47 protein-coding genes, 1 tRNA gene and 6 pseudogenes (2 of these 54 only partly in view) are annotated in these 57,671 nt (G+C 49.5%); 30 read left to right on the top strand and 24 right to left on the bottom strand.

Going from position 1 to position 57,671, the window contains the following annotated elements:
* The 3 genes from grpE to dnaJ form a co-directional block, all read left to right on the top strand.
* Positions 1–489: the 3' portion of a nucleotide exchange factor GrpE gene (gene grpE / locus HRU73_RS08150; RefSeq protein ID WP_276818670.1), read on the top strand. 99 nt of this gene lie to the left of the window's left edge; the window shows 489 of its 588 coding nt (coding positions 100–588); its start codon lies off the left edge, out of view; the stop codon is at positions 487–489.
* Between the two features lie 65 nt (positions 490–554).
* Positions 555–2,489, top strand: a complete 1,935-nt coding sequence (gene dnaK, locus HRU73_RS08145; protein WP_287398371.1) for a molecular chaperone DnaK — start codon at positions 555–557, stop codon at positions 2,487–2,489.
* 203 nt (positions 2,490–2,692) lie between these two features.
* Complete coding sequence (gene dnaJ / locus HRU73_RS08140; RefSeq protein ID WP_281871076.1) at positions 2,693–3,802, top strand: molecular chaperone DnaJ; 1,110 nt, start codon at positions 2,693–2,695, stop codon at positions 3,800–3,802.
* Positions 3,803–3,944: 142 nt separating this feature from the next.
* Here dnaJ and HRU73_RS08135 read toward each other — a convergent pair whose 3' ends face one another.
* The 5 genes from HRU73_RS08135 to HRU73_RS08115 all read right to left on the bottom strand — a co-directional run bounded on the left by HRU73_RS08135 (position 3,945) and on the right by HRU73_RS08115 (position 10,495).
* Positions 3,945–7,217, bottom strand: a complete 3,273-nt coding sequence (locus tag HRU73_RS08135) for a mechanosensitive ion channel domain-containing protein (RefSeq protein WP_287398370.1) — start codon at positions 7,215–7,217, stop codon at positions 3,945–3,947.
* 333 nt (positions 7,218–7,550) lie between these two features.
* The gene (locus tag HRU73_RS08130; protein WP_287398369.1) at positions 7,551–8,117 is read right to left on the bottom strand and encodes a TetR/AcrR family transcriptional regulator; all 567 of its coding nucleotides are present in this window, start codon (positions 8,115–8,117) and stop codon (positions 7,551–7,553) included.
* A 99-nt stretch (positions 8,118–8,216) separates the two neighbouring features.
* Positions 8,217–9,401, bottom strand: a complete 1,185-nt coding sequence (locus tag HRU73_RS08125; protein ID WP_287398368.1) for a flavin-containing monooxygenase — start codon at positions 9,399–9,401, stop codon at positions 8,217–8,219.
* Between the two features lie 62 nt (positions 9,402–9,463).
* Positions 9,464–10,006 (bottom strand): OsmC family protein, encoded by a 543-nt coding sequence (locus HRU73_RS08120; protein ID WP_287398367.1) that lies wholly within the window; start codon positions 10,004–10,006, stop codon positions 9,464–9,466.
* 135 nt (positions 10,007–10,141) lie between these two features.
* On the bottom strand, positions 10,142–10,495 hold the full coding sequence (locus tag HRU73_RS08115; RefSeq protein ID WP_287398366.1) for a hypothetical protein: 354 nt from the start codon (positions 10,493–10,495) through the stop codon (positions 10,142–10,144).
* A 159-nt stretch (positions 10,496–10,654) separates the two neighbouring features.
* On the opposite strand from HRU73_RS08115, the gene HRU73_RS08110 reads away from it, so the two are divergent.
* On the top strand, positions 10,655–11,002 hold the full coding sequence (locus HRU73_RS08110) for a fluoride efflux transporter FluC (protein WP_287398365.1): 348 nt from the start codon (positions 10,655–10,657) through the stop codon (positions 11,000–11,002).
* Between the two features lie 124 nt (positions 11,003–11,126).
* Entirely contained in the window at positions 11,127–14,627 is a 3,501-nt protein-coding gene (locus HRU73_RS08105) for an SNF2-related protein (RefSeq protein WP_287398364.1), read from the top strand.
* A 57-nt stretch (positions 14,628–14,684) separates the two neighbouring features.
* Here the strand turns inward: HRU73_RS08105 and HRU73_RS13440 are convergent.
* Positions 14,685–15,128 (bottom strand): annotated as a pseudogene (locus HRU73_RS13440) (IS66 family transposase); the annotation flags it as partial.
* A 333-nt stretch (positions 15,129–15,461) separates the two neighbouring features.
* Between HRU73_RS13440 and HRU73_RS08100 the strand changes: the two are divergent.
* On the top strand, positions 15,462–15,920 hold the full coding sequence (locus tag HRU73_RS08100) for an IS630 transposase-related protein (RefSeq protein WP_287398363.1): 459 nt from the start codon (positions 15,462–15,464) through the stop codon (positions 15,918–15,920).
* Positions 15,824–16,288 carry a transposase gene (locus HRU73_RS13435; protein WP_353765018.1) on the top strand — a complete coding sequence of 155 codons (465 nt, stop codon included), beginning with the start codon at positions 15,824–15,826 and terminating at the stop codon, positions 16,286–16,288. The genes HRU73_RS08100 and HRU73_RS13435 overlap by 97 nt, the downstream gene beginning before the upstream one ends.
* 4 nt (positions 16,289–16,292) lie before the next feature.
* On the opposite strand, the pseudogene HRU73_RS08095 reads toward HRU73_RS13435, so the two are convergent.
* Positions 16,293–17,460 (bottom strand): annotated as a pseudogene (locus HRU73_RS08095) (IS701 family transposase).
* Between the two features lie 74 nt (positions 17,461–17,534).
* Positions 17,535–18,333 (bottom strand): IS5 family transposase gene (locus HRU73_RS08090; protein WP_287398362.1). Its coding sequence is split into 2 segments (ribosomal slippage): positions 17,535–18,068 and positions 18,070–18,333, totalling 798 coding nucleotides; the frame shifts between segments, so codons are not numbered across the junction.
* A 123-nt stretch (positions 18,334–18,456) separates the two neighbouring features.
* On the opposite strand from HRU73_RS08090, the gene HRU73_RS08085 reads away from it, so the two are divergent.
* The 3 genes and pseudogenes from HRU73_RS08085 to HRU73_RS08070 all read left to right on the top strand — a co-directional run.
* Positions 18,457–18,834 (top strand): winged helix-turn-helix domain-containing protein, encoded by a 378-nt coding sequence (locus tag HRU73_RS08085; protein WP_287398361.1) that lies wholly within the window; start codon positions 18,457–18,459, stop codon positions 18,832–18,834.
* Between the two features lie 94 nt (positions 18,835–18,928).
* Positions 18,929–19,401, top strand: a pseudogene (locus tag HRU73_RS08075) (IS630 family transposase).
* A gap of 119 nt (positions 19,402–19,520) precedes the next feature.
* Positions 19,521–19,829, top strand: a pseudogene (locus HRU73_RS08070) (IS3 family transposase); the annotation flags it as partial.
* A 177-nt stretch (positions 19,830–20,006) separates the two neighbouring features.
* Here HRU73_RS08070 and HRU73_RS08065 read toward each other — a convergent pair.
* The 8 genes and pseudogenes from HRU73_RS08065 to adk form a co-directional block, all read right to left on the bottom strand.
* A complete protein-coding gene (locus HRU73_RS08065; protein ID WP_287398358.1) occupies positions 20,007–21,707 on the bottom strand; it encodes a lipase family protein in 1,701 nt (566 codons plus the stop codon).
* 287 nt (positions 21,708–21,994) lie between these two features.
* A pseudogene (locus tag HRU73_RS13545) lies at positions 21,995–22,318 on the bottom strand (transposase); the annotation flags it as partial.
* A gap of 54 nt (positions 22,319–22,372) precedes the next feature.
* Positions 22,373–22,603: pseudogene (locus HRU73_RS13540) on the bottom strand (transposase); the annotation flags it as partial.
* Between the two features lie 107 nt (positions 22,604–22,710).
* Positions 22,711–23,427: a hypothetical protein gene (locus HRU73_RS08055; RefSeq protein ID WP_287398356.1), complete on the bottom strand. Its 717-nt coding sequence runs from the start codon at positions 23,425–23,427 to the stop codon at positions 22,711–22,713.
* Between the two features lie 82 nt (positions 23,428–23,509).
* Positions 23,510–24,241, bottom strand: a complete 732-nt coding sequence (locus tag HRU73_RS08050) for a DUF3750 domain-containing protein (RefSeq protein WP_287398355.1) — start codon at positions 24,239–24,241, stop codon at positions 23,510–23,512.
* A gap of 372 nt (positions 24,242–24,613) precedes the next feature.
* Positions 24,614–26,671 (bottom strand): sodium-translocating pyrophosphatase, encoded by a 2,058-nt coding sequence (locus tag HRU73_RS08045; RefSeq protein ID WP_011112471.1) that lies wholly within the window; start codon positions 26,669–26,671, stop codon positions 24,614–24,616.
* A 139-nt stretch (positions 26,672–26,810) separates the two neighbouring features.
* A complete protein-coding gene (locus HRU73_RS08040; RefSeq protein ID WP_011112470.1) occupies positions 26,811–28,070 on the bottom strand; it encodes a 6-phosphofructokinase in 1,260 nt (419 codons plus the stop codon).
* 63 nt (positions 28,071–28,133) lie between these two features.
* Positions 28,134–28,796, bottom strand: coding sequence for an adenylate kinase (gene adk / locus HRU73_RS08035; RefSeq protein WP_041357249.1), 663 nt, complete (start codon positions 28,794–28,796; stop codon positions 28,134–28,136).
* Between the two features lie 277 nt (positions 28,797–29,073).
* On the opposite strand from adk, the gene recA reads away from it, so the two are divergent.
* The 7 genes from recA (at position 29,074) to HRU73_RS08000 (ending at position 37,486) form a co-directional block, all read left to right on the top strand.
* A complete protein-coding gene (recA, locus tag HRU73_RS08030) occupies positions 29,074–30,105 on the top strand; it encodes a recombinase RecA (protein WP_011112468.1) in 1,032 nt (343 codons plus the stop codon).
* Between the two features lie 2 nt (positions 30,106–30,107).
* Positions 30,108–30,548, top strand: a complete 441-nt coding sequence (gene recX / locus HRU73_RS08025; RefSeq protein ID WP_011112467.1) for a recombination regulator RecX — start codon at positions 30,108–30,110, stop codon at positions 30,546–30,548.
* Positions 30,549–30,607: 59 nt separating this feature from the next.
* Positions 30,608–33,199, top strand: a complete 2,592-nt coding sequence (alaS, locus tag HRU73_RS08020; protein ID WP_011112466.1) for an alanine--tRNA ligase — start codon at positions 30,608–30,610, stop codon at positions 33,197–33,199.
* A 143-nt stretch (positions 33,200–33,342) separates the two neighbouring features.
* Positions 33,343–34,296, top strand: coding sequence for a thioredoxin-disulfide reductase (gene trxB / locus HRU73_RS08015; RefSeq protein WP_011112465.1), 954 nt, complete (start codon positions 33,343–33,345; stop codon positions 34,294–34,296).
* A 32-nt stretch (positions 34,297–34,328) separates the two neighbouring features.
* Complete coding sequence (locus HRU73_RS08010) at positions 34,329–34,895, top strand: Smr/MutS family protein (RefSeq protein WP_011112464.1); 567 nt, start codon at positions 34,329–34,331, stop codon at positions 34,893–34,895.
* A gap of 336 nt (positions 34,896–35,231) precedes the next feature.
* Complete coding sequence (locus tag HRU73_RS08005) at positions 35,232–36,821, top strand: SulP family inorganic anion transporter (RefSeq protein WP_050731267.1); 1,590 nt, start codon at positions 35,232–35,234, stop codon at positions 36,819–36,821.
* A 38-nt stretch (positions 36,822–36,859) separates the two neighbouring features.
* Positions 36,860–37,486, top strand: a complete 627-nt coding sequence (locus tag HRU73_RS08000; RefSeq protein ID WP_011112462.1) for a carbonic anhydrase family protein — start codon at positions 36,860–36,862, stop codon at positions 37,484–37,486.
* Positions 37,487–37,548: 62 nt separating this feature from the next.
* Here HRU73_RS08000 and HRU73_RS07995 read toward each other — a convergent pair whose 3' ends face one another.
* The 3 genes from HRU73_RS07995 to HRU73_RS07985 all read right to left on the bottom strand — a co-directional run bounded on the left by HRU73_RS07995 (position 37,549) and on the right by HRU73_RS07985 (position 40,003).
* On the bottom strand, positions 37,549–38,187 hold the full coding sequence (locus HRU73_RS07995) for a protein phosphatase CheZ (RefSeq protein ID WP_287398352.1): 639 nt from the start codon (positions 38,185–38,187) through the stop codon (positions 37,549–37,551).
* A 45-nt stretch (positions 38,188–38,232) separates the two neighbouring features.
* On the bottom strand, positions 38,233–38,628 hold the full coding sequence (gene cheY, locus HRU73_RS07990; protein WP_011112460.1) for a chemotaxis response regulator CheY: 396 nt from the start codon (positions 38,626–38,628) through the stop codon (positions 38,233–38,235).
* A 445-nt stretch (positions 38,629–39,073) separates the two neighbouring features.
* Complete coding sequence (locus HRU73_RS07985; RefSeq protein ID WP_276677362.1) at positions 39,074–40,003, bottom strand: LysR family transcriptional regulator; 930 nt, start codon at positions 40,001–40,003, stop codon at positions 39,074–39,076.
* A 195-nt stretch (positions 40,004–40,198) separates the two neighbouring features.
* Here HRU73_RS07985 and HRU73_RS07980 point away from each other — a divergent pair, with 195 nt between their 5' ends.
* The 5 genes from HRU73_RS07980 to HRU73_RS07960 all read left to right on the top strand — a co-directional run bounded on the left by HRU73_RS07980 (position 40,199) and on the right by HRU73_RS07960 (position 45,655).
* Positions 40,199–41,620, top strand: coding sequence for a form I ribulose bisphosphate carboxylase large subunit (locus tag HRU73_RS07980; protein ID WP_011112458.1), 1,422 nt, complete (start codon positions 40,199–40,201; stop codon positions 41,618–41,620).
* A 63-nt stretch (positions 41,621–41,683) separates the two neighbouring features.
* Complete coding sequence (locus HRU73_RS07975; RefSeq protein WP_011112457.1) at positions 41,684–42,040, top strand: ribulose bisphosphate carboxylase small subunit; 357 nt, start codon at positions 41,684–41,686, stop codon at positions 42,038–42,040.
* Between the two features lie 119 nt (positions 42,041–42,159).
* Positions 42,160–42,963: a CbbQ/NirQ/NorQ/GpvN family protein gene (locus HRU73_RS07970; RefSeq protein WP_287398351.1), complete on the top strand. Its 804-nt coding sequence runs from the start codon at positions 42,160–42,162 to the stop codon at positions 42,961–42,963.
* A 41-nt stretch (positions 42,964–43,004) separates the two neighbouring features.
* Positions 43,005–45,332 carry a nitric oxide reductase activation protein NorD gene (locus HRU73_RS07965; protein ID WP_011112455.1) on the top strand — a complete coding sequence of 776 codons (2,328 nt, stop codon included), beginning with the start codon at positions 43,005–43,007 and terminating at the stop codon, positions 45,330–45,332.
* 20 nt (positions 45,333–45,352) lie between these two features.
* A complete protein-coding gene (locus HRU73_RS07960; protein WP_011112454.1) occupies positions 45,353–45,655 on the top strand; it encodes a hypothetical protein in 303 nt (100 codons plus the stop codon).
* Between the two features lie 273 nt (positions 45,656–45,928).
* Here HRU73_RS07960 and HRU73_RS07955 read toward each other — a convergent pair whose 3' ends face one another.
* The 3 genes from HRU73_RS07955 to ispB all read right to left on the bottom strand — a co-directional run bounded on the left by HRU73_RS07955 (position 45,929) and on the right by ispB (position 48,066).
* On the bottom strand, positions 45,929–46,354 hold the full coding sequence (locus HRU73_RS07955; RefSeq protein ID WP_011112453.1) for a hypothetical protein: 426 nt from the start codon (positions 46,352–46,354) through the stop codon (positions 45,929–45,931).
* A 571-nt stretch (positions 46,355–46,925) separates the two neighbouring features.
* Positions 46,926–47,002: transfer RNA gene (locus HRU73_RS07950), tRNA-Pro, on the bottom strand.
* A 95-nt stretch (positions 47,003–47,097) separates the two neighbouring features.
* The gene (ispB, locus tag HRU73_RS07945) at positions 47,098–48,066 is read right to left on the bottom strand and encodes an octaprenyl diphosphate synthase (RefSeq protein WP_287398350.1); all 969 of its coding nucleotides are present in this window, start codon (positions 48,064–48,066) and stop codon (positions 47,098–47,100) included.
* A gap of 186 nt (positions 48,067–48,252) precedes the next feature.
* On the opposite strand from ispB, the gene hemA reads away from it, so the two are divergent.
* From hemA to grxD, 4 genes are all read left to right on the top strand, one after another.
* Positions 48,253–49,503 (top strand): glutamyl-tRNA reductase, encoded by a 1,251-nt coding sequence (hemA, locus tag HRU73_RS07940; RefSeq protein ID WP_011112451.1) that lies wholly within the window; start codon positions 48,253–48,255, stop codon positions 49,501–49,503.
* Positions 49,503–50,582 carry a peptide chain release factor 1 gene (gene prfA, locus HRU73_RS07935; protein WP_011112450.1) on the top strand — a complete coding sequence of 360 codons (1,080 nt, stop codon included), beginning with the start codon at positions 49,503–49,505 and terminating at the stop codon, positions 50,580–50,582. Before hemA ends, prfA begins: the two co-directional genes overlap by 1 nt.
* Entirely contained in the window at positions 50,579–51,448 is an 870-nt protein-coding gene (prmC, locus tag HRU73_RS07930) for a peptide chain release factor N(5)-glutamine methyltransferase (protein WP_011112449.1), read from the top strand. The genes prfA and prmC overlap by 4 nt, the downstream gene beginning before the upstream one ends.
* A gap of 163 nt (positions 51,449–51,611) precedes the next feature.
* Positions 51,612–51,920: a Grx4 family monothiol glutaredoxin gene (gene grxD / locus HRU73_RS07925; protein WP_011112448.1), complete on the top strand. Its 309-nt coding sequence runs from the start codon at positions 51,612–51,614 to the stop codon at positions 51,918–51,920.
* A 33-nt stretch (positions 51,921–51,953) separates the two neighbouring features.
* On the opposite strand, the gene HRU73_RS07920 is transcribed toward grxD, so the two are convergent.
* A complete protein-coding gene (locus HRU73_RS07920; protein WP_041356812.1) occupies positions 51,954–52,373 on the bottom strand; it encodes a YqaA family protein in 420 nt (139 codons plus the stop codon).
* Positions 52,374–52,753: 380 nt separating this feature from the next.
* On the opposite strand from HRU73_RS07920, the gene HRU73_RS07915 reads away from it, so the two are divergent.
* The 4 genes from HRU73_RS07915 (at position 52,754) to HRU73_RS07900 (ending at position 57,378) form a co-directional block, all read left to right on the top strand.
* Positions 52,754–54,604, top strand: coding sequence for a bifunctional diguanylate cyclase/phosphodiesterase (locus HRU73_RS07915; protein ID WP_287398349.1), 1,851 nt, complete (start codon positions 52,754–52,756; stop codon positions 54,602–54,604).
* A 263-nt stretch (positions 54,605–54,867) separates the two neighbouring features.
* Positions 54,868–55,512 (top strand): glutathione S-transferase family protein, encoded by a 645-nt coding sequence (locus tag HRU73_RS07910; RefSeq protein WP_011112445.1) that lies wholly within the window; start codon positions 54,868–54,870, stop codon positions 55,510–55,512.
* Positions 55,513–55,759: 247 nt separating this feature from the next.
* Complete coding sequence (locus HRU73_RS07905; RefSeq protein ID WP_011112444.1) at positions 55,760–56,044, top strand: Lpp/OprI family alanine-zipper lipoprotein; 285 nt, start codon at positions 55,760–55,762, stop codon at positions 56,042–56,044.
* A 290-nt stretch (positions 56,045–56,334) separates the two neighbouring features.
* Positions 56,335–57,378 carry an IS481 family transposase gene (locus tag HRU73_RS07900; protein WP_287398330.1) on the top strand — a complete coding sequence of 348 codons (1,044 nt, stop codon included), beginning with the start codon at positions 56,335–56,337 and terminating at the stop codon, positions 57,376–57,378.
* A gap of 135 nt (positions 57,379–57,513) precedes the next feature.
* On the opposite strand, the gene mnhG is transcribed toward HRU73_RS07900, so the two are convergent.
* A protein-coding gene (gene mnhG, locus HRU73_RS07895; RefSeq protein WP_011112443.1) for a monovalent cation/H(+) antiporter subunit G crosses the window boundary here: on the bottom strand, positions 57,514–57,671 show its final stretch. 268 nt of this gene lie beyond the right edge of the window; only the last 158 of its 426 coding nucleotides appear in the window; its start codon lies beyond the right edge, outside the window — the gene reads right to left on this strand; its stop codon occupies positions 57,514–57,516.

The following is a 57,671-nucleotide window of genomic DNA, read 5'->3' as shown; positions in this document are numbered from 1 at the left end:
ACAGAAACTGCAGGAGAAGATGCTGCACCCAGTCTCGAGCAGCAACTGAAAGAAGCAGAAATCAGAGCAGCCGAGCATCACGATGCCTGGTTGCGCGCCAAAGCGGAAACCGAAAATATCCGCAAGCGGGCGCAGACAGATATTGCTAACGCACACAAGTATGCTGTCGATAATTTTTCTGTCCAGTTATTGGCTGTGATGGACAGTCTGGATGCTGCACTGGCAACGGAGAATTCCACCCTTGAAAATCTGCGGGACGGTGTGGAGCTTACACGCAAGCAGCTTGCGGCAGTTTTTGAGAAATTCAATATACACACCATTGATCCGCAAGGAGAAAAATTCGATCCACATCAGCACGAAGCCATGTGTGCAGTTGAATCGGATTTGGCACCCAACACGGTCATACAAGTCATGCAGAAAGGCTACATGTTGCACGATCGGGTAATCCGCCCCGCCATGGTGACTGTTTCCAAGGCCAAGGGGACTTGAGATTTTCAGGAAAGCCTCCATTTTACGCTGCAGGATAAACTTCAATTCATAAAGGACACATAACTATGGCAAAAATAATTGGCATCGACCTTGGGACTACCAACTCATGCGTTGCCGTCATGGAGAACAATAAACCCAAGGTCATTGAAAATGCTGAAGGTGCAAGGACGACGCCGTCGATTGTCGCCTATGCGGAAGACAATGAAATTCTGGTAGGGGCATCGGCCAAGCGTCAGGCAGTCACCAATCCGGAAAATACCCTGTTTGCGATCAAACGGCTGATTGGCCGTCGTTTCGATGAAGAAGTGGTGCAAAAGGATATCAGTGTAACGCCCTACAAAATCGTGCGTGCCGATAACAACGATGCATGGATAGAAGCACGCGGAAGGAAAATCGCACCGCCGGAGGTTTCTGCACAGGTGCTGATAAAAATGAAAAAAACGGCTGAAGATTATCTGGGTGAGCCGGTTACAGAAGCCGTCATCACCGTTCCAGCGTATTTCAACGATTCTCAGCGTCAGGCAACCAAGGATGCAGGCCGTATCGCAGGGCTGGAAGTCAAACGTATCATCAATGAACCAACTGCTGCCGCACTTGCATTCGGTTTGGATAAGAAGGAAGGTGATCGCAAAATTGCGGTATACGATCTGGGCGGAGGTACGTTTGATATTTCGATCATCGAAATCGCAGAAGTCGAAGGCGAACACCAGTTCGAAGTACTGGCAACCAATGGTGACACTTTCCTCGGCGGTGAGGATTTCGACTCCAGAGTGATCGAATATCTGGTGGATGAATTCAGGAAAGAGAGTGGTATCGATCTGAAAAAAGATATGCTGGCATTGCAACGGCTCAAAGATGCAGCGGAAAAAGCTAAAATCGAGTTGTCATCCAGCCAGCAGACCGAAGTGAATCTACCCTATATCACGGCAGATGCATCAGGCCCAAAACACCTGGCTGTCAAGATCACCCGTGCCAAGCTGGAGAGTCTGGTCGAAGAACTGATCGAGCGTACTGCAGGCCCTTGCCGGACTGCGCTTAAAGATGCGGGTTTGTCGGTTTCCGACATCAATGACGTCATTCTGGTCGGTGGACAGACCCGTATGCCGAAAGTCCAGGAGAAGGTCAAGGAAATCTTCGGCAAAGAGCCGCGCAAAGATGTCAATCCTGACGAGGCAGTTGCCATCGGTGCTGCGATCCAGGGCGGGGTGCTGAAAGGAGATGTCAAGGATGTGCTGCTGCTGGATGTGACTCCACTGTCGTTGGGAATCGAAACACTGGGTGGCGTCATGACCAAGCTGATCCAGAAGAACACCACCATTCCGACCAAGGCGCAGCAGGTGTTCTCGACAGCGGACGATAACCAGACAGCGGTGACCATTCACGTATTGCAGGGTGAGCGGGAAGTGGCCTCCGGCAATAAAAGTCTGGGCCAGTTCAACCTGACCGATATTCCGTCAGCACCCCGCGGAATGCCTCAGATCGAGGTGATTTTCGATATCGATGCCAACGGTATTCTGCATGTTTCAGCTAAAGACAAGGCAACCGGCAAGGAAAACAAGATCAAGATCCAGGCAAGCTCCGGGCTGTCTGAAGATGAAATCCAGAAAATGGTAAAAGATGCCGAGGCGCATGCGGAAGAAGACAAAAAAGCACTGGATCTGGTCAACAGTCGTAACCAGTGTGACGCCATGATTCATTCAGTCAGAAAATCACTGGCTGAATACGGTGACAAACTGGAAGGGGATGAGAAATCCAGAATCGAGGCAGCGTTGAAAGAGGCCGAGGAAGCACTCAAATCCGGCGATAAACAGACGATCGATGCCAAAACCCAGGCGTTGACCGAAGCTTCGCATAAACTGGCTGAGAAGATGTACGCCCAGGAGCAGGCGCAGGCTGGCCAGCAGGCGAGTGCCGGGACTGCGTCCGATCAATCTCAGGATAAGCCGGTTGAAGGCGAAGTCGTCGATGCCGAGTTCGAGGAAGTCAAAGATAAAAAATGATTCCCCGGATCGCAGGTCTGGTTGCGGCATAAGCTGACCACCCTGCCGAAAGAAAAATAAACGCAGAGGAAAAGAGGAGAAAAGTTCTTCTCTTTTCCTCTGCGTTATACGTTTAACACTGTAAATTTGGCCAGAGCAGGCCGGGTAACCCGGACAACGAATGCCATAAGTATCCGGGTAATTTCTACCAGCAGGAATTTTTTATGAGTCAGAGTGATTATTATGAAGTGCTCGGTGTAGGCCGGGATGCGGATGAGAACGAGCTGAAAAAGGCATACCGGAAACTGGCGATGAAATATCATCCCGACCGGAACGCCGGTGATACCAAGGCGGAGGAACGATTCAAGAACATCAAAGAAGCTTATGAAATCCTGTCCGATCCGAATAAACGGGCTGCCTACGATCAGTTTGGTCACGCTGGTTTGAATGGCGGGATGGGCGGGGCGGGTGCACAGGGATTCAGTGATGCCTTCAGCGATATTTTCAGCGATCTTTTCGGAATGCGTGGAGGAGGACGCTCCAGTGTTCATCGCGGAGCCGATCTGCGCTATAACCTGGAAATTACACTGGAACAGGCAGCCCGTGGTGCCGAAACCCAGATTCGTATCCCCAGGCAGGAAGTGTGTGATACCTGTCATGGCAGTGGTGCAAAACCTGGTACTTCTCCTAAAACCTGTCCTACTTGTAATGGGCATGGTCAGATTCGCATGCAACAAGGCTTTTTCTCGATTCAGCAGACCTGTTCACATTGTCAGGGTAGCGGTAAGGTCGTCTCAGACCCTTGCGGGGATTGTCATGGGGCGGGACGGGTCAAACGCCAGAAAACACTGTCAGTCAGGATTCCTGCTGGTGTGGATGAAGGCGACAGCATCCGGCTGACAGGAGAAGGTGAAGCAGGAGCAAATGGCGGGCAGGCTGGCGATCTGTATATCGTCATTCATCTTGCCAGCCATCCGGTCTTTCAGAGGGAAGGCAATCATTTACATTGTGAAATACCGATCAGTTTTACAGTAGCCGCTTTGGGTGGAGAAATCGAAGTACCTACGCTCGATGGTCATGCCCGCATCAAGGTGCCGGCCGGAACCCAGACCGGAAAAATTTTCCGTTTGCGCAGCAAGGGAATAACCGGTGTACGCAACCAATCCACGGGTGATCTGCTTTGTCATGTTGCGGTGGAAACACCAGTCGATTTGACGGCGCGGCAGAAAGAGCTGCTGGAGGAATTCGAATCGATCAGCCAGAAAGATGGTTCACGTCACCATCCGCGTGCAAAATCCTGGATGGAAAAGGCACGTGAATTTTTCTCTGAATGACAGAGATATCTGTTTTATGGGGTGTATTGTGATTTCTGCCCGGCGTTGCTCCGGGATATTGGAGTACACCGATAGCAAGAGCCGGTATTTCCTGTTTTCATTGTGATGGCCGGGCAGAACTTGTTTACCTGTGTCAATTGGTTTACGGTGATACAAGGTCGATTCCTTCCTCTGCAAAACGACGATTGATTTCCAGATGCAGTTGATGGGTGAGTTTTACCCTGTCCGAGATCTGGCCAACGAAAACCCGTAGTTCGAAGTTCAAAGCATTACTGCCAAATTCCAGAAATAGCGCTGCGGGTTCCGGGTCCCGCAAAACCATGGGATTATTTTTTGCAATTTCCAGCAATAGCGCACTGACCTTGTTACTATCTGAGCCGCGAGCAATACGTACAGGGATGATCAGGCGGGTAATCTGGTCACTCAATGTCCAGTTGGTCAACTGCTGGGTGATGAATATCTTGTTGGGTACCACGATTTCCTTGCGGTCACTGTCGATCAGCGTGGTGGCACGAATATGAATTTTACTGACAGTGCCGCTGGTATTGTTCAGCGTAATCATGTCACCGATTCTGATAGGGCGCTCGAACAGCAAAATCAGGCCGGATACGAAATTGGCGAACACTTCCTGCAGACCGAATCCCAGCCCGACACTCAGCGCCGCTACCAGCCACTGTATATTTGACCATTCCATTCCCAGCTTCTGCAGCGTCACCATGATGCCGATGATCACAATCGAGTATTTGAGCAGCGTGGTAATGGCATAGCCCGTGCCGGGATTGAGCGACAAATGTCGCAACACCAGCAGCTCGAGTGTACCAGGCAGGTTGTGTGCGGCAATCATGGCCAGACTCAGGACAATGAGCGCAACCAGCAGGGTTTGCAATGTAATGGGCCGCATGATGACCTCACCATCGGTTTCCACTGATGTGCGCCAGATGGTGATTTTCTCCAGAAAACTGAGTGCAGGCAGTACATCGATCCAGATAAAACCAAGTCCAGTGATCAGCAATGCCCAGATGCTGATTTTCAATACAGTAGCCGACTGTTTGCTGATGGTTTTGACGTCGATATAGTTGTCATCCAGCAGATCAGCCTCACTTTTGCCTGTCGCGATACGCTGAGCCAGTATCTCTTCCCGTTTCTCGACTGCGCGCTCGAATGCGATTCTGCGTTGGATGATCAGCAGGCTGCGAAAGCTGATAAAAAAGGTCAGCGCACAGAATATGATCCAGCTTATCGACTGGAATACGAGCAGATACTGATAAATGGCAGCAAAATAGTAGCCAATGGCTGCCATGATGATCATGCCGATCTGTAACACAAACAGGAGCGTCATCCAGAATCGGGGATTGAGCATCAGATAGAATGATTCCCCCTGATAAAGTGCTTTGCCAGAACGCGTGACTGCCATCCAGCCGAAAGCGAACACTGCGAGTACCAGGCATAACAGGATGAAAGTCAGCCGGCCAAAGCCGTTACGAACGAGATCATCATCCAGTGCATCGGTGAAAGCGATGATGATGCACAACAACGTTACGACAGGCGCAAAGCGTTTGATGTCCTGGTACATTTTGCTGACCAGTTTCTCAGAACACTTGAACTGCCCGATCAGCAGCCCTTCCGGATGAAACAGCAACAATATGAACGACCAGATAAAGGCGGCAATTGCTGCTACATGCAGGCTTACCGAGAATGCATGGTTGATTTCGGTATTGGTGCCGTAGCGCAGAATCACCGATGACAACTGGAAAGGCAGGTAAATACATCCTGATATCAGCAGTGCGGTCAGAAGCATGCCCACAGGGTATAACAGTCTGTCCTGATTGACCTTGCCCAGTAAACTGTTTCCGGTCCGGGTCCAGGTGCGATAAACGGGCCAGTATGTATACCGGAAGATAATGAATATCAACCCAAATACCGCATAAACGATCAGGATATTTTTCCAGGCCGCATTGATTGCTTTTCCGGTCGCCGTCTGTGTTTTACGCGAGGTTAACCAGGTGATGGCATCCTGGATATCCTGCACGACATCCAAAGAAATGGGTTCTGCGCTGCGCGTTACCAGCAGGTTCTCTTTCAGCAGCAATTTGTGCTGACTGATTTTTTCGATAAGCTGCTGCTGGATGGCGAGATGGAGTTGCAGTTCCTTGGTATAGCCATGCAGCACCTGGGTGAACTGATCGATCATCTGTTCGCGAGATTGTTTCAGTTCATGGAACGCATTCATGATCTGCTGATAAGCAGAAGTGTCATTTGCCGGTATTTCCTCCCCATTCATGATCTGCTTGAAATAGCCGGTCTCGTTCAGCATTTGCAATTTTTCCTGTTCGAGGCGGAACAGGTCCAGTCTGGCGCTGCTCAAGTCTTTTTCGGTTTGTGCTATGGCTGGCTCGACCATGATTTCCTTGAACTGCTTTCTGACTTCTGTTCCCAGCGCAGTATCTTCTCCCTTGAGTTCGAGCCGTTGCTGCAGTGCGGCATAGCTTTGTGTAATGAGAGCAAGGCGCTTTTCACTGCCGGTTTTCTGGTTGATCAACCGGGTTGAAAGTTCGGCATAGTTGCTTAGTTTCTTGGCCAGTGACTGATTGTCCTGGGCATATTTCTCCAGCCCCGGATATTGCCATGCTTTCTCAACCAGTAATTGCTGGGATTTTTCGACTACCTGTTCGGTTTCAGCACGCTTTTGCCGGTTGATTTCTTCGGCGAGTAACTCGGTTTCCTGTTCCAGCGCCTGAATTTTGGGTTGTAGAGAGAGTTTTTCCTGGAGTGTGGTGATTTCTATGGCATTGGGCAGTACCAGTGCTTCCAGTTCCAGCATGCGCGTTTTGTCAGTCAGTGCCTGTAATTGTGCTTCCTGGTAGTTCTCCAGCGCAGCAAGTATTTTTTTGTCCGTCGTTTTGCGGGTTTCGGGAGAATTTTCCGTCAGTTCTGCCCGCAAAGTATTGATGGATGCCAGTTCTTCCCGTACGGTGACTGCACGTTGCCGCAGTTTGGAGATCTCGGTCGTCAGTTTCTGCTGCTGATTCTGCAGATCCGAGAGAGTGGCCTGGGTGGTGACATAACGTCGTTCCAGTTCTTCCGGAGATAATTTGGTCAGTTTTTCCGGATCAACTGTAGTAATAGTAGGAGGGGCGCTTTTTTTCAGACTTTCCAGTTGTTTAGGATATTTTTCCAACTGCTGGGAATAATTTGCTGTTTTCTTCAGATATTCCTGGTGGTCGAGCAATACCTGCTGGTGATCATTGAAAATTTCCCGCAAACGCTTTTTCTGGGGTGTTTCTTCACCTTTGTTCAGCGATTCGAGTTTGGCCTGAATCGCCTGGAGTTCCTCATCCAGCTCGCTGGCATGACTCGATCCCATGCTCATCACGACCAGTACAGTGAAAACAATGATGCGAATTAATCCGTTCATGTAATAGTTGGGCTTATGTGTCAGGTTTGTGACAAAAATTCATCAGACTGATTTCTTCTGATCAGTTGCTGAAGTTTAGGTTCTTTTGCTGCAGGAGAGTAATTTCAAGCCCCATGTTTTTTGACAGGGCATTCCGGGTTGCGGATTCCGGATGATACCAACTTATGGCCAAACAGTATCTGGAAGGGCAGGAATCCTATTTCCGGGTATTGCCGGATAACACATCAGAATCAGCCGGTGTCTTGCTCGGCAATACTGGCCGGAGCTATGGAGGCTGGAATTTAACAGTCAACTGCTCGATTCGAAAGTAGATATATGACCAGGAGTACAAATTTATTGAGCGTTGCGCAGAATATCCCCCGCAGCCAGTTTGCCTATATGGGCAATTTCACTGTTGGCGGTAACCATGGCTGTTACAATCGTGCCATCGATCAGTAGGTTCAGTTTTTCCGTGACCATTTCAGGATCCTGTGCACCACTTGCTGCTACCATTGTCTGAAGCTTGGCAGTGATTTTTTCCCTGTGGCTGTTGGCGACTTCCTGTATCCAGCCATTGCTCTTTTCATGTTCGGCGACGGCATTGATGAATACACAGCCGTAAAAATTTTTACTGTCGAACCAGTCACGCATTAAATCGAACAGTGCCAGAATACGCTCGGTTGGTGAGCATTCCATCTGCGGGAGATCACAGTCGAACCAGCGAAACCATATATTTGCCTCTGCCTCAAATACGGCCTTGAGCAGATTCTCCTTCGAACCGTAGTGGGTATAGAGGCTGCGCCGGGATACACCGGATTCCTCGATGATTCTTGCGATTCCTGTAGCATGAATGCCCACCTGACAGAACAGGCGACGTGCCGTTTGCAGGATTTTTTCCTCAACTGAAATTTTTTCGGCCATGGTTGTCAGCATAATTGGCAAGGCGGGTGTTTACTGCCGGAGCAGTCAATCAGTGCTTTACCGGGCAATGGGGGTAACAGAAAGATTTCCACAGATTCTTTATTTTGCTCTCAGTTGTTTATCAAGTTTTCTGGCAATTCTACCGGCTTCCAGTCGGATTTCACGCAATTGGCCACTGAGCGGATTGATCTGCCCAATGAAATAAAGGCGCGGCGCTCCTTTGAATTCCTGATCACCTGAAATTTTTGATCTGCCTTTCTCATCCGTAATGCCGGGTACCTGGATCAGTTCGGGAAAACCAGTGCGGAATCCGGTTCCCGCGACGATGATATCAGGCTGCAGAGTTGTGGTGGCCTGGTCACCGTTCAGTGCGCTTTCAACCGTGCTGAGTACTTCCACTGTTCCGCCTGATATTTTTTGCACCGGACCGACGATTTTGATGCGGCCGCTGCGGACATCGTCGATAAAAGGACCATAAAGAATCGGTACTACATTATTGATGGCGTACTGTTTCGACATTGATATAGTGGGGGAGGGTAATCCGTAAACGGACAGGTCACCGATCATGGTACGCCGCAAAAAATTGAGCAGACCGTCTACCAGTGCCCTCGGCAGGTATCTCGTCCATACTCCGATGCCGATGAGGGGTATGCCGTAAATACTTTTGGGCAGGATTTGGGGGGGCGTTCTGACGGACATGGTTACTGAATCGGCATATTTCGCCAGTCTGCTGGCAATTTCGGCAGCTGAATTGCCACTGCCGACTACCAGCACATGTTTGCCTGCATAATCCTGGGCGCTCTTGAATTGTGAGGAATGGATGATTGTTCCGGTGAAGGTATTTTTACCTTCCCATTCAGGGATGACCGGAATGCGATTGGCGCCTGCTGCAATGACAACCGCGCGGGATTCAAACTGCCGATTATCGTTGCTCGTGATCAGCCAGATATCACGTTCACGGTCATGACTGACTTTTTCAACCTCGATACCAGTCTGTACCGTGAAACCTCCGCGTGCAGGAAAAGTTTCGAGCAGCGATACGACTTCATCACGTGAAGGCCATCCGCCGGCTGACAACGGGAATTTGCTGCCGGGTAAAGCCGAGAAAAAACGGCCCGAATTCAGGCGCAAGCCATCATAATGGTTCCGCCAGACATCTCCTACTGCAGGAGTGCGCTCCAGCACCAGCGGGGTGAATCCTGTCCTGATCAATTCATACGCGGCCGACAGGCCAGCCGGACCGGCACCCACTATTGCCACATCATGGATATCGCTGGTTTTCATCTTTTATCTCCTCACGATTTCAATCAGAAAAGCGTTGCAGGCACGTGGATCGCCGGGTGTATTCATTTCAGCTGGTGACGGATCTCGATATTGACCGGTACCGGGCGCATGATGGTATCCGGTATGGGGGCCATATGCTTCAATTTCTCCAGAAGTGCCGTTACTTGTTCCTGCGGTGCATCGGTCTGTATTTCAACGATCACACTGATATCCTCGAACCCGGGATTGCCAGGCTCTACTGCAAAAGCTGCACGAAAATTAACCCGTCCGGAAACATGCACGTGAAGAGATTCGACATTGATGCGGGCGGCAGATAGTCCACCAATATAAGAAGCAGCCAGGCAGTGGCCGACAGCGGTCAGCAGAAGATCCTGCGGAGTGATTCCCATGCCTTCGCCCCCGTAGTGCACAGGTTCATCGCCGATAATTATCTGTCCATCAGTGACATTTGAGGTAGTGTGATAACCGCTATCCCATACAACCGTTGCCTGATACCGCGGTTTTGCAAGCTCACCGTCGCCCCCATCTCTGATCTGGTTCTGTATTGCAAAGGATTGCTTGATATTGATTCCATTGACGATTGTTTGGGTATCCGGGGCAGCCATTGTTAAATCTCCAGGTAGCATGTTGCAGTCAAAAGAAGCAGATCAAAAGTAGACTGTTCGTTCTCTTTATGGCCGGATGATATACCGGGAATAATCGAATGACAAGGCCGAAAAGGTCGTGGGGAGAACTATAAGCTAAGCAGGAATATATAATCCGATAGCAAGCAGACGGTTTTTATTGGCTTGCAGATTTTGGGTTATGGTTTCTGGACAGACAGATCTGGCTATAGACGAGCGCGACTGTACGCACTGACAGTTGGCTGCGATGCAGATCACGCGTGGTGAAGCCTCCCAGCCCCACTGGTTCTTGAGCTCGTCGAAGGTGTTCTCCGCATCAGCCCGGTTGCGGTAGAGCTGGCCGAATGTTCGTTGCCCGGTTTGACCCCGACCTCCATTACCAGATGCAGCCTGACCATCAGGTTTGCCGTTGAATGTGAGCCCGAATACGCCAAGTAAGGCCGATGTGCCGTGGATTCTGGATATCGACACGAAGATCAAACCGCTCTACGGCAAGCAGGAAGGCGCGGTAGTATCGTATAACCCGAAGAAGCCAGGTCGACCTTCGCATAGTTACACACCTACCTGAGACCTGCCAGCATTTCGGCCGCACTGCATGTCTTCAACTGCGGTTTTAAGAATAATATAACAATGACGCCGATTTTTCTTGTTGCTTGGGGTGGTGCCATGGGCTCCGTCTTTCGTTATTTGCTATCCGGCTGGGTGCTTCACCATGCGGTGGGATGGAAGTTTCCTCCTGGTACTTTCGTGGTAAATATCGTCGGCTGCCTTGTCATTGGAATCCTGAGCAGGCTCGTTGTGAAGCATAATTACTTTTTTTCAGCGGATACTCGTCTGTTTCTTTTCACTGGTGGTATCGGGGATACCATGTTTTCTGTATTCGGACTGGAAACTTTTTATCTGTTGCGCAGGGATGAAGTGCTGGTAGCTGGCAGTTACATCATTTCCAGCATCATTGTTGGCCTGATTGCTTTGTGATTCGGATTCAGTGCTATCTCTACCTGGGGCTAAAGTGATACCGGATAAGGTGCTTTGGCTGAGGGATGGCAGTGTCAGGTGGCAGGAATGCCTCTCATTTGTTTTTTAAATAGTTAGTTGATCAATGATGACGGCACATAGAGGCTATGGACAAACCTGGTGGGGGGCGCAGTGGCTTAATTCGCTTTCACAAATCGATTGTGACAACCGTTTGCCACGCGGGCGAAGTTATGCCAATAAAGGGGCCGTCACAAAAATTGAGATTCAGCATGGAAAAATTCGTGCCAGGGTAAAGGGCTCCTATCCACAACCCTACAGTGTGCAGATCGAAGTGCCACCGATACCTCGGCAGCAGGCCAAAGCATTACTGGATGTGCTGGCGCACGATCCTGTCATTATCTCGAAGATGCTTAACCGAGAGCTTGATCCTGCCGTTCTGGCACAAGCGAACAAGCTCGGAATCGATATTTTCCCGACACGCTGGAGTGATTTTTCCATGCGTTGTTCCTGCCCGGACTGGGCGGTTCCCTGCAAGCACCTGGCAGCGGTGATTTATCTGATCAGTCGGGAAATCGACGGCAATCCCTTTATGGTGTTTTCGTTGAAGGGTATCGATCTGATTCAGGAACTCAGAGCTCGTCATATTTCGATTGAACATGAAGCGAAAGCGACGCTACCGATAGTGGATAGCTTGCTGGATCAGGCACATCGGCATACGACATCGATTCCGGATACCATCAACCCGGAGGAGGATTACAGCACACTCGATTATTCCATTTTGCCTGATCTTGCTGCTTCCCTGGTGAGCGTATTGCCGGCAAGCCCTGCTTTTTTTCAGTCAGGTGATTTTCGTACTGTCTATGAAAAGGTGATGAAACGGGTGGTCAAACAAGCCCGACTTGCGCTGAAATCCGCCACAGAAACGAATAATGTGATACCGGCCTCTGCAGATACACCGCACATCGTACTGGATCGCGCGTATCAACCTGCGCTTACCGGACTGGCGGGGTTGACACGCTGGTCGGATTGGGTGGCTGTTCTGCAACAGCTTACTGAAGCTGATTTACCGGATCTTCAGCCGGAAGTCGCAGCGTTGTACCATGTGCGCATGGCCAATCTGCATTTGCTGGCACAGGGCGCAGTCGTGCCGCAAATATTCGATGTGGATCGATCGGAAGTAGGTTTACGCTGGCTGCCAGCGATGCTGGATCAGACAGTGAGCGCCCTGATCGGCCGGTTGGCGGTATTGTTGCCATCAGGATTACTGGCATATTTCAATGGTGAGCAGGAAGCCGATCTTTTCGGCGAAGTGCAGGCCATCGCGTTATGCAGTCTGTTTCTGAATGAGTTTATCCGCTACTGGAGTGATGCCAGTAGTGAGAAACTGCATGGCAATAAATCGTTCGGTCTGTTTTTTGGCTGTGGCCGTGCTCGATTTGATGGGCCCGGTGAAGGGGAAACCGGTACCGGCATACAGCTGTGGCTGTCACGTTTTCATATTGGCCGGCAGGCTTATGTACCGGTATTGCAACTGGCGGAAGAGGGTGTCGGATTTTGTCTGTCGCTGGGTGTCGTGGCACGTGACCAGCCATTGCAGGAACCGGTACCATTTGCCCGTTTGCTTAAGGATGATGCATGGCAGGCACACCGCTACGGGGTGTTGCAAACGGTGTCCTTGCTGGCAGAATTTTTTCCGGCCTTCAACGACTATCTCAGTGCTGGCGCTGCTGCGTCGATAGCATTGAGTGCTGAGACCCTGCCCGCATTTCTGTTCGATACATTACCGGTTATCCGGTTGCTTGGGATACGCGCACTCCTGCCCAGGGCACTGGATTACATACTGCGGCCACGTTTGTCGATGAAGCTGTCAGGGAAAAATATCGGGAGTAGCGGTTATCTCAATGCGGAGGATATCCTCGGTTTTGACTGGATCGTGGCGATCGGCAATACCCACCTGACCAGAGCCGAGTTTGAGGAACTGGTTGAAGCAGCTCACGGTATCGTGCGTTTCAGAGGTGAATATGTGTATCTCGAGCCCGCTGATATTGAGCAATTGCGCCTGCAACTGGAGAAACCGCCGCCTACTACTTCAGCCGAGTTATTGCGCATCGCCCTGAGCGAGGAATATCTCGGTACACCAGTCTCGCTGGATGCAAAAGCACGTGACATTATCCGTGAGCTCACCGAAATCGGCAGTGTGCCGCTGCCTGATGCACTCAACGCTTCTCTGCGGCCTTATCAGGAACGCGGTTATGCCTGGCTGTATCGCAATATTCGTGCCGGGTTCGGCAGCGTCATCGCTGATGATATGGGACTGGGCAAGACACTTCAGGTGATCGTTACCCTGCTTAAACTCAAAGAAGAAGGGAGCCTGAACGAGGCAAAAGCACTGGTGATCGTACCGACCAGCCTGTTGACCAACTGGACGAAAGAGATCACACGGTTTGCACCCACATTGACCGTGGGCATTTTTCATGGGAAAGAACGCGCACTGGAAAAAGGACGTCCGGATGTGTTGCTAACGACCTACGGCATGGTACGTACCGATCTGCCCAAGCTCAAGAAGCAGACCTGGCGCATCGTCATCGTTGATGAGGCGCAGAACATCAAAAATTCTGCTGCTGCACAGACCAGGGCCGTTAAATCCATCCCTGCACCTGCCTTTGTCGCCTTGACGGGTACGCCTGTCGAAAACAGGCTGGCTGAATACTGGAGCATCATGGATTTTGCCAATCGTGGATTTCTGGGTAATCTCACGCGTTTCACCAGAGAGTTTGCGGTCCCGATACAACAACACCATGACCAGCAGGTCGTCCAGCGCTTTAAGCGTGTCACCAGCCCGTTTCTGCTGCGGCGGCTTAAATCGGACAAAAGTATCATCAGCGATTTGCCGGATAAAATTGAACAGAATCAATACTGTGAACTGACGAAAAAACAGGCCGCATTGTACGAGTCTGTCGTGCGTGAAGCTTTGCGAGTGATCGATGGCGAATCTGATACCTTCAAACGTCAAGGATTGGTACTGCAGATGATCATGGCCTTGAAACAGATTTGTAATCATCCTGTACAGTACCTTAAAACAGGAAAAATCGATGCCAGTTTGTCCGGTAAAGCGGAATTGTTTCTTGATCTGCTCGAACCTGTCTTTGCCGCCCATGAAAAAGTGCTGGTGTTTACGCAATTTCGTGAAGCCGGCGAGTTGCTGTCGGCATGGATCAGAATGCGGTTCGGACGTGAGCCACAATTTTTACATGGTGGCGTTACACGGAAAGCACGCGATATCATGGTGGAACGGTTTCAGAATGATCGTACTGAGCGGGTTTTTCTGCTATCGTTGAAAGCAGGCGGTACCGGCCTCAACCTGACAGCCGCTGCCAATGTGATCCACTTCGACCTCTGGTGGAATCCTGCAGTTGAAGCACAGGCGACAGATCGGGCCTATCGTATCGGTCAGCAACATAACGTCCAGGTACATCGTCTGATTACCCGTGCCACATTCGAGGAACGCATCAACGACATGATCCAGTCCAAACGTAATCTGGCAGATATGACTGTAGATATCGGGGAAAAATGGATCGGAAATCTGAGTGATGCAGAACTGAAAGATGTGTTTAGTCTGGGGTAAGCAAAAAAAATCTGGAAAAAAATTAATCTTCCAGGTTGGTGACACTTTGGGGCAGGCAAGAATCGGGCGGGCATGACGCTCAACCGTAAAAGTGCCAGGGGTGTAATCCAGCTTTTCGCTGATTTCATTACGCACAAACGTTAACCGGCAGCCACAGGGGCAGTTCTCATCGTGGGGTTCGTGACGGATCTCGATGCGTGGCAATTGCGGTGGTAACGCTGCCCGTTTGAGTGGATTGGGTTGACTGACAGAGTCAGGTTCGGGGAAGAGGGCCGCAAGCTGCGTCTCGATCTCGGTATCCTCGTCAACAGCTTCTTCCAGCAGGCTGCCCTGCGCACCAGGCAGTAACTGTTCACCGCGCTTGCCAAACCGGAAACGGCGCAGTACTGCAATTTCGAAGGTCAGCTTCTTATTCAGTGTCTTGCTCAGTACCAGCTCCCGGTCTTTGTCCTGAAGCGTTACCAATGAGATTGGCTGCCAGCACCCGCAGTTCACCAGCATCCATAGATTGCAGTAATTGAAGTACCTCGCAAGTCATGGTAGGAGTGTGCCATGAATCCAGATCATCCGTGTCAGATGCAGTCAATGATTGTAGATTTGCCCAAGCGCTGCCACGGCAGACCCAATACCAGGGCATTGATCTGCTCTTCGGTCAAACGCATCCGCGTACCGACGGGTCCTGCCCCCAATTTCCGTAGAGGCAAGCCGGTCAAGCTCAATGACTGTCTGATACAGCGCAGGTGCTGACTTACCAAGATTCACTCTTTCGGTCATACAACCTCCTTATGTTGCACGGATATAGCGGGGCTCATATAGATTGATTATAATTTATAGATGGCTTATCCCATTTCATTTCGCCGCAAAGTTTTATCAGTTCGAGAGAAGGAAGGACTCACAATTGCGCAAACGGCGGTCCGTTTTTGTGTGGGGATTGCCAGCGTAACACGTTGGATAAAAAATCCCGTTCCTAAAGAGAGCCGTAACAAACCGGCAACGAAGATCGACATGGCTGCGCTGGCCCGTGATGTACGGGAATATCCGGATGCTTACCAGGGCGAGCGTGCTCGTCGACTGGGTGTAAGCGAAAAAGGTATCGGCCACGCGCTGCGGCGCATGAACATCAGCTATAAAAAAACGCTGCAGCACCCCAAAAAGCGGACGAAGACAAACTTGACGAAAGTGGTTTTGCTCACGATATGCCACGAACACATGGGTATGCACCCATTGGCAAACGGTGTCACGGCAAGTGTAATTGGCACGAAAGAGGCCGTATCAATGTCATCGGTGCATTGATAGGCAAATGTCTTCTGACGGTGGGATTATTCAAAAATAATATCGATGCAGATACTTTCCTCGGCTGGATGGCACAAGATCTGTTGCCGAAACTCCCACCTGCATCTATTGTGGTCATGGATAACGCAACTTTCCATAAAAGACAGGATATTCAAAATGTAATCACACGAGCCGGGCACACGCTTGAATATCTGCCAGCGTATTCACCTGACCTTAGTACTACAGCCGTATATATTTTATTCGGGAGGAGAGAACCCTCTGCGTCGGTAGTGAGCTTGTCGGGCTCTGTGTTGATGTTTTCTACGCCACACGGACCAGTGCAGCACATGTTCGATAGCCTGGCTGGTGTGCCACAGCAGATGCGATAACAGCTTACGCAACTCGGGCACGCTCAGGGCAATCAGGCCGGGTGTGTGTTTTTTTCTCCCGCACCCGCAGGGCCACCAGCACCGCATGGGCCAGTAGCGCCAGTGTGATGTGGCGATACCAGCCCTGCCAGCGGCGCACCTCGTAATGATCAAGTCCGCACTCGCCTTTGGTGGCCTCAAAGCCGATCTCAATCTCCCAACGTCTGCCAGCGATCTGCACCAAACGCTTGAGCTGAGCCTGCGAGCGCCCGCATGCACCACATAATAGGCCAACTCCTGATGCTCATCCAGCTGCGCCGCACCAGCAGATAGTGTCCGAAGCGACGTTCCTTCTGTGTCAATTGCAGTCGCCACAGCGGTACCAGCGCCCAGTCGTACAGACGTTCACCTTTGGCTCCAGCGCCTGCCGACAGATGACGCCATGCACGTGCTGGTAGCGCTTGTGCAATCTCCTCGGCTTTCACGTGCTGTGGCCCCTGCCACCACAGCGGTTCACTCCTGGCTACAGCCAGTACGAAGGCCTGCTCGCGTGACTCCAGCCATACCCGCAGATGCCGGTCTCTACCGTAAACCTCATCGCCTGTGATCCACCCACAGGGCACGCCCACATCCAGCGCTCGCTCGATCATCTTGCGTGCCAGCTGGGGTTTGGTCGCAAATTCCACCTCCTGTGCAATGCCTGCAGCCTCGCAGCGTGAACGATCATCCGTCCACTGGCGCGGAATATAAAGTTCACGGTCGATGAAAGCACTGCCACCGGCGCCGGCATAGCACAAAAACACGCCGATCTGGCTGTTCTCGATACGCCCGGCCGTACCGCTGTACTGGCGCTGCACACCGACCGAGTGGGTTCCTTTCTTGACAAAACCTGTCTCATCAACGATCAGCACGCCGTCTGGATCACCCACCTGCTCGACAACGTAATCGCGCAGCACGTCACGCGCCGCATCAGCATCCCACTGTGCGCGTTCCAGCAGATGCTGCACCCCATCGGGTGTTGTCTCGCCCATCCATTCGGCCAGTTGCCAGCCGTTCTTGCGCTCTACCGTGCTCAACAGGCCCTTCAGGTACGCAAGACTGCGTTAGCGTGGCTCGCTGCGCTTGAATAAACTCCCAAGCCGCTCGTGCACTACCTCCAGCTCCTTCGCCCAATCATGTAGTTGTGACATCATACCCAAACCCACCTCATCGTTGATTCAGGCTATATTCTCTCATCATTATCTACGACTGTAGTATTAGAACCTGTTTACGATCTTTTGAGCAGTAATGCCAGGAAAGCCAGATGAATGAACTGCAGACTGGTGTTGAGCTTACGCTCGCAGTTTTTCCATAATCTTCTGCTCTTCTCCAGCCAGGCGAAACTACGCTCGACGATCCAGCGTTTGGGCATAACTTTGAAGGTATGTAGTTCACTGCGCCTGGCAATCTGCACCGTGACAGGTTCGCCCAGAATTTCTCGCACGCCTTCGGTGAATGATTCTCCGGTATAGCCGCTGTCGCACAGCAAACTTTGTACTTGCCCCAAGCCCAGCCTGCAGCGCTCCAGAGCTTGCAATGCACCTTTACGGTCAGTCACTTCCGCCGTCGTCACCGCAATAGCATGCGGCAAACCCTGGGTATCAACAGCGATATGGCGCTTGATACCCGATACCTTCTTGCCAGCGTCATAACCTTTCTGGTCGGCCGTGTCTGTGTTTTTCACGCTCTGCGCGTCCATGATCAAGAGCGCGCTGCAAACGTTGCGCCCCTGTTTCTCTCGGACCGCGCCAACCTGATTTTTTGAGTGCCCGCTCCAATACGCTCACGCCGTACTGGTCGGGCTCACTCCACTTGCTCCAATAAGCATATACACTCTGCCACTTGGGAAACTCTCCGGGTAGGAATCTCCATTGGCAACCAGTGCGCAGCAGGTACAGCACCGCGCAGAACACCTCGTACAGATCCACCTTCGTGGGCTTGGTCCTGCGTCGTACGCTGCGCAATAGCAGCTCTATCTCGGCAAACTTCTCTCTACTGATATCGCTGGCATACTCGATTCTTTTCATCCTGCTACTATCAGGGATAATAAATAGATCGTAAACAGGTTCTTAGAGCGTTTTTCTTTTAGTTGGAATTGTTGGGATTCCCCTGTGAGTTAAAATAAGAGAGGACAGGGGCGGAGGTGAGAGATGCCAAAAGCTTATTCTGAGGATTTGCGCCGCCGGGTTGTGGCGGACACGGACAAGGGTCTGAGTATCAGGGCTGTGGCCGATAAATATTCAGTCAGCCCGTCATTTGTATCGAAGATAACCTGCCTGTGGAAACAGGAAGGGAGCGTTTCCCCGCGCAGGATCGGGGGCTATCGGCGTCATGCGCTGGAAGCCCATGCTGCTGAGGTCAGAGGCAAGCTTCTGGAGGACAAGGGCATAACGCTTGCGCAGTTACGCGATTGGATTGAAGAGGTTTTGGGGGTTCGTGTTCACGTTTCCTCGGTTGACCGGTTTATCCGCTCGCTGGGATACAGTTATAAAAAAAACACTGCGGGCCAGCGAACAAGAACGTGCTGACGTGGCAGCGGCAAGGCTCGTCTGGCAGGACTGGCAAAAGACCTGCGACTGCGCGCGCCTGATCTTTCTTGATGAAACGGGAGCAAGCACAGACATGACGAGGCAGCATGGCCGCTGCCCTGTGGGAGAGCGATGCTATGACCATGCTCCCGGCGGTCACTGGAAAACCATGACTTTCGTTGCCGGACTGCATCTTGATGGTCTGCTTGCGCCGTGGTGTCTGGATGCTCCCATGAACGGCGCAGCTTTCCTGGCTTATGTGGAACCCAGCTCTGCCCTGCACTCAAGCCAGGTGATATCGTCATCTGCGACAACCTGAGCAGCCACAAGGTTGCCGGCGTCCGGGACATGATCAAGGACAAAGGTGCAGAAATCCTTTATCTGCCACCTTATTCTCCCGACCTCAACCCCATTGAGCAGGTCTTCTCCAAAATCAGAATCCTCCTGCGTAAAGCCGCCGAACGATCCTTTGATGCTCTCTGGGCCGCCATCGGGCGCATCATTGAGACCATCCAGCCCCAGGAATGCCGCAACTACTTCGCCAACTCCGGCTATGTGTCTAACTAAACGAGAAGCGCTCTAATCCCATTGAGCACAAATGGGCACAAACCAAAGCAGTCAGAAAACAACAAAACCAAACCGTTGAGCAACTCTTTAAGATCGAATCATTTTATGTGACGTAGGCTATACATTCAGATTGTGGATCGCAATATGCCAGCAAGCAATATCGGGGTATTCTGAAAATACATGGCTTTATGGGTAGCATGAGCCGCGCCGGTGATTGTTTTGATAATGCTGTGGCAGAAAGCTTCTTCGGTAGTCTTAAACAGGAACGAATACACTGGCGACATTACCCAATCCGTTATGCAGTGCAGCAAGATGTGCTGCAGTATATTTCCATGTTTTATAACAGTCAGCGACTGCATTCATACTTGGGATATCAGAGTCCAAATCAATATGAGGTAGAAACAGAAATATTGAAAAAAATCGCTTAACTAGGGTGTCCGGTTTTACTTGACCAGGTCATTACCTCAATTCGTAGCTGCTTGTACTCTTCGAAATGGAACCGCTCAACATGCTCTTCCATGATTCTCCCACGCTACTGTGACAACTAACGTAAAGCTCAGCCGACGCTTGGAGCGCAATGTTAGCCATGTCTTGCTGACACCGATTCAAAGTTTAGTTAAGGCTAAATAAATTCCGTAAAGATAAAATAGGAATATAAGTGTTTTTTTCCACTGATCTGGCGTCAAACCAGGCAATAGCATTGAGCCGAGCCATAATAAAAACAAAGCCATACCAAGCCAAATCAGAGGAGCAACGCGGCTAGGAAGTGATACCCAAACCGCCTGCTTGCTCTCTATGATTTTGTTAGGAGGATTTACTGGTGTTCCGTAGATTACAAAAGAAGCTATCGCATCCCAGTTATCCTCGTTTAGTGCCGCGCTGTGTGCCCCCTTAACGTACCTGATTTGATTCGGTTTATCTGAGTCAAAACCCCTGTGGCCCGCGCTCCCTAGATCTTGAAAGCCAAGCATCTGTAATGCGTTTGGAAACCATGCTACAACCCAATCCGCCGTGGCCACATAGTTTAAGATGCCTTTGACACGTCCGGTCTTGAGGTGATTAGACCAATCGTAGTCAGTGCGAACTACACTTCCAGCAAATACAACATGCTTAAATCGGCAACACGGGTAGTCTTTCAATGCTTTTGCCAGAAGGTAGGTGCCATGGCTGTGTCCGATATATGAAAAAGTTGCATTCGGATACTGTGCAAGTCCTTCTGCATATTGATCCATTAACCATTCAACCTTAGCTCTACGACGCCATGGAAAGAGAAAAGACAGCATGGGAAAATAGCCATAACTGGATGTCTCTGTTTCGAAAACTCGGTGGTTAACTTTACCAAGTGACTTCACACGTCGTGCAATCTTATGTGTCCAATATCCAAGGTCTCGAATTCCGTGCATCACAAAAATTACATCTGTAACGTCAGTGCGTTTTGTAAGAAGTTCTGTGTCTTGGGGCAGCACGCAATGGTTATCGAGAACTTGCCGATTCGCCGTGAGCGCGAGGATAAACTTTTGCTTTCGTTCTTGGCCTACGGTGCTGGTATCCATATCAATAATGTTTGCATGACCCGATTTTCCTACGTCGATATACACGAAGTCTGCCCCGCTTACCAAATCTATGTTGTCTTCTGGGCCCACGCAATCATCTATGGAGCCAAGTAATTGAATCGTGATAGCGTGACCAGCTCTTGAAGACAAAGTAGCTCTTCTCATAGCGAGCCACTGAATTCGCAAATTCGTGAGGAATGGTGCTCCCCTCCGTATACTAAGAATAAGTGGCCTACGTTTTTTTATCCAAGTAATCACTTCGCCAAGAGCTGCTCCTAAGGTAAAAGTAATCGCTTTCGGAATAGACATGTGATGGGATATAGACCAACCGCGATTCATCCCTGCTAAGAGAATGATACGATCAACCTTTTCTGCCCAATCTCTCTTTATTCTATTGTGAACACCAACTTCAAATGGTGCCTCTGGCGTTTCACCGCATGCATAAATGTAAAGTTTTCTTCCTAATAATGCCCCTAAACTATGGCCAACAATGATAATATTCTCATATTTTTGCTTATCCCAATATGCATCGATCTTGTCCATCAAGTCGCAAACTACGGCAACTGGATTTGCTAGAGAAAACGTTGACGCAGGCAGGTGTGGAGTAAAAATGTCGGCATCGGGCAAAGTTGTTCTAACTATATTACGAACATAAATAAGACTTTCTGGTGAGAGGGTATATGCATGGAGCAAAACCACGAGTCCAACCGATCTCCCAGACTCTTCAAACTCTTGCGTTACTTTGCTTGACATACATTCCCCGATTTTTATCGTAAAACACAGTGCATAAACCGAAATTCAAGAAGCACTTCACATACCTCAAAGCGACGGCTAACGAGGGTGTAGAAAAACTTATATTTGGACTAGCGGTACATCCGGACCTCAAATTCCAGATCCTAAATTTCTGAAATGCCTTGACGAGTGAGAGATCAGGTTTTTCAGAACTATATTCATAGTGCCAACGTATTGTTTATACCTGGCCTGATGCGCGCAGGTATTTGAACAGCGTATTTTGTCTTTGATCCCCTATTTTCATTGGCTTACCCCATAGTGGCAAGTTTCTCAATATTGTGGACCAGACAGTACAGTTTCCATTGTCCGTCTACTTTGCTCCGACCCCGCAGGGTAAATCGATCAAGGCGTTTGTTATTGCGCAGGTTACCGAATACTGGTTCGACCGTCGCGAAGCGGCGGGTGATCATCTGTCGGCCCTGATCAGAATCGACCTTCCGCTTCATCCGGTCAGTATGGGTTTCATAACCGTCGCGTTTGCCTTGGAAAAATGCCACCTGCCGGGTCTTGGTTTTCTCCGGTGTACGTAAACACTGAGTCCAGAGGGTGCAAGGCAGGCAATCCCGCTCGGCAGTCAGGGTAGTGAAATGGGGTTGATTGTCCTCGGCAACCGCTATGAACAATACGTTCTGTCGACACACCGCTTCGATCCGGCGGCTACCAATCAGGCCGCGATTGTAAGCCAGAAAAATGATCTTGAGTAGTACAGCAGGATCGTAAGCGGGAGCTCCTTGCGTATCGTTCCGGTAACGCTCACGTAGACCGCTAAAATCCAATTCATGATCGACGAGATAGCACAGCGCATGTTCGAAACTGCCAGGAATAATCTGCCGGGAGATATCGACAGGTAACAGCATCAGGCCTTTTTGAACTGGTTTGAATCGTGCCATCCTATCGCTCCCGACAATTTTCTCCAGTCCTGATTATTCCAGAAAAACTAACAGGCTCAGGTTTTTCTATATCCTCAACGTCGCAATTCAGCGGCAGCCGGAAGGCTAGAAATAGGCTTCAAGTCCACATGGCCTCTACTCGACCAATACTCGCACCATCTGGCTGCAGAAAAGAGAATATGTGCTTTTGACTCTGGGCTGCCCTCTGGCGTATCGAGCTCACGCACTGCTTCAACGTGTATCACATTATGTTTGGAGGCGTAATCACTCGCGCAAGCTCTCAGCTCTGCGCCTAATGCCGATAAGCCTGGGGCAAGACAGCTTTGATAGCATTTTTCAAGAAGCGCCTTGCCAACGATGTCTTTGCAGTCGACAACTATGCACTGGGAACGAAAGCTGTATAACTCAACATAACCAGCTGGCCCATTGGAGTAATAAGGTATTCCATCGCATGGTGGAGCAAGCGCCACGACATAGTAACCCCTCAGTTCATACAGCAATTCAGCTTCTGTCTTGTCTTTTGGGGGATTCTCTTTGTATCTAGCTTTCGCCCATTCGTCCGCTCTTGCATCAATTCCAACTTGTGGAGCTTGGATTGTGACATAGGGGGCTACTTGTATCTCAAGCCAACGCTTAGTCACCGCATCGCGATCAATACGCTGAAAAAGCTGCTTGAATTTATCACGCCAACTACCGGCGATGGGAGTGTCGCTTAGTAATTTGAAGAGCTTTTCGTATTCTTCTTCGTGCCCGGCTACGGGCTTGCCAATTGGATTCCAGTCGAGCCCCATAGAGAAACCTAACGTAATATATAAGACAGTTTCCGGTTAAAAACAGAATAAATTTAGTTGGTTAGAGAAATTGGCCTGATCTTTATACCGACAGATCAATTTGTCCGATCAAGGGTAATTTGATGGCAAATGGATCCGGCTTGATCCCGAAAGTCAATCCAAGTATGTTGATTTCAAAACCTTCCACATCACTGACAATAATCCCGAACAGACCGAGTACAGATAACTGCCAGCCACTGCCGCTTGGTGCCGTGGCTGTCATGCTGTTTCCCAGATAATCCTTGCCGATGGCTGTTGGTGGCAGATCCAGACCGATTTCCGGCACGGCTCGAGATAACCATGCGGTAAACGTATTCGAATTTGGACCTGGCCAGATCGTATATTCTTTTGAGTAAGGGTAAGTTTGTACTGTCTTGTCAATACGTTTGATCAGTTCATCCACACCTTCTCCTCGCTTTTCCGCAAGCAACATCGGTGCATTACCAAACCAGCGTTTATCTGGCGCCTGTTCATGAATTGCAACAACTGAACCACCCCAGCGGGCATACCATCCAGCGACTTCGTACACTGTAAATGATTCGGCGTGAGAGGGTTTGACAGCAAACCAGGTGTGTACACCAAAAATTCCCCGCCAGCTGTAGGCACGTGCAGCATATACCTGAATGACCGCTTCTGGTGTTTCAGCCGGATCGGGCGCAAGCCCTGTCCGTGCACGACTTGCCGTTCTCCAGTCAGAGCTTCCGAAATTACAGCTCGTTACAATAGCGATAAGCGCAAGAACAATTACATAATTGCCAATATTTTTGACAGACATCGCTCGTCCAAAATAGATTCTGGTGTTGGGTTATTCGCTGGGGCAGGGTAATCGTATACTGCCAAATATCCTCACCCGACCGGGGAAATCCAATATGAGAGCAGCATCATGCAGCATGTTCAGCCAAATACTCAAGCTCATTCTGCGTACCGGCTGTGATGGATTGTCAAGGAGGCTGGGGCAAAATCTTACAGTAGTAAGGAAGGCAGTGAAGCTATGCCTCGTCCTGGATCATAACGGCTACTTGTCCGCTCCGGCATCATTATCGACGGGTAAGGTCGTGGAGGTCAAAGTGGACGAGATAATGGTTGGGTGTGTAAAAAAGCCCACCAAATTTGGCGGGCTTTTTTAGCAATGGCGCCTGATTCCCGGTTACAGCAGCGGGATGATCAGTAACGCTACGATATTGATAATTTTGATTAACGGGTTGATGGCAGGGCCAGCAGTATCTTTGTAGGGATCGCCAACCGTGTCGCCTGTTACGGCAGCCTTATGAGCATCGCTGCCTTTACCGCCGTAGTTGCCATCTTCAATGTATTTCTTTGCATTGTCCCACGCACCACCACCGGCAGTCATGGAGATTGCAATGAACAGGCCTGTGACGATTGAACCCATCAGTACGCCACCCAGAGCTTGCGGACCGAGGAAAACGCCAACCAGCACCGGAATCAATACAGGCAGTAGAGATGGAACGATCATTTCCCGGATTGCAGCTTTGGTGAGCATATCGACTGCACGGGAATAATCAGGTTTGCGGGAGCCGTCCATGATTCCCGGAATTTCCTTGAACTGCCTGCGAACTTCAAGGACAACGGAACCCGCTGCGCGGCCGACTGCTTCCATTGACATTGCACCAAACAGGAAAGGCACCATCCCGCCGATAAACAGCCCGATGATTACCAGATGATTGGATAAATCGAAAGTCATTAATTTGTTGGCATGTTCGAGACCATGGGTATAGTCGGCAAACAGAACCAGGGCAGCCAGGCCGGCTGATCCGATGGCATAACCTTTGGTAACGGCCTTGGTCGTGTTGCCTACTGCATCCAGCGGATCGGTAACGGCACGTACGGATTCAGGCATGCCTGCCATTTCAGCGATACCACCCGCGTTGTCAGTGATTGGGCCATAGGCATCCAGTGCGACGATGATTCCGGTCATGGACAACATGGCGGTGGCAGCGATCGCGATTCCATAAAGACCGGCAAGTGAGTAAGCGACGATGATACTTGCACAGACTGCCAGTACAGGTGCTGCAGTTGCACGCATCCCTACACCGAGACCAGCGATGATATTTGTGGCATGTCCGGTAGTAGAGGCGTTGGCGATATGCTGTACCGGTGGATATTCAGTAGAAGTATAGTATTCGGTGATGACGACCATTAGACCGGTGAGAACCAGGCCGATGGTTGTGCTGGCAAACAGACGCATGATCAGTTCACCTCCACCTACTTCGGTACCATCCAGCGTCAGAGTGGCGCCCCCCATGAACCATACGGTGATAGGCAGGTAGGCGAAGAAAGCAATTCCACCGGCAACTGCCAGTCCGCGATACAGGGCGTTCATGATTTTGCCGCCTTCACGCATTTTGACGAAATAGCAACCGATGATTGAAGCAACGATAGAGGCTGCGCCCAGTGCGAGCGGGTAAACGGCTGCATCACCGGTACCGGTTTTGAACAACAGGGCACCCAGCAGCATGGTGGCAATGATCGTGACCGCGTAGGTTTCGAACAGGTCGGCTGCCATTCCTGCACAGTCACCCACGTTATCACCCACGTTGTCTGCAATGACTGCAGGATTGCGCGGATCATCTTCAGGGATTCCAGCTTCGACCTTACCGACCAGGTCTGCACCAACGTCTGCACCTTTGGTAAAAATGCCGCCACCCAGCCGTGCGAAAATCGAAATCAACGATCCACCAAAGGCAAAGCCGATCAGCGGGTGGATGAGATCACTGATACTGCTGGTTTCATCTGCGCCACTGACGAGCAGTGCGGTATAACCTGCTACACCAAGCAATCCGAGTCCAACGACCAGCATTCCGGTCACGGCGCCGCCACGAAAAGCGATGGCCAATGCTTCATTCAGACCACTGCGTGCGGCTTCGGCTGTCCGTACGTTGGACTGGACTGAAACGTTCATGCCCATGAAACCGGCCAGACCGGAAAGTATTGCACCCAGAGCAAAACCGATGGCTGTGTTCCAGGAAAGTGCCAGGCCGATGATGACGAATAAAACCGTCCCCACCATGCCAATTGTCAGATATTGTCGCTTGAGATAGGCCGACGCACCTTCCTGTACGGCGGCTGCAATTTCCTGCATACGTGAATCACCAGCGGATTGTGCGTAAATACGCCGAATCCACAGGCCACTAAAAATCAGGGCAAGTATCGCGCTGCAGATTGCAATCGTTAAACCGTTTGCCATAAAGAACTCCAGTTAAAATCAGACCACCCTAATATATATACGGAGCCAGGCCTGACGGCCCCGCATCAATCCACAATCAAAACCATGAACAGCCTAAATGCATATTTTATATGCTCTTGCCGTCAAAAAACAAAACAGATTAAATTTTGAACTCAGCCAGCTTTTTAGTTACTGCAACATTTTTCAGCCTGACATAATCAGGTAGTCCGTTTTTATACGGCGGGTAATCTTCTCCTTCGATCAGTGGGCTGAGGTATTCACGACATTTGCCGGTAATGCCGAAACCATCTTCACTGATGAAATCTGCGGGCATCATCTTTTCCACATTTGCCACTTTGGAAAGCTCGACCATACCGGTTTTCCAGGCGTAGGGCGAACTGGAGATACGTTCGATGGTCGGCATGACGGAATTATGTCCGGCAATCGCGTATTCTACTGCTGCTTTACCCATGGCATAGGCTTGCTCCACGTCTGTGCCGGAAGCAATATGCCGCGCAGCACGCTGCAGATAATCAGCGACACCCCAGTGATATTTCAGCCCCAAACCATTTTTGACGATATTCGCAATTACCGGCGCTACTCCGCCTAACTGAGCGTGCCCGAAGGCATCGCGCAATCCCTGATCGGACAGAAATTTGCCATCGGTACCTTTTACGCCCTCTGATACTACAACCGTACAATAGCCGTATTCTTTGACGTAATGATCCGTTTTGGCCAGAAACTTTTCCTGATCAAAAGTAACTTCCGGGAACAGGATAATGATCGGAACCTCGTGATCTTCATTGGAAGCCAGCCCGCCTGCAGCTGCAATCCATCCCGCATGGCGGCCCATTACTTCCAGAATGAATACTTTGGTTGAAGTTTTGGCCATGCTGGCCACATCGAAACTTGCTTCCAGCATGGAAACGGCAATATATTTTGCAACTGAGCCGAATCCCGGGCAACAATCAGTGATGGGCAGATCGTTGTCAACCGTCTTGGGTACATGAATTGCCTGAATCGGATAACCGAGTGTGCCGGCAAGCTGTGAGACTTTCAGGCAGGTATCGGCCGAATCACCACCGCCGTTATAGAAGAAATAACCGATGTCATGGGCCTTGAATACTTCGATCAGACGCTCGTATTCGCGCCGGTTGTCTTCCAGGCTTTTCAGTTTGTAGCGACAGGAGCCAAAAGCACCGGAGGGCGTATGGCGCAGTGCCCGGATTGCTTCAGTGGATTCTGCACTGGTATCGATCAGATCTTCGGTCAGTGCTCCGATGATGCCGTTACGCCCGGCGTAAACTTTCCCGATTTTGTCGGAATGTGCTCGTGCCGTTTCCAGTAAACCTGCTGCTGAAGCATTGATTACAGCAGTTACACCGCCAGATTGAGCATAGAACGCATTTTTTATAGCCATTTTCTACTCCTGGTTGATCAAAACCTGTTTTTCAAGAACCGGGTAATGGTTTCCGCGGCACACTCATTTGGTCTGTTTGAGTGCTGCGATAATATTTTCCTGTATGGCTTCTACATTGCCGGTTCCGGCAATTTTGATGTAACCTGGCGCATTGGGATCACCGCTGTTCGCCCATTCGAAGTAGTATCCAACCAATGGCCGGGTTTGTTCATGATAGACCTGCAGGCGCTTACGCACGGTTTCTTCCCGGTCATCCTCACGTAGAACCAGTGCCTCGCCGGTAACATCATCCCGGTCGGCGACTGCCGGCGGATTGAACTCGATATGATAAATCCGGCCTGATGGCGGATGTACACGACGCCCGGACAAACGCTTTATGATTTCGGCATCGGGCACATCAATTTCGATGACATGATCTATGTGTACGTTGGCCGTCCTGAGTGCATCAGCCTGAGGAATGGTGCGGGGGAAACCATCGAATAGAAAGCCATTGGCACAATCCGGTTCTTCAATTCGCTTGCGTACCAGATCGATGATGATTTCATCTGGCACCAGACCGCCGGATTCCATGATTTTTTTTGCCATCATGCCCAGCTCTGTCCCTGCTTTTACAGCATTACGGAGAATATCGCCGGTAGAAATCTGGGGTATGGAAAAACATTCACGGATAAAACTTGCCTGCGTGCCTTTGCCCGCTCCTGGCGCGCCCAGTAAGATGATACGAATGTTGGCCTCCTTGAGTATTGTCGGGGATGGTGAACATCCCGCAGTGGTGTGTGCCGCGGATAGCCTGTGAAAAGCCGTTGCAAGCAGCCGGGTCAGGCAGATCGGCACCCTTTCCTTTATAGTTTGCTGCCGATTATATCCCAGGCAGGTTGGCAGCTTGAAGTTTTTGGGACTGATCAGAGGTTCTTTAGCGTGCCGGCATAATGGCAGACGTCGGATCACGTTTTTTACAGACCGAATATGCGATAATTTCAGCCTGCTTTTTTCGGGAATAATCATGGACGAAAACAAAAATAAGGCACTTTCAGCAGCGCTTGCCCAGATTGAGAAGCAGTACGGCAAGGGTTCGATCATGCGGCTTGGCGACAGTGATGTGGCAAAAGATATTCAGGTGGTATCCACGGGTTCGCTGGGTCTGGATATTGCACTGGGTGTGGGCGGCCTTCCGCGCGGACGCATCATCGAGATTTACGGACCGGAATCTTCGGGTAAAACTACCCTGACGCTGCAAGCTATAGCCGAAATGCAGAAACTGGGCGGGACGGCGGCTTTTATCGATGCGGAACATGCACTGGATCCGCAGTATGCTCAGAAAATCGGCGTCAATGTTCAGGAATTACTGATTTCCCAGCCGGATAACGGTGAACAGGCACTGGAAATTACCGATATGCTGGTTCGATCCGGATCGGTCGATGTGGTGGTGGTCGACTCAGTGGCAGCGCTGACTCCCCGTGCTGAAATAGAAGGGGAGATGGGTGAGCCGCAGATGGGGCTGCAGGCAAGGCTCATGTCCCAGGCTTTGCGCAAGCTGACGGCCAATATCAAGCGTACCAATACCATGGTGATTTTCATCAACCAGATACGTATGAAGATCGGGGTGATATTTGGTAATCCTGAGACGACCACGGGAGGAAATGCGCTGAAATTTTATGCTTCTGTGCGTCTGGATATCCGCCGTACTGGTTCGATCAAGCGTGGTGAGGAAATGGTCGGGAACGAAACCCGGGTCAAGATCGTTAAAAACAAGGTTGCCCCACCTTTCAAACAGGCAGATTTCGATATTTTGTATGGCGAAGGTATCTCGCGTGAAAGCGAAATCATCGAACTCGGTGTATTGCACAAATTGATCGAGAAAGCGGGGGCCTGGTACTCCTATAATGGCGAAAAGATAGGGCAGGGCAAGGATAATGTGCGTGATTATCTGAAAGAGCACAAGAGTATTGCGCATGAGATCGAGCAGAAAATACGCGCTGCCGTCGGGCTTGCAGAGACAGACAGTCGGGTTGTTCCACCCTCCTCCGGTGAATAAGGATGAGCTTGTATGCGCGTGCACTGGAATGTCTTGCGCGACGGGAGTATTCACGGCACGAGCTGGAAAAGAAATTATCCTGTCACGAGCAGTTGCCCGATGAGCTGAAAAGTGTTCTCGACAGGCTTGAACAGCAAAAACTGCTATCCGATGAAAGAGCAGTCGAGCAAATTCTGCACGCGCGCAGTCGCAAATATGGAAGCAAGCGGATACGTTACGAGCTGCAGATGAAGGGAATTGCCGATCATCTGATTGAAGCTGCTTTGGGAGAGTTTAAGCAGACGGAATTTTCCAGTGCACACGCGCTGTGGTGCAAAAAATTTGGCGTTGCTCCATCCACGCCGGAAGAACGGGGGAAGCAGATCCGTTACCTGGCAGGAAAAGGTTTTTCTTCCGAAGTGATAAGCAAAGTCTTGTCCGATGCCCGTGAAGCAGAGAATTGAATGATGAGGTTTTACAGTGGACAGGTTTGTACCGCATAACGGTTGCACAAGGTGCTGATATGAAAAGTAGTGAAATCAGACAGAAATTTCTTGAGTTTTTTGAGGCGCGGGGCCATGTCATCGTGCCATCCAGCCCGCTGGTGCCAGGGAATGATCCTACTTTGCTGTTTACCAACGCGGGTATGGTGCAGTTCAAGGATGTGTTTCTTGGCCAGGATAAACGCCCCTATGTTCGGGCTGTCAGTTCACAGCGCTGTGTACGAGCCGGTGGTAAGCATAATGACTTGGAAAATGTGGGCTATACCGCGCGGCACCATACTTTTTTCGAGATGTTGGGTAATTTCAGCTTCGGAGATTATTTCAAACGCAAAGCCATTTTGTTTGCCTGGGAGTTTCTGACTGGCTCGCTCGGCATCCCTAGAGAGAAGTTGTGGGCAACTGTGTATGCGGAGGACGATGAAGCAGCGGATATCTGGCTCAACGAAGTAGGGATTGATCCCTCACGGCTGGTTCGCATCGCGACATCGGATAATTTCTGGCAGATGGGAGATACAGGCCCTTGCGGCCCTTGTTCAGAAATTTTTTACGATCACGGGCCTGCTGTGGCGGGTGGGCCGCCCGGATCAGAGAATGCAGAGGGTGACCGTTATATCGAAATCTGGAATCTGGTGTTCATGCAGTACAACCGTGATGCCAGTGGTGAATTGCATCCATTACCTAAACCCTCGGTGGATACCGGTATGGGACTGGAACGTATTGCAGCGGTCATGCAGCAGGTGCATAGTAATTATGAAATCGATCTGTTCCGCAGCCTGATCGAGGCCGCAGCCAGAGTAACGGGTTCCAAGGATCTCTCAAACAACTCGCTTAAGGTCATAGCAGATCATATTCGTGCCTGCGCCTTTCTGATTACCGATGGTGTCATTCCCGGTAATGAAGGTCGGGGTTACGTGTTGCGGCGTATCCTGCGTCGTGCCATTCGTCATGGATATCGGTTGGGGCAGAAGCAGCCATTCTTTTATCTGCTGGTGGATGATCTGGTTGATGTTATGGGACCGGCTTATCCCGAATTGACACGAGCCAGAAAGCATGTAGCCGGCGTTATCAGGCAGGAAGAGGAGCGTTTCGCCGAAACACTGGAAAATGGCATGGAAGTGCTGGAGGCAGCGCTATCCCATGGAAACGAGACGCTCTCAGGGGAAATCGTTTTTCGCCTGTACGATACCTTTGGTTTTCCGGTCGACCTGACAGCAGATATTGCCCGGGAGCGAGGTATCGTGATCGATATGGCCGGGTTTGAGACATGTATGGCGCAACAGCGGGATCGCGCTCGTGCCAGTGGCAAATTCACCATGCAGACAGGCCTTGAATATACCGGACAACCAACCGAGTTTCATGGCTATGCTACGCTGCAGCACGAGGCGCAGATTCTGGCGTTATACAAACAGGGTAGTCGTGTGGATTTTATAGAAGCCGATGACGAAGCCGTGGTCGTACTCGACCAGACTCCTTTTTACGCAGAATCGGGTGGACAGGCGGGTGACAGCGGAGAGTTGCTGTCAGGGAGTGGCACATTTACCGTAAACGATACCCAGAAAATACAAGCCGGGGTATTCGGCCATAATGGAATGCTGAGCAGTGGCCGGATGGCAATAGGTGATCGGGTGATCGCCAGAGTCGATCAGATTGCACGAACCAATACTGCTTACAATCACTCTGCGACGCATTTGCTGCACGCCGCATTGCGCCAGGTATTGGGTAATCATGTCACACAAAAGGGATCACTGGTGGATGCCAGCAGGTTGCGCTTCGACTTTTCGCATAACAGCGCCATGCAAGAGAATGAGATACGTCAGGTTGAAAATCTGGTTAATGCCCAAATACGTAAGAACCATGAAGTTGCGACACAGTTGATGACCTATGATGACGCTGTCAAGCAGGGAGCCATGGCATTGTTCGGTGAAAAATATGGCGATACGGTGCGCGTTGTGGCAATGGGTGATTTTTCAACTGAATTGTGTGGTGGTACGCATGTGAGTTACAGCGGGGATATCGGTTTTTTCAGGATCGTTGCCGAATCCGGTGTGGCGGCGGGGATCCGCCGGATAGAGGCACTGACAGGTGATGCAGCACTGGCTTATACGCAGCAACAGGAACAGCAGCTGCAGCAGGTTGCCGATGCGCTCAAAGCAGCACCGCAGGAAGCAGCGCAGAAGCTTTCCCAGATACTGGACAATATTCGGCAAATGGAGAAGGAGATCGCCACTTTACGATCGAAACTTGCCGGCGTGCAAAGCACTTCCCTGATTGAACAGGCACAGGAAATCAAGGGAATCCGGGTGCTGGCGACAACGTTGGAAAACGTCAATGTCAAAACGCTGCGGGAAACACTGGATAATTTCAAGAATCGGTTGAAATCCTGTGTTGTCGTACTCGGGACGATCGAGAAGGATAAAGTGACACTCATTGCCGGTGTGACGGATGATCTGACAGTAAAACTCAAGGCCGGTGATCTGATCAACTTCGTTGCGCAACAAGTGGGCGGAAAAGGTGGTGGGCGTGCTGATATGGCGCAGGCAGGCGGTACGTTACCGGAGAAGCTGCCACAGGCTTTGGCCAGTGTGCCGAGCTGGGTGGAACAAAATCTTTGATCCGTACAGGACGTTTTAAGAAAAATGATGGCAACAGCCGACAGTTTTCCAGGCTGAAGTGTGATTTTTAAAGCTGGCAGGGCTGTAGAGTACTGTCGGCACCAGCCATTTCTGAGAATTTATTCTGATAACTTTATTCAATCATGACGACAACCAGACATTGCAAACTACTTATTCTCGGATCCGGCCCTGCCGGCTATACAGCAGCTATTTATGCGGCGCGTGCCAATCTCAACCCGGTGCTGATTACCGGGATGGCGCAAGGCGGGCAGCTCACGACGACGACCGATGTGGATAACTGGCCGGCTGATGTTGCAGGTGTGCAGGGGCCGGAGCTGATGGAGCGTTTCCTGAAGCATGCCGAGCGTTTTCAGACCGAGGTCATATTCGATCACATTCATACTGCCAATCTGTCAGAGAAACCGTTTGAGCTGATTGGTGATCAGGGGACCTATACCTGTGACGCTCTGATCATTGCAACCGGTGCTTCTGCAAAATATCTCGGGCTACCCTCTGAAGAAGCATTTATGGGGAAAGGTGTTTCAGCCTGTGCGACATGTGATGGTTTCTTCTATAAAAATCAGGATGTTGCAGTGATTGGTGGAGGTAATACTGCGGTGGAGGAAGCGTTGTATCTCTCCAATATTGCCCGTAAGGTGACGGTGGTGCATCGGCGCGATAAATTCCGTTCGGAAAAAATCATGATCGATAAGCTGATGGGAAAGGTGAAAAGCGGCAAGATCGAGTTGGCACTGGATCATGTTCTGGAAGAAGTAAAAGGTGATGACAGCGGTGTCACCGGAATCCGTATCCGCCATGTTCGCGACGATACGGCACGTGATCTGGAGTTACAGGGTGTGTTCATTGCCATTGGACATCACCCCAATACTGATCTGTTTCAGGGGCAGCTGGAAATGAAAAACGGCTACATTATTACGCAAGGCGGTAATGAGGGGAATGCAACGGCGACCAGTATTCCTGGCATATTTGCAGCCGGCGATGTACAGGATCATATTTACCGTCAGGCAATCACCAGCGCGGGCAGCGGCTGTATGGCTGCTCTGGATGCAGAGCGATATCTGGAAAAATCTGCCTGAATACAATAAGTTTCTCGTTTGCATGCGTACAGATGGGGTCGGACGATAAATCTTCATCTGAAGAAGTTGCTGGTGATGAAGATGCCGCTTTGTTCCGCGAGGCTATGCGGGATGTCAGGCCACTTACCCGGACGAAGAAAATCATCCGTGCGCATTCTAAACATCAAGCGCTTCCGCAACCTGGTGCGTCAGACTTGCCGGATATTCAGGATGTTCTTGCTGATGACGGCTGGCAATGGGATATGGCGGAAAGTGAAGAATGGTCGTTTGCTCGTCCGGGTTTGCAGCGGTATACCTTGCGGAAACTGCGACGCGGTAACTGGCCTGTGCAGGATGAACTCGATCTGCACGGCCTGAACCGGGATGAAGCGCGCCGGATACTGGTGATATTTCTGAATCAAGGTGTCCTGCGGGGATTGCGTTGTGTGCGTGTCATCCACGGCAGAGGACTCAGTTCAAGAAACCGCAAACCGGTACTAAAAATTCTGACGGGGAACTGGCTTATGCAACACGGCGATGTGCTCGCTTTTTGTCAGGCATTGCCTGAGCAGGGGGGAAGTGGTGCTGTGCTGGTTCTTCTGAGAAATGCCGATAAATAAGCCATTGTTGCGCATATTTGCTGATTTTAGTGGCCATATACTGAGTACTGAGAAATTTGCCTGATTAATTGATTGAATATCAATGTGATGCCGAGAGATAGAGTAATACCGAATTAACATGATTTTTGTTTATGCTATACCTAATAGGTATAAGAAGGAAGGGCAGATTGTTATAAGGTAAAAATAGACATTCAGTTTGATAGGGCCCGAGTAGTATCCGGGGCCGGATTTTTCCAGATTTTTCACTTGTTTTTATAAGTGATTTCGATTTAAACCGCCAAAAATACTACTTATCACCCACTCAGAATGATGAAACTAGGTAACTTACAAAACCATATGATCCTGCGGGATTTGTATGCCAGTATCGTTGTCTTTTTCGTAGCTTTGCCACTTTGCCTGGGTATAGCCATGGCATCGGGTGCTCCGCTTTTCTCCGGGATTATTGCTGGAATAGTAGGCGGTATCATCGTAGGCATGGCCAGCGGTTCGCAGTTAGGCGTAAGTGGGCCGGCTGCCGGTCTGGCTGTTATCGTCCTCAATGCCATTGCTACGTTAGGTTCGTGGGAAGCATTTCTGCTTTCAGTCATGCTTGCAGGCGTTCTTCAGATAGGCATGGGTTATCTGCGTTTGGGGGCCATTGCCTATTATTTTCCTGTTTCTGTGATCAAGGGGATGCTGAGCGGGATAGGGCTAGTCATCATACTCAAGCAAATTCCTCATGCTCTTGGCTACGATAGGGATTTCGAAGGTGATCTTGCTTTTTTCTCACCTGATGGTGAAAGTACATTGGGATATCTGGTAGACACCCTGTATGACGTTTCACCTGCAGCAATTCTGGTTACTGTGATCTCGATGTCGATACTGCTGCTTTGGGAAATGGTGTTATACAAGAAATACCGTATTTTCCAGATATTGCAGGGGCCGCTGGTAGTCGTCGCAATTGGTATTCTGCTGAGCTATCTTTTCGATGAGTACATTGAGAGTTTGAATTTTGAAACCGATGATCTGGTTAATCTTCCGGTAGCTTTGTCGATACAGGATTTTGCCGGTCAGTTTACCTTTCCGGATTTTTCGCATCTGGCCAATCCGGAAATTTATTTTATTGCCTTGGTCATCGCGGTTATTGCCAGCCTGGAAACGTTGTTGTGTGTGGAAGCAACTGACAAGCTCGATCCACTCAAAAGAGTTACTTCGACCAATCGAGAACTGGTTGCGCAAGGTTTGGGTAATACCGTATCGGGATTGATCGGTGGCCTGCCTGTTACCCAGGTTATCGTCAGAAGCTCTGCAAATATCACTTTTGGGGGACGTACGAAGTTATCGGCCATTTTTCATGGTGTGTTACTGCTTATCTGTGTCATTGTCATCCCCGGTGTCCTTAACATGATTCCGCTGGCTTCACTGGCGTGTATTTTGTTCGTAGTAGGTTATAACCTTGCGAAGCCTTCATTGTTCAAAGCGATGTATGAGTTGGGTTGGACACAGTTTGCTCCCTTCATCGCAACGGTGATTGGCATTCTGCTGACAGATTTGCTGAAGGGGATCGGTATCGGAATGGTAGTAGCCATTTTCTTTATACTCAGATCAAATTTGAAAACTGATTACGAACTTTTTCACGAGAAAAATGATGGGGTGAAAAAGATCAGGCTGGTACTGGCAGAGGATGTTTCATTCCTTAACAAGGGCAGTATCGGTAAAGCACTCAAGGAGTTCGAACCGGATTCATGGGTCATTATTGATGGCAGCGAATCCAAGTATATCGATCACGATATTATCGAGATCATCAGGGATTTCACTGTCAATGCTCATATACGTGATATCAATGTTGAAGTTATCGGTATACCTACTTTGGAAACAAAGAGCAGGTATCAGCGCATCATGGAAACCCGGTACGGGCGGCCTGATTCTCCTGCTGTAAAGAGCTAAAGAAGTTTTTTCTATCACCCTTCAATTAACAGATCAATATGAGAACGCTTACCAGGGAAATGCAGGCACATTTGTCGCCTGAGCAGGCGATACAGCTGTTGAAAGATGGTAATCAGCGTTTTGTGAGCAATCTGAAGCTGAACCGGAACTTGCTGCAGCAGGTGAATGAAACATCCGAAGGGCAATTTCCGTTTGCTGTGATTCTGAGCTGTATCGATTCTCGTACTTCGGCTGAGTTGATATTTGACCAGGGATTGGGAGATATTTTCAGTTGCAGGATAGCAGGTAATATTCTGAATGAAGATATCCTGGGAAGTATGGAGTTTGCCTGTCATATCGCAGGTTCAAAGGTCATCGTGATACTGGGTCATACCAAGTGCGGTGCAGTCCAGGGAGTGTGTCACGGTATTAAACTGGGTAATCTGACTGCTTTGCTGGATAAGCTGCAACCGGTTGTGGATGCAGAATTATCTGGAAAAAATATTTCTGATATTTCAGATCCCGAGTTTATGGAGAATGTCGCGCGCTTGAATGTGCATTATGTAATAAATGAAATTCCTAAACGGAGTCAGGTGATTGCAGAGATGCTCGGCAATGGTAAGGTTGCTCTGGTAGGTGGCATGTATGATGTGGATACGGGGATAGTTACGTTTTACGATAAATAAAAGTTTTTGCTATAACGTTATTTATATATGCTGGCTGGCAGTTTCTACCGTCAGACCATTTTTCAGAGACCCAGTTTGGTCATCAGATTATCAGCCTGAGCTTGGTTGACATATACGTCATCCTGCTTTTGTGGATTGACGACTGGCCCGTTCAGTAAACCATTATCCAATTTAATCTCCTTTTCTTCGTTAGCTGAATCGTTTGCCAGTAGTTGCAGCATTTCTTGTTCAACTGTTTCAATCGTTCGGGAAATGTTCTGAATGACTTGGCCGGTCAGATCATGAAAGTTCTGTGCAATCATGATTTCCGTGAGGCAGGCTTGAGTAGAGGCTGCCTGACTGGAGACATTGTTCAGGAAATCGAGTGTTTGCTTGAGCGCATTATTCAGGGTCGGCTGATTGGCAATAATGGCTGCTGTCGTCTCTGGTATCTGGCACCATAATTTATGTAAATTAGCAGCATCTGCTGACAGGTTATTCAGGATGGGCCTGGCGTTTTCTACTGCTAGCAGAGAACATTCGGCAGCTTGTGTCGTTTTGCTGGCGATATAGTTCAACCCATCCTTACTGTTGGATATTCCATGGCTTGCCTGTCGCAAGCGCCAGTCATAGCCAAGCTCAGACAGGCAATTGTGCAACACCCGGGCAAGTTGTCCCGGGTGGTCGATGGTTTTTTTGTCAGTATCAAAGCTGTTATTCATTTTTAGTGGCCGATACTTGTTAGTTGGTTGAAAAGAGAGCGCAGCTTACGCGTGCACTGCCATATTCTGGAGAATTTTGTTCAGTTTCTCATCCAGGGTAGCCGCTGTAAAAGGCTTTACGATATATCCGCTTGCTCCGGCCTGGGCAGCAGCAATGATGTTTTCCTTTTTTGCCTCAGCGGTAACCATCAATACGGGTATATCTTTCAATGCATCATCTGCCCGGACGTTTTGTAGCATGGTCAGCCCGTCCATATTCGGCATATTCCAGTCGGAAACCACGAAATCAAAACCACCATCACGCAATTTTTTCAATGCCATGGCGCCATCTTCTGCTTCTTCGACATTGTTGAAACCAAGCTCTTTGAGCAGGTTGCGAATAATTCTGCGCATGGTTGAAAAATCGTCTACTACCAGAAATCTGAGATTTTTATCTGTCATTGCTTCATCTCCTTAAATATAGTTTTATCGTGTGCTCAAGTGTTCATGGCTGCTTTTTCTGTGAGGAGATCATGTTCCCTGCCAAGGCAAGAACACTCCCTTCACAAATCAAATATCAAACTTGCCTTTACCCGCGCTACTTGCTGAATCCAGAATCCGGCTTTGCAGTAAACGGTTTGCCAGATAGAAACTTGAGCGAATTTTTGATTATGTTGTCACGGCATTTTTGATTGGACAGTTGTTTTCCGCACAGACTGATTCCAACCGTCGATATCTAATATCTGTCAGTTGTGTGATCTGCGAGGCAGGATGACCGTATTCAGAGTGTTGCGTGCAGGGATGCATCCGGGGGGCTGGATATGTTGCAAGGTTAAGCAGCTGGAAGTCCTGGCTTGTTCATTTGATGAGAAATACTGCGGTTCGGGGGTTAATCGGTTTGTCTGGGTCATGTGGTATTGCGGTGCGGGTATTCGAGTGCTACGAGATCAGCCGCTTCATTCAGCAAAAATTGTTTGAACACACTGGAAATATTGGAGAGGCGTTTGTTCTTCTGGTGGACGACATTCCAGTACCGCATGATTGGAAGCCCCTGAATATCAAGAATCTTTAAGCGTCCGGCCTCAAGCTCCAATCTGATGGTATGGAGTGACATGATTCCCAGCCCCATTCCGGCTTGTATGGCTTGTTTGATGGCTTCTGCAGTATCTGCTTCCATTCCTTTCTGGATACTGATTTTTTCGTGAGCAAAGAATCGCTCCATCGCGTTTCTCGTGCCGGAACCGGGTTCCCTGACTAGAAAAATTTCCTGCTCCAGTCGTTTGACCGGAATTTGTTTCTGGCCACAGAGAGGGTGTTCAGGGGGGGCGATGATGACCAGTGGATTTTCCATGAATGACTCGGAAGTAATATCCAGCCCCTCGGGTGGCTGACCCATAATTGCCAGATCCATGATATTGTCCGACAGCTGCTTGAGTACATTCTCGCGATTGGAAACATGCAGGCTAATGGTAATACCAGGGTAGCGTTGGCAAAATCTGGCCAGCAGGTTTGGCACGAAATAGTTGGCGGTACTAACCACCGAAATGCTCAATTTTCCTCGTTCTAGCCCCTTCAGCTCATCGAGTGCCAGTTCCATATCGGCCAGTTGTCGCGTAATACCCCGGCTGTAATGAAAAAGTTCCTTGCCGGCTTCGGTCAGATGGACGCGTTTGCCTATTTGTTCAAACAGGGGCAGTGCAACCATTTCTTCGAGCCGCTTGATCTGGATGGAAACTGCCGGCTGAGTCAAATGAAGTTCTTCTGCAGCATGTGTGAAATTGAGGAGACGTGCTACTGATTCGAAGATCTTCAGCTGATGTAAGGTGATATGCAGCATAGTGAGTCGATACGTAATCAGATATATATGGGTATATATAAACTACATTATATAGTAACTATTATAATTATTAATTTTAACTTATGATTTTTGTCGTGATATAGTTGTTTCCGTAGTTTAGATTGATTTTTTAACGCTGTATGCCTGCCTTGGTTTCTGGTGATAAGGTGGGAATTTAACAAGGAGATTACGTAAATGTCAGCAAAGACTTATAACGCTGGTGTTAAAGAATACCGGCACACCTACTGGGAACCCCATTACAACGTTCAAGATACGGATATTCTGGCTTGCTTCAAAATCGTACCGCAACCTGGTGTGGATCGTGAGGAAGCAGCAGCTGCTGTAGCGGCAGAATCCTCAACCGGAACCTGGACTACGGTTTGGACCGATCTGCTGACAGATCTGGATTATTACAAAGGCCGTTCGTATCGCATTGAGGATGTTCCTGGTGATGACAGTAGTTTTTATGCATTCATTGCTTATCCAATCGATCTGTTTGAAGAAGGATCAGTGGTTAACGTACTGACTTCCCTGACTGGTAATGTGTTTGGATTCAAGGCTGTCAGATCGTTACGTCTGGAAGACGTTCGCTTCCCGATAGCTTATGTGAAAACCTGTGGTGGTCCACCTAATGGTATTCAGGTTGAACGCGATATTCTCAACAAGTATGGTCGCGCTTATCTGGGATGCACCATCAAACCGAAACTGGGTTTGTCCGCCAAGAACTATGGCCGTGCCGTATATGAATGTCTGCGTGGTGGTCTTGACTTCACAAAAGATGATGAAAACGTCAACAGCCAACCATTCATGAGATGGCGTCAGCGTTTTGACTTTGTCATGGAAGCAATCCATAAGGCAGAACGTGAAACCGGTGAGCGTAAAGGTCATTATCTGAACGTAACTGCACCGACTCCGGAAGAAATGTTTAAACGTGCTGAATATGCCAAAGAGCTCAAAGCGCCTATCATCATGCATGACTATATTGCGGGTGGATTTTGTGCCAATACTGGCTTGGCTAACTGGTGTCGAGATAACGGCATTCTGTTGCACATTCACCGTGCAATGCACGCGGTAATCGACCGTAATCCTCATCATGGTATCCATTTCCGTGTTCTCGCAAAAATGTTGCGTCTGTCTGGTGGTGACCACCTCCACTCAGGTACCGTGGTCGGTAAGTTGGAAGGGGATCGTGAAGCAACACTGGGCTGGATTGATATCATGCGTGACAGCTTCATCAAGGAAGATCGCTCACGTGGCATCATGTTTGACCAGGATTGGGGCTCCATGCCGGGCGTCGTACCTGTCGCTTCTGGTGGTATTCATGTCTGGCACATGCCTGCACTGGTAACCATTTTTGGTGATGATGCCTGTCTGCAATTTGGTGGCGGTACTTTAGGTCACCCATGGGGTAACGCTGCTGGTGCTGCTGCTAATCGTGTGGCACTGGAAGCTTGTGTGGAAGCACGCAACCGTGGTGTACCAATCGAGAAAGAAGGAAAAGCCATCCTGACAGAGGCTGCAAAACACAGCCCCGAACTCAAGATTGCCATGGAAACATGGAAAGAAATCAAATTTGAGTTTGATACTGTAGATAAACTGGATGTAGCTCACAAGTAAAACCAACGACCTCCTCGTGTGTAAATACATCGAGGGGGATAATTACCTATATGGAGTTAATGCATGTCAGAAGTAATTGATTACAAAAGTCGTTTGAGTGATCCGGGCAGCCGTAAGTTTGAAACGTTTTCCTATCTGCCATCCCTGGACCAGGATCAGATCAGAAAACAGGTTGAATATATAGTGAAAAAAGGTTGGAATCCGGCTGTTGAGCACACTGAACCGGAGTTTCTGATGAGTAATTACTGGTATATGTGGAAGTTGCCAATGTTCGGGGAAACTGATGTAGATCGTATCCTTGCCGAAGCTGAGGCTTGCCATAAGGCCAATCCCAACAATCATGTGCGCTTGATAGGTTATAACAATTTTAACCAGAGTCAGGGAACCGCAATGGTGATTTACCGCGGAAAAACAGTCTGATAATCAATCTGAGTACGCAGTAAGGGATTTTTTGGATAACAAACCCCCCGTTGCTGCAAGGTGGCGGGGGGTTTACTTTGCCTAATAACTAAATAAATCGTACTTTAGCGGGAGAAAAAATGAGCGATGTTATCGAGCAGTATTTCGTTAAGAATGAGCCATATTACCGTCCGGTTGCGGATGAGGTGAAACTGTACGAAGCAGCCTATTCTGTTCGTATGCCCATGATGCTGAAAGGCCCTACCGGATGCGGAAAAACTCGCTTTGTCGAGTACATGGCATGGAAACTGGGCAAACCATTGATTACCGTAGCATGCAACGAAGATATGACGGCTTCTGATCTGGTCGGTCGGTTTCTGCTTGATGCGCAAGGCACCCGCTGGCAGGATGGCCCACTGACCACCGCTGCGCGTCATGGCGCAATCTGTTATCTGGATGAGGTGGTCGAAGCGCGGCAGGATACAACCGTGGTGATTCACCCGCTGACGGATAATCGCAGAGTTCTGCCGCTGGAAAAGAAAGGGGAACTGGTTGGCGCGCACCCCGATTTTCAACTGGTGATTTCATACAATCCGGGTTATCAGAGCCTGATGAAAGATCTGAAGCAGTCCACCAAGCAGCGTTTTGGTGCACTGGACTTCAACTATCCTCAGCATGATATTGAAACCGAGATCGTTTCGCATGAGACGGGGATAGACTCGGCAATCGCTGACAAACTGGTTTCCATTGCAGAGCGGGCACGTAATCTTAAAGGTCATGGGCTGGATGAAGGAATTTCAACACGTATGCTGATCTATGCCGGTAACCTGATCGCCAAAGGTGTAGATGTTCATGCAGCTTGTCGTATGGCGCTGGTTCGTCCGATTACTGACGATCCGGATATGCGTGATGCACTCGATGCTGCAGTAACGACTTTTTTCTGAGAATTTAACTTATCCGGTATTAACTTTCTTCAGGGTGCACCATGAGTTTGAATCTGACAGATTATAGTGAATTGCTGGAATCACTGCAGGCCGAGTCCAGGTCATTGCTTGAGAATACCTGGTCTGATGCGATCAGGACACTTTCTCCGCGCGGGATAGATAATTATTTGAAGGGTGCTTCTGCTCTGCAGGGGCTTGGGCGCGGTCGTACTTTGGTGGATGTCTGGATCAATGAGATTCCTCTGGTAGTAAAAGAAGTCGGTGACGATGTTGTCAGTGATCTGGCAACGACCTGTCTGATGTTGTCATCCAAAACTTCGGGTGCTGTGATAGAAATAATCATTGCTACCTCTGTTACAGCCGCCAGCAGACTGGGCGATCCGGAGTTGTTCCGCAATTACCTGCAATTTCTGAATACATTTACAGCGCAGGCTCCCCGTGGTGTTCGTCCTATGCTGGATAACCTCGAGGTGCTGTTCAGCCAGCTTACTCTGGGGGGGTTGCGGCGCTGGGCGTTATGGGGCGCGCATGCTCACCGGACGGATTACGAAGCACAACTTCAGTATTTCAGTTTGAGTTCCAAAGAATCCCATGCAGTACTCAGAAAGGAGCGTAAGGGAACACTGTTCGTTGATATTCAGCGGCGTATCAATATTTATCTGCGTGCGTTATGGGCGCGTGATTTTTATATGCGGCCAACATCAGGTGACTTTGAGAATCGTGAAGGCTATCGTCCGTTCATCGAGGATTACATCATCCATCTGCCTGATGCCTATGATAATTACGGTGATATTGCTGCCAGTGAAGTTTATCGTGCAGCGGCTGCGCATGCAGCAGCACATCTGGTGGAAACAAAAAAACCGATCTCTGCCGAGTCGCTGAATCCGTTACAGATGGCAGTCATTTCAGTGATTGAGGATGCGCGGGTGGAAGCCTTGTCCATTCGTCGTTTTCCGGGGTTGCAACATACCTGGTCGGCATTGCATATCGCAACAGCTGACATGAATACGACGATAGGTGATTATCTCAATCGACTTGCGCGTGCCTTGATTGATCCCGATTACAGCGATCCGGATGAATGGGTGATTCAGGGACGGTTGCTGTTTTCCCAAGTGCAGGATCGTTTGACTGATAATCAGATATGCTGGGATATCGGGGTGCAGCTTGCTCATGAAATCATGGCAAAGAAGATACCGTTCAACCCAAGAACGGATGTGCTGACAGCACTTTACCGGGATGATAACCGCTATTTCTGGGAGTTCGAGGAATTTGATTTCGAGCGATCCATTGCCGCCGGTTATGAACCACTCAAACAAGTGCGCAAGCATGTGAGTGTCATGGAATTCATTAACGAGCTCGATGTCGAGACCGCCGGGGATGATGCCCAGGAAATATGGGTGCTGGGAACAGAATTGTTTCCTTACGAAGATTATGGCGTTTCCTACAACACGCTGGAAGGAAAAGAGCCGGTTGCTTCACCTTTCCACTATGCGGAGTGGGACTACCAGATTCAGCTGGAGCGACCAGCATGGTCAACTGTTCAGGAAAAGCGTGCCAAGCCGGGAGATATTCAGATCATCGATGAGATCGCTGCCCAATATAAACGGGAAATTCATCGCATGAAATTCCTGCTGGATGCAATGCAGCCGCAAGGGGTGCAAAGGATTCGTAAACTGGAAGATGGTGATGAAATCGATATCAATGCGGCGATTTCTTCGCTCGTTGATATCCGTATGGGACAGCATCCGGATCCGCGTGTCATGATGCGTGCGGTACGCAAGGTAAGAGATATATCGGTAATGGTACTGCTGGATTTGTCAGAATCCACCAATAATCAGGTAAATGGCCAGGAGTTTACGGTACTGGATCTGACCAGGCAGGCTACCGTGTTACTGGCAGATGCCATTAACCGGATTGGTGATCCTTTCGCGATACATGGTTTCTGTTCAGATGGCCGGCATGACGTCGAATACTACCGGTTCAAGGATTTTGACCAGCCTTACAATGAAGTTCCCAAAATGAGGCTGGCGGGGATGACCGGTCAGCTTTCTACGCGCATGGGGGCGGCCATACGTCATGCAAGCCACTTCCTGAAACTGCAGCGTGCTGCCAAGAAGCTGTTGCTCGTGATTACAGATGGGGAGCCGGCAGATGTTGACGTGCGTGACCCGCAATATCTGCGGTTCGATACCAAGAAGGCTGTAGAAGAAGCCGGTCGTTCAGGCATACTGACGTATTGTATGAGTCTCGATCCTCGTGCAGATCAATATGTATCCAGGATATTTGGAATGCGAAACTATATGGTAGTGGATCATGTTGAGCGATTGCCAGAGAAGCTGCCAATGCTGTATGCTGGGTTGACACGTTAAGGCTGCTTACAGGTAGGTTTATGAGCGAACAAGTTTATTCGGGAGTCGATCAGGATGAGGATGGAGGGTTGACTCCGTTGGGGCGTATCGTGATCGATGCATGGGTTTTTGGTATCCTACCCGAGAGTGAGATGTGTACGGGCTGGAGTATGTCTCAAATGCAAAATCTCTATGAGGAGGTCTATGCTGCATGGGGACCTTATGCACATCTTCCCAGCCGCTTGCCACCGGAATTGCAGCAACGTCATTCTTTTTTCTATTCACAGAGAATAACCGTTGCAAAAAATAATGGCTGGGATACTGATCTCAGCGACGAATCCTGATCAGGATATTTTTCTGGTTCTATCAGGGTTGATTCAGGCAGTAGTACCCGTCTTTACCCTATCCTCCGCCAGTAAAAACTGGCACGACACCTCGTAATAAACCACCTTCGGGTGGTTTATTCTTTTCCTGAATACATTCATTGCGGGTATTTCTGTCATAAAAACAGGCTCAAGTGCTCACTGTATCCGGCGGCTATACTGAATAAGATCGGCTCAGAGTGCTTTTTGTGAATTGCAGGTCCTCTCTATGAGGTTGTCCTGCATTCACTCTCGTTACTGCTTGGGATTCTCTGCCGGAGGCTTCTGCCGGAATGAGATTACCTTTGCCAGTTTGTGGGGAGCTTGCTTCGCCATCATGGCACTCAAAGCAAGTGGAAATTCGATTTGCAGGCGCTGCATGATGTCTGTCTGATCTTCCCGGTAAAAGACAGCGTCATATTCTATTGGCTGATTAAGTGCTTCACGTTCGTGCGAGTGAAAATTCTGCCAGGCAATATCGATCCAGCATTTACGTTGACTGTCGACAAACACGAACTCTTCAGCATCGACGATGGCCATATATTGCATGCTGCGGATGGGTATGAATAATTGCTTTGTTTCACAGCGAGCAAGTAGCTTGATAGCTAGGTTGTAAGTGGTCGCCGGCAGGGTTCGTTTTTCCCGTCTGATTTCAGGATCGCGATAGCAGGTAATTTCCATTTCCAATATCCTCCAGTCAAATGGTTTAATAACAGTCACCTTGTTTCGGGAAAGTGACATTTCTTCAGCGGATATTGCGGGAATTCTGGATGCGTCGATAAACCACCGGCAGCTTCTGTGTCGTTTTACCGGGCTCTGATCCCATATCCGTCTGTCTACGGAAGGTGGCCAGGGTGAGAAGTTTCCAAATACAACTTCAGCACCTTATAATTTGATATTTGTCAAACTCTCAAAAAGATTGTAACGCTATTCCGGGTAGACCGGTAGAAACTTGCTGCACGAAATAAACCGGATATTGGCGCCAGATCCGGGATCGAGAGCATTATTTACGCAACAGGAAAATAGGTTTTGTGCGGCAGATGCTTCTGGTTTGATTCCTGCGTGATCTGTACTGTTGCGATCACGTTGCTCCCGGTCCGAATGATAATCGTGTCCCGTAGGATGGCGTATCGGAGTTGTGAGATGCCTGGTACCGGGGGAAGAGCGATTCAGGGAAGAATCTGCTTGTTCCGGACGGCTTTTAGCCGATATGAAAACCTTGAGCAGAAAATATGAGGTTATCCGGATGATCTGGTCGGGGTGAGAGGATTTGAACCTCCGGCTCCTGCGTCCCGAACGCAGTACTCTACCAGGCTGAGCTACACCCCGAATGAAATGATTTAATGAGAATTGGTGTTTACAAGAAAGTATCCGGTATTGTTAAAATTGGTGGCAGCCAAAGCCGATAATTTCAGTAAATGCTGCTAATAATTTCTTGTAATCGCAAATTCTGCCAATTCTAGCAAACATTGCTTGTAGATAGAATCGCGGATTGCAGTGATTGCCGAAATGGCCATATTGGCTTCGTTCTGGGCACATTGCTTTGCGTAATCGAGTGCACCACTTTCCTGAATGATTTTGAGTATTGGTTCAAACCCATCCTTCCCACCGGTTTCAATGGCATGGCGCACGGTATTTACCTGTTCAGGTATGCCTGAGCGCATGGCAAATATCAGCGGCAGGGTCGGTTTTCCTTCCGCCAGATCATCTCCCAGATTCTTGCCCGTATCCTGATCGTTCCCTGAGTAATCCAGCAAATCATCCACCAGCTGGAATGCAGTACCGAGGTGCATGCCATAGGCTGCCAATGCTTCCTCTTCGGCCGGAGTGGCTCCTCCCAGTATCGCTCCCAATCGAGCAGCAGCTTCAAAAAGTTTGGCAGTTTTGAAACGGATGACCTGTAGGTAGTTTTCTTCTTCCACATCCGGATCACGACAGTTGAGTAACTGGAGCACTTCACCCTCGGCGATGGTATTGGTCGCATCGGCCAGCACCTCCATGACCCGCATGTTGCCTACTTCCACCATCATCTGAAAAGCGCGCGAGTAGAGAAAATCCCCTACTAATACACTAGCGGCATTGCCAAATAAAGCATTGGCAGTGGCCTGGCTGCGGCGTAATTCGGATTCATCCACCACGTCATCGTGCAGGAGTGTCGCGGTGTGAATGAATTCGACGACCGCAGCCAGGTTGTGATGGTGCAAGCCTTTGTAATCGAACAATCCTGCAGCCAGGATGACCAATGCCGGCCGCAGTCTTTTGCCGCCGCTGTGAATGATATATTCACTTACCTGTCGGACTAGTGCAACCTGAGAATGAAGCTTTTGCTGGATAACATTATCAACCTCTCCCATATCTTTGGCGATAACATTTCTGATTGACTCGATTGACACAATGACTCCCTGAAGAAACTGCTATGGTAGAAATGTCGCTGCCTGGGTGTCAAGCTGGATTCCCGCAGATGGAGCAGCCGAGATGTATGTCGTACAGCGTGTGGTCATGGAACTTCCATTGATTGAGGCGGTACAACTTCCGCTATAATTGACCCATTTTGAATTGGCGTCATCGGGATACTTTTCATGCAACTTTTTGCTTTTGGTGTCAACCATCATACTGCACCTTTAGACATACGCGAGCATGTAGCTTTTTCGGAAGAGTCGATGCAGCATGCGCTGCATGATCTGGTAGGTCACCAGCTCGTCAAGGAGGCGGCTATTGTCTCAACGTGTAATCGTACTGAGATATATTGTAATACCGATACGCCGGATAAGGCAGTCGGCTGGCTGGCTGATTTTCACCACCTTCGGTTCGGGGATCTGGAGCCTTATCTCTACAGATTGTTGCGGGAACAGGCGGTCAAGCACGCCTTCCGTGTCGCCAGTGGGCTGGATTCCATGGTTTTGGGTGAGCCGCAGATACTGGGACAGATGAAGAATGCCGTAAAATCTGCTGAACAGGCGGGAACCTTGGGACTGTTGTTGCACAAAATGTTTCAGCGCACATTTTTTGTCGCCAAGGAAGTACGTACTTCTACAGAAATAGGTGCTTGTTCCGTTTCAATGGCAGCCGCGTCGGCACGCCTGGCTGAGAGAATTTTCGGCAATATCAGTGAGCAGAAAGTGTTGTTCATCGGTGCAGGTGAAATGATCGAATTGTGTGCCGCCCATTTCGTTGCCAGACATCCTGTGCATGTAACTGTTGCCAATCGCACGGTAGAGCGGGCAGAGGCGCTGGCCCGGCGCTTCAATGCTCATCCTATCTCCCTGGGTGAGCTGCCGGATCAGTTGGCGTTGCATGATATTGTCGTTACTTCTACGGCAAGTCCGTTGCCGATACTTGGAAAAGGGATGCTGGAACGGGCGATCAAGCAGCGTAAACATCGACCGGTTTTCATCGTTGATCTGGCCGTGCCGCGGGATGTTGAAGCGGAAGTGGCCGAATTGGATGATGTGTTTCTGTATTACGTGGATGATCTGGCCGATATTGTCAAAGAGGGGTTGGATAATCGTCAGGGTGCGGTGACTCAGGCTGAGACGATTATTGAATCCAATGTCGTCGATTTCATGCACTGGGTTGCCACGCGGCAAAGTGTCCCAACCATTCGGGCACTGCGTAATCAGGCAGAGCGATATCGCCGACATGAGCTGGCCCGTGCACACAAACTGCTGGCAAAAGGAGAAGATCCTGAAAAGGTATTGGAATCACTCAGCAGTGGATTGACCAATAAATTCCTCCATCTTCCTTCTTCTGTTCTGAATCATGCGACTGATGATGAACGTGAACAGCTTATCGAACTCGTCAACCGGCTGTACCAGTTGCATCACTCTTAATGAACAAGGGAATTATCGATCAGCTCACCCGGCTGAGTATGCGGCTGGGGGAACTGGACAAGTTATTGAGTACCGAAAAAATCACAGCGGATCTGGATAATTACCGGAAGCTTTCGCGTGAACGGGCAGAAATCGAACCGGTAACCGAGCTGTATCGCACCTACCAACAGGTCGAACAGGATTTGGCAACAGCCAGGGAAATGAGTTCAGATCCACAGTTTCGTGACTTTGCCGAAGCCGAAATCGAGGCAGACAGGCGGAAACTCACAAATATCGAAACCGAAATACTCAGGCAGTTGTTGCCTAAGGACCCGAATGACGAGCGCAATATTTTTCTGGAAATACGGGCAGGTACGGGAGGAGATGAGTCCGCCCTGTTTGCGGGCGATCTGTTTCGCATGTACAGTCGCTATGCGGAGCGGGAAGGATGGCAGGTGGAAGTCGTTTCACAGAATCCTTCCGAGGTAGGCGGGTACAAGGAAATCATTGTCCGAATCATTGGCCACGGTGCTTATTCCAGACTCAAGTTCGAGTCGGGCGGACATCGTGTACAGCGTGTTCCGGCGACTGAAACACAGGGACGTGTACATACTTCGACCTGTACCGTTGCGGTTCTGCCGGAAGCAGATGAAATTGCCGATATCACTCTGAATCCGGCTGATTTGAGGATCGATACCTTTCGTGCTTCCGGGGCTGGAGGACAGCACATCAACAAAACGGATTCGGCTGTGCGGATTACCCATTTGCCGACGGGAATCGTGGCTGAATGCCAGGAGGGGCGCTCCCAGCATAAAAACAAGGCGCAGGCGATGAGTGTTCTGATTGCCCGTATCCTTGACAAACAGGTACGTGCGCAGCAGGCTGAACAGGCAGCTACTCGAAAATCGCTCGTGGGAAGTGGTGAACGTTCAGAGCGCATTCGTACCTATAATTTCCCGCAGGGCAGAATTACTGATCACAGGATCAATCTCACACTCTATAAAATCGAGCAGATTATCGATGGCGAGCTGGATGAACTATGTTCCGCCCTGGCTGCCGAGCACCAAGCCGCCCAACTGGCTGCCATGACAGAGAAATGAGGGGAAACGATTTGCTTGTTCCGGCACGGGAGAGCCCGGATGCATCCGTTACAATCGGTGAGCTTTTGCAGAGAGCTGCAAATGTCGTTGATCGCGTCGATGCACGTTGGATATTACAAAGTGTATTGAACACAGATGCGGCTTTCCTGATCGCGCATGCTGAACAGTTACTCAGTACGGATCAGGTTGCCCATTTCCGGCAAATGCTTGCAAGGCGCATAGCCGGGGAGCCGGTTGCATACCTGACAGGAGAAAGGGGATTTTACGATCTGGTATTTGAAGTGACGCCCGATGTATTGATTCCACGCCCTGAAACGGAGCTGCTGGTGGAGATGGCATTATCGAAAATACCATCTGACAGGAAATGTAATGTTCTCGACCTGGGAACCGGGAGTGGAGCTATCGCGATTACCCTCGCCAGGCATCGCGCCAGTACCTGTGTGACGGCGGTCGATTTTTCTCCCGGAGCAATGGCAGTCGCCCGCAGGAATGCCAGAATGCACGCTGTAAAAAATGTGGTATTCATCGAGGCTGACTGGTTTTCCAGTTTTACCAGCGAAAAATTTGATGTGATCGTAGCCAATCCCCCCTATGTCGCTGCAGGAGATCCGCATTTAGAGGAAGGGGATCTGCGTTTCGAACCGTTGACTGCACTGGTGGCTCAGGATAACGGTCTGGATTGTATTCGTACAATCATTGCGCAAGCTCCGGGCTATCTTGAACCATCCGGATGGTTGATGCTGGAACATGGCTATGACCAGGCTGATGTCTGTCGCGAATTACTGGCTAAAGCTGGTTTTACCCACTTGTTTACCCGACCGGATATTGCCGGTACAGACAGGGTAACTGGTGGACAGTATGAATGAGTCCCGATAAGAATTTGTGACATGATTTGTGAATTGTTATGAATACATAAACTCAAATGAATAAATGAAAGGAAAGAAGTTTTTGTATGAGATGAGTCAGTTGGAATATCGGTTGGTTATGAAATATATGACTGCTTTGTAAAATTCAAGGAGAAGATAAAATATGGATGTCGTTGATTCTATTGAGAAACAAGTATCGTCACACCCGGTGGTTTTATATATGAAAGGTACGCCGCAGCAACCACAGTGTGGTTTTTCCGCCAACGCGATACGGATATTGAATGCTTGCGGGGTTGAGGATTTTTTTGCAGTAAATGTGCTGGCTGACCCGGAAATACGTCAGGGCATCAAGGATTATTCCAGCTGGCCTACGATTCCCCAGTTGTATGTCAACGGGGAATTTATCGGTGGGTCGGACATCATGTCCGAAATGTATCAGAATGGAGAATTGCAGAAGCTGTTTGAGAAATGATCGGGCAATGAGCCGATCCGTGTACCAATTGTACTAACTGATTGCTAAAGCAATTACCCAGTATCTTGCAAATTTACCTGCAGCAATGAAAAGTGCTGCTGAGGCCCAGTGGATCCGCAACCATCCGGCGGCTACGCACAATATGTCGCCGATCAGTGGCAGCCAGGACAGAAATAACACGGGTGCCCCATGGCGGCGTATCCACTCCAGCCCGTGAACATGGCGACCAATCTTCTCTGACAGCGCCTGTTCGTCGGGCAGCAAACGACCAATCACATAAGAACTCATTCCCCCCAGCGTATTACCGAGCGTGGCGATGTTCAATGCTGGCCAGAACAGATCGGGATAAGCAACCAGCACCCCAGCCAGCACAGCTTCAGATCCTCCCGGTAGTAACGTTGCCGCAAGAAAACTGCTGGTAAAAAGTGCCAGCAGACTGGCATTCTCATTCATAGGAATAGTGTCAATTTTCTGGTAACAGTAGGTGAATCGGAGGGTAGTTCGAAGATGTCCGCAAATCGTTGTATTTATACACTGCGGTAGTGTAGCACTGTGGACGCTACTACTTTATTCCGGTGATGTCATGCCGGAAGGGAATTGACGCTCCTGTGACTGCATCTCCTGTCATGCTGTCATGTAGATACGACAGATATGGGAAATTCCACGTTACGCAGAAATCATCATCCCATGGCTCATGAATTACACAAGTTTATAAAGGTTTCATATATTTGTCCGTTTTACCTTCAGTGATCGAAATAATACAAAAATGAAATTATCCTAAACCAGCCGGCAACATTTAGAGCCCCGGGGTATTCAAGCAAAAAGGAAAACTGGTGAAACTGATTATTGCTAGATATGCAATCCGGGTTGCGCGTTTTACTGCCCGTGGCGGGAACTTTATTCCAGAAGGCGGAAAAATCAAGGGGAGAGGGCTAAACAGTATCCCGATCCGATTTACGCTGATGGCTCTGGTGTTTACGGCGTTGTGTACATTTCTGCAATACCACTATGTACTCCCGTTAATAGAATCCGGAACATCTGACAGTATAGTCGTTGTGGCAATTCTGCTGAGTATCTCCCTGCCTGCGGCAATTACGTATTTTGCCGCAAATAAGCTGACAAATACCATACGTGAGCTCAACAAGAGTACCGATGCCATAGCAGCGGGAGATTTCGATAGACCGGTCGATGTGGATTGTGCCTGTGAAGTCGGTAGCCTCGCTGACAGTTTTCGTGCAATGGTGAATCGCCTCAATTCCAATATCGTGCGGATCAATACACTGGCGTATACGGATGCTGTGACAGGATTGCCCAATCGGGCCGTGGTCAGCCATGTTCTGGATCTTGCCGCGAGAATGCGGGGGAGTGCGGATTGCAAGGGTGCGCTGATGTTTATCGATCTCGATGGGTTTAAGCGCATCAATGACACATTGGGCCATGAGGGAGGGGATGAACTGCTGCGTCAGGTAAGTCGGAGGGTCATCGAAAAGGGATTTAATCTGACACGTGGCCAGATTGAAAATTGTACGACAGCATTTGGTGAGTTACGCCAAACTTGTCCTGAAAAACTTGTTTTCGCTCGCTTTGCCGGAGATGAGTTCGTGGCAATCATGCCGGGAGAATTTCATCGACGCGTACTCGAGAAATACGCTGCGGATATTCTCAAAGCAGTGAACGAACCTTTCCTGGTCAGCGACAATGAACTGAGGATTGGTGCCAGTATCGGTATTGCCCGGGTGACCTCGGACTCGGATGATCCGAGGCAGCTTCTGATCAACGCCGATATAGCTATGTACTCGGCAAAAGAATCCGGTAAAAACCAATATCGGTTTTTTGATGAATCACTCAAGAATATTGCAGTTGAACGCAGCCAGATTGAGGCCGATCTGCGCAAGGCGATTGAAGAGGATATGCTGGACATGCATTATCAGCCCAAGCTGAATGCCCAGACCTTGCAGGTTACGGGTGTCGAGGCTCTGGTGCGCTGGAAACATCCGCAAAAAGGGGCGATACCACCAGCCAGATTTGTCGGAATAGCTGAACAATGCGGATTGATGCCAGCACTTGGCACGAATATCCTGCGTATGGTTGCCAGGCAGGCACGCGCGTGGCAGGAGGTAGGGATGCCGATGCCCATTGCGGTGAATGTTTCTGCAGTACAGTTCGAGCGTTCCGGCATAGCAAATGAAATTCTCGCTATTCTTGAACAACACGCAGTTGACCCGCTACTTATCGAGATCGAACTTACTGAATCAATGATCATGTCTGATTTTGCGACGGCAAAATCGCGCCTGGAACAACTGCGGGAGGCTGGTGCACAAATTTCAATTGATGATTTTGGTACGGGTTACTCCAATTTGTACCAGCTTTCACATCTGCCGTTCAACGTTCTGAAGATTGATAAATCCCTGGTAGACGATATCGGCAAGAATTCAAAATCTGAAGCGATCGTTACTGCCATTGTCCAGATGGTACATTCGCTGGGGCACAGGGTGGTGGCAGAGGGTGTCGAGACGCATGAACAATATGCTTTCCTCAGAAAAGCGAGGTGTGATCAGGTACAGGGTTATCTGTTCGGTCGTCCCATGCCTGCACACGAGCTGATAGAATGGGTCAGTGACCATGCTTCAGATAATGGCTCCATGAATAATACCCTGATTGAGAAAATCTCCAGAGTGGCTTGAGGCACGTGCAGGGTAGCAGTTGTATTTATCCATGTGCTGACTGGCCACGTTTCTCGATCGTACTTCCATGTCGTGTATTCTGATTGCATAATTGTGGAACAGGAAAGTAATGATGCCTGTCGTAAGCGAGGACGGTTGTGAGAGGTTCGGGTTGGGTGGAACTGTGCTTGCGGATTATGCTCATGCGAATAAAAACAAACGTGGCTTCGTCAGCCGGTTTTTACGCTCGCTATCCTCTATTTGTGCAATAACGGAGTTGATTCATGCTGATTTATGATGCGCACAGTCCTGCGCCGCGTTGTTTACGAATGTTCCTGCTGGAGAAACAGTTACAACTGTCAGCAGTGACAGTGGACGTCATGACTGGAGAAAATCGGCAGCCGGCGTATCTGGCTGTCAATCCGGCAGGACAAACCCCGGCGTTGCGTCTGGATGATGGTAGTACGCTAACAGAAGCCGTTGCCATTGCAGAATATCTGGAAGAGCTTCATCCCTTACCGGCGCTGATCGGCAATACACCCGAACAGCGCGCACAAACCCGACAATGGTGGCGACGGGTGGAACTCAATATTACCGAATTTATTCATAATGCATACCATTATGCGGAAGGGTTGGCTCGGTTTGAGCCCCGTATCCCGGTGTTGCCCGAAGCGGCTGACGGATTGAAGCGTGTGGCGCAGGATCGACTGCGCTGGCTGGATGGTATGTTCGGAACAGGGCCGTATCTGTGTGGTGAACGTTTTACTGCTGCTGATATCTGGCTTTATGTATGGCTGGATTTTGGTGTAGCGGTCAATCAGCCGTTCGACCGCGATTTGCCAAAAATCGGCCCCTGGTTTGAACGTATCGCGGCACGGCCTAGTGCCGAACTGAGCAGGGTACTGCTGAAAGTTGACGGGAACGACTAATTGCCCCGAGTGCAAGAAAAATGTAACTGTATGTCATATTTGTATGTGATTTCTGATTTCATTGAAAATAAGAAAGTCTTTTATGGGTTATGGCGTTTGTCCAGCCGATCAATAGGCCACATTCAGGTTTTTATTGCATTTGATTTATATTGCAATGTGTTATAAATCGGGTTAGGTTATGTACGTTTTTCTTGAAATAGTGGGTGAAAGTGTGAAGTGATGTTTTTTTATTAAGGAGATAGATGAAATGAACAAGAAAAGAATGGTAACGATGTTTGTATTGGTGGGTGCTTGTGCTGGTTTGTCCGCTTGTGCAACGACCGGGGAGGTTGAAGCACTCAAATCGCGTGTCGATGCACTGGAATCCAATGTTTCTGCAACGAAATCAGATGCAGCTGCTGCCAGAGCAGCCGCCAATGATGCGGTCAATATCGCTAATCAGGCAATGGATAAGGCCAATGAGGCCAATGCACGCTCGATTGATACCGAAACCAAAATTGATCGCATGTTCAAACGTGCAATGCACAAATAAGCCAGTTGTTTCGTGATTACTCCGGGTTCCCCTGTTTCATTTGCGATCGAAGTTCGTTTTCTGATCCGGATGAAGCAAGGTGGGATCCGGGGTAGTTTAAGCAGTTATTCCAATCAATCTTCCTGATGCTCGCAAGTTGAGCAATTCAACACATTCTTCTTCATCCGTGCATCATTTGTAGTAGTTCAGATTTGATCTGACAGCAGGTCTTGCCAAGAGGTGGGATTACCCGGTTTGATAGAGGTGCGAATCTTTATCAACCAAACGCGAAAGCGTAAAGGAGTAATCCCATGAGCAGTGTTCATCATAAAATCATTAAACACAAGATTGGCTTGCTTAATCTGGCAGCTGAGCTTGGCAATGTATCCCGTGCCTGTAAGGTGATGGGTTTTTCTCGCGATACTTTCTATCGCTATCAGGCAGCTGTGGAAACAGGAGGTGTTGAAGCTCTGATAGATGCAAACCGACGTAAGCCCAATATCAAGAACCGTGTAGAAGAAGCGACGGAAGCAGCGATCCTGGCCTTTGCTCTGGAGCAACCGGCTTTTGGTCAGGTTCGTGTTTCCAACGAACTGCGTAAGCATGGAATTTTTGTTTCTCCGTCTGGTGTCCGTTCGGTATGGCTGCGCCAGAATCTGGAATCGTTCAAGAAGCGTCTGTCAGCCTTGGAGAAACATATTGCTGAGACTGGGGCAGTGCTGACCGAAGCACAGGTGCAAGCATTGGAGAAGAAGCAGGAAGATGATGTTGCTCAAGGCGAAATTGAGACGGCTCACCCCGGGTATCTCGGTAGTCAGGATACCTTTTACGTCGGTACCCTCAAAGGTGTGGGACGAATTTACCAGCAAACCTTCGTCGACACTTATTCCAAGTGGGCAGCAGCGAAGCTGTATACCAACAAAACACCAATTACATCAGCTGATATGCTCAATGACCGGGTACTGCCGTTCTTTGCTGAACAGAGTATGGGCATTATTCGCATTCTGACCGACCGCGGTACCGAATATTGCGGCAAGCCGGAAAATCATGATTACCAGCTTTATCTGGCACTCAATGACATCGAACATTCCAAAACGAAAGCCAATCATCCGCAGACCAACGGTATTTGCGAACGCTTTCACAAAACCATCTTGCAGGAGTTCTACCAGGTGACATTCCGGCGCAAGATTTACCAGTCCATTGAAGAGTTACAACACGATCTGGATGATTGGATGGCTTACTACAACAGTGTGCGGACTCACCAGGGAAAAATGTGCTGTGGACGCACCCCGATGCAAACTTTAATTGACGCAAAGGAGATATGGGACGATAAAATTACCGAATTGAATAACTGAATCTGATCTAACAGGCACTCGTCAAATCGGGTAACTGTCAGATCAGATCTCAACTACTACACATCATTCCTGCAGCTGAATTCCCTCACACACTGCAAGGTCTCATTGACCGTTTCCTGGTTTGTCTGCCATGGATTACTTTTGCTCTTCACCAGCATTTTTGTGAGTAGCCATAGAATCCTGTTCCAGTTCTGATGCCTGGGGCAGGTTTCTGAGCGGATGCAGTGGAGGGACATCGCGATTATTTTCCGTGCGATCGCGGTAAAGTGCGGCGCGACTTAGCAATATCAGTG

Source organism: Nitrosomonas sp. H1_AOB3 (genome assembly GCF_015709435.1).
Classification (GTDB): domain Bacteria; phylum Pseudomonadota; class Gammaproteobacteria; order Burkholderiales; family Nitrosomonadaceae; genus Nitrosomonas; species Nitrosomonas europaea.
Note: the sequence above shows the minus strand (reverse complement) of the source record. Positions and strands in the feature narration are given on the sequence as shown.

Coding starts and splice junctions, on each gene's coding strand:
- dnaK (WP_287398371.1), top strand. CDS start 555: ATGGCAAAAATAATTGGCATCGACCTTGGGACTACCAACTCATGCGTT.
- dnaJ (WP_281871076.1), top strand. CDS start 2,693: ATGAGTCAGAGTGATTATTATGAAGTGCTCGGTGTAGGCCGGGATGCG.
- HRU73_RS08135 (WP_287398370.1), bottom strand. CDS start 7,217: ATGAACGGATTAATTCGCATCATTGTTTTCACTGTACTGGTCGTGATG.
- HRU73_RS08130 (WP_287398369.1), bottom strand. CDS start 8,117: ATGGCCGAAAAAATTTCAGTTGAGGAAAAAATCCTGCAAACGGCACGT.
- HRU73_RS08125 (WP_287398368.1), bottom strand. CDS start 9,401: ATGAAAACCAGCGATATCCATGATGTGGCAATAGTGGGTGCCGGTCCG.
- HRU73_RS08120 (WP_287398367.1), bottom strand. CDS start 10,006: ATGGCTGCCCCGGATACCCAAACAATCGTCAATGGAATCAATATCAAG.
- HRU73_RS08110 (WP_287398365.1), top strand. CDS start 10,655: ATGACGCCGATTTTTCTTGTTGCTTGGGGTGGTGCCATGGGCTCCGTC.
- HRU73_RS08105 (WP_287398364.1), top strand. CDS start 11,127: ATGATGACGGCACATAGAGGCTATGGACAAACCTGGTGGGGGGCGCAG.
- HRU73_RS08100 (WP_287398363.1), top strand. CDS start 15,462: ATGGCTTATCCCATTTCATTTCGCCGCAAAGTTTTATCAGTTCGAGAG.
- HRU73_RS13435 (WP_353765018.1), top strand. CDS start 15,824: ATGCCACGAACACATGGGTATGCACCCATTGGCAAACGGTGTCACGGC.
- HRU73_RS08085 (WP_287398361.1), top strand. CDS start 18,457: ATGCCAAAAGCTTATTCTGAGGATTTGCGCCGCCGGGTTGTGGCGGAC.
- HRU73_RS08065 (WP_287398358.1), bottom strand. CDS start 21,707: ATGTCAAGCAAAGTAACGCAAGAGTTTGAAGAGTCTGGGAGATCGGTT.
- HRU73_RS08055 (WP_287398356.1), bottom strand. CDS start 23,427: ATGGGGCTCGACTGGAATCCAATTGGCAAGCCCGTAGCCGGGCACGAA.
- HRU73_RS08050 (WP_287398355.1), bottom strand. CDS start 24,241: ATGTCTGTCAAAAATATTGGCAATTATGTAATTGTTCTTGCGCTTATC.
- HRU73_RS08045 (WP_011112471.1), bottom strand. CDS start 26,671: ATGGCAAACGGTTTAACGATTGCAATCTGCAGCGCGATACTTGCCCTG.
- HRU73_RS08040 (WP_011112470.1), bottom strand. CDS start 28,070: ATGGCTATAAAAAATGCGTTCTATGCTCAATCTGGCGGTGTAACTGCT.
- recA (WP_011112468.1), top strand. CDS start 29,074: ATGGACGAAAACAAAAATAAGGCACTTTCAGCAGCGCTTGCCCAGATT.
- recX (WP_011112467.1), top strand. CDS start 30,108: ATGAGCTTGTATGCGCGTGCACTGGAATGTCTTGCGCGACGGGAGTAT.
- alaS (WP_011112466.1), top strand. CDS start 30,608: ATGAAAAGTAGTGAAATCAGACAGAAATTTCTTGAGTTTTTTGAGGCG.
- trxB (WP_011112465.1), top strand. CDS start 33,343: ATGACGACAACCAGACATTGCAAACTACTTATTCTCGGATCCGGCCCT.
- HRU73_RS08010 (WP_011112464.1), top strand. CDS start 34,329: ATGGGGTCGGACGATAAATCTTCATCTGAAGAAGTTGCTGGTGATGAA.
- HRU73_RS08005 (WP_050731267.1), top strand. CDS start 35,232: ATGATCCTGCGGGATTTGTATGCCAGTATCGTTGTCTTTTTCGTAGCT.
- HRU73_RS08000 (WP_011112462.1), top strand. CDS start 36,860: ATGAGAACGCTTACCAGGGAAATGCAGGCACATTTGTCGCCTGAGCAG.
- HRU73_RS07995 (WP_287398352.1), bottom strand. CDS start 38,187: ATGAATAACAGCTTTGATACTGACAAAAAAACCATCGACCACCCGGGA.
- cheY (WP_011112460.1), bottom strand. CDS start 38,628: ATGACAGATAAAAATCTCAGATTTCTGGTAGTAGACGATTTTTCAACC.
- HRU73_RS07985 (WP_276677362.1), bottom strand. CDS start 40,003: ATGCTGCATATCACCTTACATCAGCTGAAGATCTTCGAATCAGTAGCA.
- HRU73_RS07980 (WP_011112458.1), top strand. CDS start 40,199: ATGTCAGCAAAGACTTATAACGCTGGTGTTAAAGAATACCGGCACACC.
- HRU73_RS07975 (WP_011112457.1), top strand. CDS start 41,684: ATGTCAGAAGTAATTGATTACAAAAGTCGTTTGAGTGATCCGGGCAGC.
- HRU73_RS07970 (WP_287398351.1), top strand. CDS start 42,160: ATGAGCGATGTTATCGAGCAGTATTTCGTTAAGAATGAGCCATATTAC.
- HRU73_RS07965 (WP_011112455.1), top strand. CDS start 43,005: ATGAGTTTGAATCTGACAGATTATAGTGAATTGCTGGAATCACTGCAG.
- HRU73_RS07960 (WP_011112454.1), top strand. CDS start 45,353: ATGAGCGAACAAGTTTATTCGGGAGTCGATCAGGATGAGGATGGAGGG.
- HRU73_RS07955 (WP_011112453.1), bottom strand. CDS start 46,354: ATGGAAATTACCTGCTATCGCGATCCTGAAATCAGACGGGAAAAACGA.
- hemA (WP_011112451.1), top strand. CDS start 48,253: ATGCAACTTTTTGCTTTTGGTGTCAACCATCATACTGCACCTTTAGAC.
- prfA (WP_011112450.1), top strand. CDS start 49,503: ATGAACAAGGGAATTATCGATCAGCTCACCCGGCTGAGTATGCGGCTG.
- prmC (WP_011112449.1), top strand. CDS start 50,579: ATGAGGGGAAACGATTTGCTTGTTCCGGCACGGGAGAGCCCGGATGCA.
- grxD (WP_011112448.1), top strand. CDS start 51,612: ATGGATGTCGTTGATTCTATTGAGAAACAAGTATCGTCACACCCGGTG.
- HRU73_RS07920 (WP_041356812.1), bottom strand. CDS start 52,373: ATGAATGAGAATGCCAGTCTGCTGGCACTTTTTACCAGCAGTTTTCTT.
- HRU73_RS07910 (WP_011112445.1), top strand. CDS start 54,868: ATGCTGATTTATGATGCGCACAGTCCTGCGCCGCGTTGTTTACGAATG.
- HRU73_RS07905 (WP_011112444.1), top strand. CDS start 55,760: ATGAACAAGAAAAGAATGGTAACGATGTTTGTATTGGTGGGTGCTTGT.
- HRU73_RS07900 (WP_287398330.1), top strand. CDS start 56,335: ATGAGCAGTGTTCATCATAAAATCATTAAACACAAGATTGGCTTGCTT.